The 57,671-nt window shown below is 49.0% G+C and carries 43 protein-coding genes (2 of these 43 cut by a window edge); 28 read left to right on the plus strand and 15 right to left on the minus strand.

Going from position 1 to position 57,671, the window contains the following annotated elements; genetic code table 11:
- Nucleotides 1–531 carry the final stretch of a xanthine dehydrogenase family protein molybdopterin-binding subunit gene (locus tag B0D95_RS19250; protein ID WP_078045381.1) on the plus strand. 1,674 nt of this gene lie to the left of the window's left edge, so the window shows 531 of its 2,205 coding nt (coding positions 1,675–2,205); its start codon lies beyond the left edge, outside the window; the stop codon is at nt 529–531.
- 4 nt (nt 532–535) lie between these two features.
- Here B0D95_RS19250 and B0D95_RS19255 read toward each other — a convergent pair whose 3' ends face one another.
- Complete coding sequence (locus B0D95_RS19255) at nt 536–1,399, minus strand: MBL fold metallo-hydrolase (protein WP_078045382.1); 864 nt, start codon at nt 1,397–1,399, stop codon at nt 536–538.
- 119 nt (nt 1,400–1,518) lie between these two features.
- Here B0D95_RS19255 and B0D95_RS19260 point away from each other — a divergent pair, with 119 nt between their 5' ends.
- Nucleotides 1,519–2,409 (plus strand): LysR family transcriptional regulator, encoded by an 891-nt coding sequence (locus B0D95_RS19260; RefSeq protein ID WP_078045383.1) that lies wholly within the window; start codon nt 1,519–1,521, stop codon nt 2,407–2,409.
- Nucleotides 2,410–2,432: 23 nt separating this feature from the next.
- Here B0D95_RS19260 and B0D95_RS19265 read toward each other — a convergent pair whose 3' ends face one another.
- From B0D95_RS19265 to B0D95_RS19275, 3 genes are all read right to left on the minus strand, one after another.
- Nucleotides 2,433–3,395 (minus strand): HEAT repeat domain-containing protein, encoded by a 963-nt coding sequence (locus B0D95_RS19265; RefSeq protein ID WP_078045384.1) that lies wholly within the window; start codon nt 3,393–3,395, stop codon nt 2,433–2,435.
- Nucleotides 3,396–3,528: 133 nt separating this feature from the next.
- Nucleotides 3,529–4,593, minus strand: coding sequence for a glycoside hydrolase family 11 protein (locus B0D95_RS19270; protein WP_078045385.1), 1,065 nt, complete (start codon nt 4,591–4,593; stop codon nt 3,529–3,531).
- A 486-nt stretch (nt 4,594–5,079) separates the two neighbouring features.
- Complete coding sequence (locus B0D95_RS19275; protein WP_078045386.1) at nt 5,080–5,772, minus strand: response regulator transcription factor; 693 nt, start codon at nt 5,770–5,772, stop codon at nt 5,080–5,082.
- Between B0D95_RS19275 and B0D95_RS19280 the strand changes: the two genes are divergently transcribed.
- From B0D95_RS19280 to B0D95_RS19290, 3 genes are all read left to right on the plus strand, one after another.
- A complete protein-coding gene (locus tag B0D95_RS19280) occupies nt 5,771–7,681 on the plus strand; it encodes a 7TM-DISM domain-containing protein (RefSeq protein WP_168172495.1) in 1,911 nt (636 codons plus the stop codon). The two genes, B0D95_RS19275 and B0D95_RS19280, sit on opposite strands and share 2 nt — an antisense overlap.
- Before the next feature lie 192 nt (nt 7,682–7,873).
- Nucleotides 7,874–8,275: a hypothetical protein gene (locus B0D95_RS19285; RefSeq protein WP_078045388.1), complete on the plus strand. Its 402-nt coding sequence runs from the start codon at nt 7,874–7,876 to the stop codon at nt 8,273–8,275.
- Nucleotides 8,276–8,310: 35 nt separating this feature from the next.
- On the plus strand, nt 8,311–15,240 hold the full coding sequence (locus tag B0D95_RS19290) for a putative Ig domain-containing protein (RefSeq protein ID WP_078045389.1): 6,930 nt from the start codon (nt 8,311–8,313) through the stop codon (nt 15,238–15,240).
- Nucleotides 15,241–15,351: 111 nt separating this feature from the next.
- On the opposite strand, the gene B0D95_RS19295 is transcribed toward B0D95_RS19290, so the two are convergent.
- Nucleotides 15,352–16,002, minus strand: a complete 651-nt coding sequence (locus B0D95_RS19295; RefSeq protein ID WP_246841661.1) for a DUF3299 domain-containing protein — start codon at nt 16,000–16,002, stop codon at nt 15,352–15,354.
- Between the two features lie 52 nt (nt 16,003–16,054).
- Here B0D95_RS19295 and B0D95_RS19300 point away from each other — a divergent pair, with 52 nt between their 5' ends.
- Nucleotides 16,055–16,753 (plus strand): ABC transporter ATP-binding protein, encoded by a 699-nt coding sequence (locus B0D95_RS19300; protein ID WP_078045390.1) that lies wholly within the window; start codon nt 16,055–16,057, stop codon nt 16,751–16,753.
- Complete coding sequence (locus tag B0D95_RS19305; RefSeq protein WP_078045391.1) at nt 16,753–18,036, plus strand: FtsX-like permease family protein; 1,284 nt, start codon at nt 16,753–16,755, stop codon at nt 18,034–18,036. Before B0D95_RS19300 ends, B0D95_RS19305 begins: the two co-directional genes overlap by 1 nt.
- A 127-nt stretch (nt 18,037–18,163) precedes the next feature.
- Here the strand turns inward: B0D95_RS19305 and B0D95_RS19310 are convergent, their stop codons facing one another.
- The 4 genes from B0D95_RS19310 to B0D95_RS19325 form a co-directional block, all read right to left on the minus strand.
- The gene (locus tag B0D95_RS19310) at nt 18,164–19,366 is read right to left on the minus strand and encodes a DUF1552 domain-containing protein (RefSeq protein ID WP_078045392.1); all 1,203 of its coding nucleotides are present in this window, start codon (nt 19,364–19,366) and stop codon (nt 18,164–18,166) included.
- Between the two features lie 49 nt (nt 19,367–19,415).
- Nucleotides 19,416–22,793 carry a DUF1592 domain-containing protein gene (locus B0D95_RS19315; RefSeq protein ID WP_078045393.1) on the minus strand — a complete coding sequence of 1,126 codons (3,378 nt, stop codon included), beginning with the start codon at nt 22,791–22,793 and terminating at the stop codon, nt 19,416–19,418.
- 23 nt (nt 22,794–22,816) lie between these two features.
- The gene (locus B0D95_RS19320) at nt 22,817–23,890 is read right to left on the minus strand and encodes a cellulose binding domain-containing protein (RefSeq protein WP_078045394.1); all 1,074 of its coding nucleotides are present in this window, start codon (nt 23,888–23,890) and stop codon (nt 22,817–22,819) included.
- Between the two features lie 153 nt (nt 23,891–24,043).
- On the minus strand, nt 24,044–24,673 hold the full coding sequence (locus B0D95_RS19325) for a DUF2214 family protein (RefSeq protein WP_078045395.1): 630 nt from the start codon (nt 24,671–24,673) through the stop codon (nt 24,044–24,046).
- Nucleotides 24,674–25,520: 847 nt separating this feature from the next.
- Between B0D95_RS19325 and B0D95_RS19330 the strand changes: the two genes are divergently transcribed.
- The 13 genes from B0D95_RS19330 to B0D95_RS19390 all read left to right on the plus strand — a co-directional run bounded on the left by B0D95_RS19330 (nt 25,521) and on the right by B0D95_RS19390 (nt 44,922).
- Nucleotides 25,521–26,411, plus strand: a complete 891-nt coding sequence (locus B0D95_RS19330) for a LysR family transcriptional regulator (RefSeq protein ID WP_078045396.1) — start codon at nt 25,521–25,523, stop codon at nt 26,409–26,411.
- Nucleotides 26,412–26,877: 466 nt separating this feature from the next.
- Nucleotides 26,878–29,766: a TonB-dependent receptor gene (locus B0D95_RS19335; protein WP_078045397.1), complete on the plus strand. Its 2,889-nt coding sequence runs from the start codon at nt 26,878–26,880 to the stop codon at nt 29,764–29,766.
- A gap of 92 nt (nt 29,767–29,858) precedes the next feature.
- On the plus strand, nt 29,859–31,061 hold the full coding sequence (locus B0D95_RS19340; RefSeq protein ID WP_078045398.1) for a glycoside hydrolase family 105 protein: 1,203 nt from the start codon (nt 29,859–29,861) through the stop codon (nt 31,059–31,061).
- A gap of 41 nt (nt 31,062–31,102) precedes the next feature.
- Nucleotides 31,103–32,473, plus strand: coding sequence for a glycoside hydrolase family 28 protein (locus B0D95_RS19345; protein WP_078045399.1), 1,371 nt, complete (start codon nt 31,103–31,105; stop codon nt 32,471–32,473).
- 69 nt (nt 32,474–32,542) lie between these two features.
- The gene (locus tag B0D95_RS19350; RefSeq protein WP_168172496.1) at nt 32,543–33,586 is read left to right on the plus strand and encodes a beta-propeller fold lactonase family protein; all 1,044 of its coding nucleotides are present in this window, start codon (nt 32,543–32,545) and stop codon (nt 33,584–33,586) included.
- A gap of 171 nt (nt 33,587–33,757) precedes the next feature.
- Nucleotides 33,758–35,125 (plus strand): MFS transporter, encoded by a 1,368-nt coding sequence (locus tag B0D95_RS19355; RefSeq protein ID WP_078045401.1) that lies wholly within the window; start codon nt 33,758–33,760, stop codon nt 35,123–35,125.
- A 39-nt stretch (nt 35,126–35,164) separates the two neighbouring features.
- Complete coding sequence (garD, locus tag B0D95_RS19360; RefSeq protein ID WP_078045402.1) at nt 35,165–36,712, plus strand: galactarate dehydratase; 1,548 nt, start codon at nt 35,165–35,167, stop codon at nt 36,710–36,712.
- Between the two features lie 174 nt (nt 36,713–36,886).
- Nucleotides 36,887–37,801, plus strand: coding sequence for a 5-dehydro-4-deoxyglucarate dehydratase (gene kdgD, locus B0D95_RS19365; protein WP_078045403.1), 915 nt, complete (start codon nt 36,887–36,889; stop codon nt 37,799–37,801).
- A 10-nt stretch (nt 37,802–37,811) separates the two neighbouring features.
- Nucleotides 37,812–39,386: an aldehyde dehydrogenase (NADP(+)) gene (locus B0D95_RS19370; RefSeq protein ID WP_078045404.1), complete on the plus strand. Its 1,575-nt coding sequence runs from the start codon at nt 37,812–37,814 to the stop codon at nt 39,384–39,386.
- Between the two features lie 231 nt (nt 39,387–39,617).
- On the plus strand, nt 39,618–40,838 hold the full coding sequence (zigA, locus tag B0D95_RS19375; RefSeq protein WP_078045838.1) for a zinc metallochaperone GTPase ZigA: 1,221 nt from the start codon (nt 39,618–39,620) through the stop codon (nt 40,836–40,838).
- Nucleotides 40,839–40,912: 74 nt separating this feature from the next.
- Nucleotides 40,913–43,039 (plus strand): TonB-dependent siderophore receptor, encoded by a 2,127-nt coding sequence (locus tag B0D95_RS19380; RefSeq protein WP_078045405.1) that lies wholly within the window; start codon nt 40,913–40,915, stop codon nt 43,037–43,039.
- Between the two features lie 5 nt (nt 43,040–43,044).
- Nucleotides 43,045–44,205 carry a DUF1624 domain-containing protein gene (locus tag B0D95_RS19385; RefSeq protein ID WP_078045406.1) on the plus strand — a complete coding sequence of 387 codons (1,161 nt, stop codon included), beginning with the start codon at nt 43,045–43,047 and terminating at the stop codon, nt 44,203–44,205.
- Between the two features lie 24 nt (nt 44,206–44,229).
- On the plus strand, nt 44,230–44,922 hold the full coding sequence (locus tag B0D95_RS19390) for a DUF1826 domain-containing protein (protein ID WP_078045407.1): 693 nt from the start codon (nt 44,230–44,232) through the stop codon (nt 44,920–44,922).
- Nucleotides 44,923–45,064: 142 nt separating this feature from the next.
- On the opposite strand, the gene B0D95_RS19395 is transcribed toward B0D95_RS19390, so the two are convergent.
- Both B0D95_RS19395 and B0D95_RS19400 read right to left on the minus strand, forming a co-directional pair.
- Nucleotides 45,065–46,093, minus strand: coding sequence for a methionine synthase (locus B0D95_RS19395; protein WP_078045408.1), 1,029 nt, complete (start codon nt 46,091–46,093; stop codon nt 45,065–45,067).
- A gap of 57 nt (nt 46,094–46,150) precedes the next feature.
- On the minus strand, nt 46,151–47,134 hold the full coding sequence (locus B0D95_RS19400; protein ID WP_078045409.1) for a DUF1852 domain-containing protein: 984 nt from the start codon (nt 47,132–47,134) through the stop codon (nt 46,151–46,153).
- A gap of 346 nt (nt 47,135–47,480) precedes the next feature.
- Between B0D95_RS19400 and B0D95_RS19405 the strand changes: the two genes are divergently transcribed.
- The 3 genes from B0D95_RS19405 (at nt 47,481) to B0D95_RS19415 (ending at nt 49,361) form a co-directional block, all read left to right on the plus strand.
- Nucleotides 47,481–48,095 carry a hypothetical protein gene (locus B0D95_RS19405; RefSeq protein ID WP_078045410.1) on the plus strand — a complete coding sequence of 205 codons (615 nt, stop codon included), beginning with the start codon at nt 47,481–47,483 and terminating at the stop codon, nt 48,093–48,095.
- Between the two features lie 55 nt (nt 48,096–48,150).
- Entirely contained in the window at nt 48,151–48,699 is a 549-nt protein-coding gene (locus B0D95_RS19410) for a PIN domain-containing protein (protein ID WP_078045411.1), read from the plus strand.
- A 254-nt stretch (nt 48,700–48,953) separates the two neighbouring features.
- Nucleotides 48,954–49,361, plus strand: coding sequence for a hypothetical protein (locus B0D95_RS19415; RefSeq protein ID WP_078045412.1), 408 nt, complete (start codon nt 48,954–48,956; stop codon nt 49,359–49,361).
- 62 nt (nt 49,362–49,423) lie between these two features.
- Here the strand turns inward: B0D95_RS19415 and B0D95_RS19420 are convergent, their stop codons facing one another.
- The 4 genes from B0D95_RS19420 to folE2 all read right to left on the minus strand — a co-directional run bounded on the left by B0D95_RS19420 (nt 49,424) and on the right by folE2 (nt 54,477).
- Nucleotides 49,424–50,533 carry a GTP-binding protein gene (locus B0D95_RS19420; RefSeq protein WP_078045413.1) on the minus strand — a complete coding sequence of 370 codons (1,110 nt, stop codon included), beginning with the start codon at nt 50,531–50,533 and terminating at the stop codon, nt 49,424–49,426.
- A complete protein-coding gene (hemB, locus tag B0D95_RS19425; RefSeq protein WP_078045414.1) occupies nt 50,530–51,507 on the minus strand; it encodes a porphobilinogen synthase in 978 nt (325 codons plus the stop codon). The genes B0D95_RS19420 and hemB overlap by 4 nt, the downstream gene beginning before the upstream one ends.
- On the minus strand, nt 51,504–53,477 hold the full coding sequence (thrS, locus tag B0D95_RS19430; RefSeq protein ID WP_078045415.1) for a threonine--tRNA ligase: 1,974 nt from the start codon (nt 53,475–53,477) through the stop codon (nt 51,504–51,506). Before thrS ends, hemB begins: the two co-directional genes overlap by 4 nt.
- A gap of 61 nt (nt 53,478–53,538) precedes the next feature.
- The gene (gene folE2 / locus B0D95_RS19435) at nt 53,539–54,477 is read right to left on the minus strand and encodes a GTP cyclohydrolase FolE2 (RefSeq protein ID WP_078045416.1); all 939 of its coding nucleotides are present in this window, start codon (nt 54,475–54,477) and stop codon (nt 53,539–53,541) included.
- 98 nt (nt 54,478–54,575) lie between these two features.
- Here folE2 and B0D95_RS19440 point away from each other — a divergent pair, with 98 nt between their 5' ends.
- From B0D95_RS19440 to B0D95_RS19460, 5 genes are all read left to right on the plus strand, one after another.
- Nucleotides 54,576–55,172: a DUF2796 domain-containing protein gene (locus tag B0D95_RS19440; protein ID WP_078045417.1), complete on the plus strand. Its 597-nt coding sequence runs from the start codon at nt 54,576–54,578 to the stop codon at nt 55,170–55,172.
- Nucleotides 55,169–55,603, plus strand: coding sequence for a phosphoribosyl-AMP cyclohydrolase (gene hisI / locus B0D95_RS19445; RefSeq protein WP_371452678.1), 435 nt, complete (start codon nt 55,169–55,171; stop codon nt 55,601–55,603). The genes B0D95_RS19440 and hisI overlap by 4 nt, the downstream gene beginning before the upstream one ends.
- A gap of 130 nt (nt 55,604–55,733) precedes the next feature.
- Nucleotides 55,734–56,255 (plus strand): sigma-70 family RNA polymerase sigma factor, encoded by a 522-nt coding sequence (locus B0D95_RS19450; protein WP_149867955.1) that lies wholly within the window; start codon nt 55,734–55,736, stop codon nt 56,253–56,255.
- A 9-nt stretch (nt 56,256–56,264) separates the two neighbouring features.
- Nucleotides 56,265–57,233: a FecR domain-containing protein gene (locus B0D95_RS19455; protein ID WP_078045419.1), complete on the plus strand. Its 969-nt coding sequence runs from the start codon at nt 56,265–56,267 to the stop codon at nt 57,231–57,233.
- 98 nt (nt 57,234–57,331) lie between these two features.
- Nucleotides 57,332–57,671: the 5' portion of a TonB-dependent receptor gene (locus B0D95_RS19460; RefSeq protein ID WP_078045420.1), read on the plus strand. 2,141 nt of this gene lie beyond the right edge of the window; the window shows 340 of its 2,481 coding nt (coding positions 1–340); the start codon lies at nt 57,332–57,334; its stop codon lies off the right edge, out of view.

Below are 57,671 nucleotides of genomic sequence, written 5' to 3' on the forward strand. Positions count from 1 at the left end.
GTTATTTTCCGCCGCGAATTGCTGGCCAGTGAGCCGCGTGCGCTTGGTGTATTGAATCTGGCGGTGGAAAAAAGCGGTTGGGGCAAGCCCTTGCCCAAGGGGCTTGCGCGCGGCATAGCGGTGCACAAATCCTTTGGTACCTGGGTGGCACAGGTTGCCGAGGTGCGAGTAAACGATAATGGCAGTTTTCGTGTGGAGCGCGTGGTGTGCGCGGTGGATTGTGGTGTCGCCGTCAACCCTGATGTGATCCGCGCGCAAATGGAAGGCGGGATCGGCATGGGGTTAAGTGCTGCGCTTGGCGAAGCCATTACCCTGAAAAAGGGTGTGGTGGAGCAAAGCAATTTTCACAACTACTCACTGCTGCGCATCGACGCCATGCCCAAAGTGGAGGTGCACATTGTTCCTTCGGCTGAAATGCCCTCGGGCGTGGGTGAGCCAGGTTTGCCTCCCATCGCCGGAGCCGTCGCCAACGCCTTGTTTGCCGCGACCGGAAAGCCACGTACGCGTTTGCCTTTGGGGGTAGTTGCATAAGCAACTACCAATCCATTTCCCCTGTCACTACTTTGGCACTAATAACCATGCCTTCATCAGTGGGTAATTCAGGGTAGGCTTTTTTGAGTAAGGTAACCAGTTGTGTGGCATCGGGTTTGTTATGTAACAACTGTTCGTAATGTTGCAAATAGTCGCGGGTAAATACTACGGCTGCATCACCCGGCGGTATTGCCCCCACATAATGGCCGGGAATTACGGTGTTTGGGTTGAGTGCGGCTAGTCTGGTCAGTGCCGCGATCCAGTCTGCGCGCGCTTGGGGTGATTTGCTGTCTGCCGTCCATAAATGGATACCGCTGCTGACGAGTACGCCGCCCAGTGCCGTTTTGGTGGATGGCACCCACAGATAGGCGTTGTGGGTGTTGATCTCTCGTATCTCTATGGTGTGGTTTTCCAAGGTCAGGGTTGTTTTGTCAAAAACCTGCGGGACATAGATTTTAGTGGGAGCCTGCTCACCCAGTATTGGTCCCCAATAGGCCAGCTTGGCGTTTTTGGTTTTTTCAATGTGCGTAACAACCGCACTGCTTGCCAGAATTTCTACCTTTGGAAATGCTGCCACTATGGGTTCAAGGCCAAAATAATAATCCGGGTCACCATTGCTGATATAAATTCGCGTCAGCTTTTTACCGCTAGCGCGAATCAATTCCACCAACGCCTGTCCATCGCCAACGCCGAATTGGGCGTCGACCAAAATAGCCTCCTTTTCTCCTGTGACTAGCGACGATGACACGGGAAAAATGCTTTTGTCTGCCGGGTTGTAGGTGGTGACGTGCAGGTCGCTCGCATTGGCCAAGGCGGTACCAAGGAGTAGGCTGGTAGCGGTAATCATAGCGCTGATCGCGTTTTTCATTCTCTTTACCTTTGCTGATGAGTGGCTTGTTGGTTCATTGATACCCAGTGTAGTATTTCAAAAATCAATCATATAGATGACTTTTTGCAAAATACTGTTTCAAAAATAGAGCAAATAAAATGGATAAACTCACCGCCATGCGTATCTTCACCCGCATAGCGAGCACCGGCAGTTTTAGTGCGACGGCGGAGCAGATGTCGCTGTCACGGGCGATGGTGACTCGCTATATCAGTGAGTTGGAAGACTGGCTAAACCAGCGCTTGTTGCAGCGCACCACACGCAAGGTGACTTTGACAGAAGCGGGCGAGCATTTTTTAGTGCGCTGTGAACAAATCCTGGCATTGACGGAGGAAACGCTGGATGCGGCAGCAACCTTGGGGAGTGAGTTGCGCGGTTCGTTGCGGCTGACTTGCAGTGCATCCTTTGCCTATGCGCAGATGGCAGCTGCCATCGCGGATTTTCAAGCGCTGCATCCCAAGGTTGATATTGATATTAATGTGAGCGATGTCAGTATCAATTTAATAGAGGCGAGAATTGATGTGGCTATCCGCATTAGTAACAACCCTGATCCTCTATTAATAGCGCGCAAGCTGGCAGACTGCGCATCTGTACTGGTTGCATCCCCTGAGTATCTGGCGCGCTATGGTGTGCCCGCCTCGCCCGAGGCGTTGGTGAATCACCGCTGTATGTCACATGCCATTACCGGTAAATACCTGTGGCAATTCACGCGTGCGGATGAGTTTGCCAAGGTGGAAATCCACAGCCATTTTTCTGCAAACGATGCGACTGTGTTGCTGCATGCGGCCATTGCTGGGAATGGAATTAGCCTGCAGCCGCGCTACCTTGCCAAGGATTACATCGAGGCGGGGAAACTGGTGCCGGTATTGGCAGATTGGACCGTGCCTGATTTGGCTATCAATGCACTCTATCCGTCGCGGCAACATTTACCTCTGCGGGTGCGTACATTTCTTGATTTTTTAGTACAGCGCTTTGAGGCAGAGTTTTGGTAACTCTCTGACCCCGCATTTTCGCCTTAATTAGTGTGCGCCATCAGCGGTATCCCCGAGGCAATATCGCTATCCGTTAAACGGGTACGCGCCGTTTCACTTAAATTCTGCAAGTGATTGACCACATCATTCGCCAGCCAACTGACTGCCGGGTCAGGGTCGTTGCGCAAGGGGTCGGCCCAGCGAATATGGCCTTGATTACCTGTAGCGCGCAGTGCGAGCAGTGCATCCAATTTAACGCCAACATTGTCGTCCTGTAGCAGTGGCGCAATCGCAGTAGCGGCACCGGCATAGTGTGTTTTGGCAAGCTCGACCAAGGCTCGTTGGCGCTCCTCGGGGCTTTCGCTGTGCAAGCGCGGAGTCAGGGTATTGATTTGTTTTTCCAGCAAACGATTATCGCCCCGCGCTGACAATACCTGTGCCGCAACCCGCTTCAGTTCCGGATTGCTGTGCTCTTGATAAATCGATTCGAGCGCATAGTCCGGCAACAGGTCGCGATTATCTGTCAGGTCGACCATGCCTTTGCTGGCAATAGCGACATTTTCCTGGCTGGGGTTGCTCGCCAATAAATCATTGATCTTGTCAGGAAAGCTGCGCGGGTCGCGATCCGATTGCGTGCTCAACGCTTTTAATACTTGATTGCTATCAACGACGATTGACGCGTTCGCTTGTGCCTGTTCTGCATCTTGTTGATCGACCGAAGTGGTTGTATTGGCCGCTGTGGAGCTTGCGGCAGGTGTTGCCATTGCCAATGGCGTCGCAGTGGTTGTTATGCCAACGGCATAGGCGTTATTGAGCGCTTGTTCCTGTTGCGCGACCAGCAATTCCAAATCCAGAATTTTATGTTCCAGTGCGGTAATCTGCTGCCGCTGTTGCGCGTCATTACTGCTAATACTGAGCGCACCATAGGTCAGTGCCGCGCCGATAAACGCATAGAGCAGAGCACTTTTTTTTGATGCAATGGTTGTCAATCCTGATGAGCGATTCATTGTGTGCCTCTCATTGTTATTGTTATAGAAGTGACATGATGAAGATTGAAAAAGGGGCAGAAAATCTGCCCCTCCTTTGTTATTACATCCTTGATGTGTTTTTCTGTCCGCTGCAGTTAATGGCTAGCGCCAATTACAAATTGCCATAACCTATGGCGCCGTTGCAGTGCATCCACTCACTGCCGCCATTGCCGCCACCACAAGAACCGTTTTGATAAACGCCAGTGTTGTAGGTTTGCGCTTCCGATTGACGGATGCTGCCATTCACACTGATGTAATCAACTTGCACATCGCGGTTACCGGAATCGTTGAAATATTCTACCAACGAACCGCCAGACAAATTGGTGGTCGCCGTGTAATTGGACATAGTGGTAGAGAGTGTCCAGGTTTGCACGGTAGTGTTGTTCACTTTCAAGCGAATTTGTTCCTGGCCGGTAGTGCCGCGTGCACGCACTACAATCGTTTTGTTACCACCGGATGGTGCAGAGCTGGAACTGCCGCCACCACCGCTGGTGCCTTCACTCACGGTGATGTCAGAGCTGCCGGTGCTTTGATAGCCTTCTGTCGCCAATACCTGGTAGTTGTGATTGCCCAGGTTCAAACCTTTGCTCGCCCAAAAATTAACGTGGTTGGCGAAGGTAATGGTGCCGGAAATATTGCCAAAGCCTTTCTTGGGGTTTCTCACACTGAAGTATTGGTAAAAGGTTTGGTTGCCATCAATTGATGGTTGGTTAACCCGTTGGCAACGACGCACATTATAAGTTGCGCCATCACTTTGGAAGCTGCCGTAGTCAGTGCCACCAGAACAGCTGGCAGGGTTGTAGGAGCCGTAGCTTTCAATGACGTAATACTCAATCAGCGGACTGCGGGTCCATCCATAGAGCGCGAGGTATGAGTTTTGTGAATTGCTGACATTGTAGCTGCCGGAGTAATTAATCACGCGTGTGCTGTTACCCGGGTTCCAACCTTTTCCGCCAACCCAATTGTTGGTGCCGCTGTTCCATTGTGAGGTGTAACGACCGCCCGCTTGTAACGTCATGGTGGCGTTACCGGAATCTTTCCAGAACGAATAATAAAAACCGTTGTGGGTGCCAGTTGAATTGGAGCTGAGTGTTTGTGCATTTGCCACTGTTGCACAGAGTGCAGCGGCGCCAATGAATGCGGTAAAAATATTTTTACCCTTGATATGTAATTTCATTATTAGAATCTCATGCTATTGCCTCTCGACCAATACCGCCTATAGAGGAGGAGGGACTGATGGAAGGTTTATCCTGCGCATTGCGAGCAGGCGTTTATCGGTTGTCATACTGCTTTGCTGTTATTGTTAAATAAAACGACCTGACAAATCCGACGAGCAATTTATAACGATAGCACTATGTTGTTGTCAACAAAACAATAAGCATATTGTCAAAAAAACTATATTGCATTTTCAATATAGCAATATGTTGTTTAAAGGCGTTATTAGTCGATTGTTTTTTTTGAAAAGTTAAATTATCGCTGTGCAATAAAATTTTATGGATGATTATTTTTTAATAAGAGAATTTTTATTTTCGGAGAGAGAAATTGATCGCTTTTGGCGCCATCATTTACCGATGAAATTTTTTTTAGCGTTGATATTTTTTGTTGTTTTTAGACTCAAAAAAAGAATTATTTCCCGATGCGTAATGACGGTATTTTTGTATGGCTAAGTGCGGGAGTCGGTACTGAAAACGTAACCTTTGTTGCGCATGGTGTGTATGGGCAGGCTAATGTCAGTTTCATTTTTTACTTTGGTTCTGAGTCTGCTCAATATGGCATCCAATCGCCGGGTGTCATGCCGCAGGCTGCTGGGTGGCAGGCAGTCACACAAGAGTTCGCGGCTCACCGCATCGCCCTTGTTGGCGATTAATACATCCAGCAATAAGGCTTCGGTCATGGTCAATGCAACCTTGCGCTTATTCGGGCATTGCAGTTGAAGTAATTGACGATCCAATTGCCAAACCGCATCATCGCCCCGGCCTTTATCCTGAAGGCGGCGGTACAGGTGATTGATGGTGACACATAATTCTTTCAGGTTGATGGGTTTTATGAGGTAGGCATCAGCGCCAGCGCTAATCGCTTCCACCCGGTCTTCAACCTGGCCGCGCGCCGTCACCACGATAATACCCAGTTGCAAACCGTAAGTTTCACGCAACTGTGTGGTTGTGGCTATCCCATCGCCATCGGGTAGCCCCAAATCCAGCAATAAAATGTCCCAGTGACTATCCATGAGCGCGCGCTGCATTTCATTGATGCTGCCTACGCTGCGTGCGTAGTAGCTGCTGAAATTCAGGTAATCCACGATTTCAATACGCAAATCGGCATTATCTTCAATGACGAGAATACGAGGAGTTGTCATGCGGGATGCCCCCGGTTATTACAGGTTAGTAGTGGTGCTGGTGTTGTTATTGGGCGTGAGTTGCGCCTATGCCGAACCGTCACCCATATTGCGGCTGGACGATACAAGTGCGCGTATTGCTCTGTTGCCTTATGTGGATTATAGCGTTGAATATGACGCCAACTCTTCTGCCAGTGTAAATGACCTCACAAAAATTGACCATTCTTTTTATAACCAATTGAAGTATTCAAGGAACAATAAAATGTCTTTCGGTTATACGCAGAATGTACACTGGTTTCGTTGGACCATTGACCCGGCATACAGCAAGCGTGCGGAGTGGTGGTTGCAGATAAGCCCAACCTTTTTGGATTCGGCGACGCTCTTTGTTCCGCAGGAAGATGGCACCTATGAGCCGGTGCGGGTAGGGGATCACTGGCCGCTCTCCAAGCGCTCTTACCAGGGCCGGCATTTTCTGGTGCCCATCAACCTCGCTTCGGATAAGTTGCTTACCTACTATTTGCGCGTGCAGACCTCCAGCACTATGACGCTGGGGTTAACCCTGTGGCGCCCGGAGGCCTATGCGGCCACCGTTACCCTGGAAGACACCCTATACGGGGTGATGTTTGGTTTGATTCTGGCGACTGTGCTGGTGAGCATGATCAGTGGTATCTGGTTGCGCCAACCCTTTTATTTTTTGATTTCGGCCTATTTGCTCGCGCTGGCGCTGGCGCACCTGTCGCTCAATGGCTACGACCAATTATGGTTTTACAGGGACCAGCCGCAGTGGTCGGATATCCTCATCGGCTTCAGTTCCTATGCCATTACAGCACTGACACCGGCAATTTGTATTGCCTACCTCGCGCCGCGCCACTATTACCCGCGTATTAATGCTGTATTCGTGATAATGATTGTATTGGCCACGCTGGGTGCTTTGGCCTCTTTGCTGGGTTATCCCAAGCCTGGATGGGTGGCTTATTTGTCGGTACCCATGCTGTTTATCATGATGGGATTGCTGTGTGTGATGTGGCGAATTAAACCAGTTCGCAGTCTGCTCCTGTTGTTATTGTTCTTCCCCAGCTTTTTAATGGTGATGCTGCAATTGGCAAGAAACTATGCGCTGTTGCCAATGAATTTTTGGACCACCCACGCCTGGCCCATCGCCACTATGATCCAAATCCCCTATACCATTTTGTTGGTGATGCTGCACTTGCGCACCCAGGAAAAAGCGTTTCTCAGCGAGCGACAAAAAACCCAATTGCACCGCGATATGCTCAGTGTCATCGCCCATGAATTGCGCACGCCTTTGGCTGTTACCAGTTCGGCGCTGGCCAATATTGAATTGCAAACGCGCGCGACCCATCCACACTTATTGCCGCGTTTTCAGCGGGCGAATTTGGGCTTGGCACGTCTTGGCAGTTTGATTGATCGCGCCGTATTCCAGGAGCGTTCGCTGGAGGATGGTGTCATTCTCGAACCCAGGAATTTGGTTGTGCAGGATTTATTCAATGATGTGGCAGAGCTGTGCCATGTGGATATGCCGCATCAATTGATCATGCAGGTCGCCCCCGATGCCAATGTGCTTTATGCCGATGAACATTGGATAGGGCATGCATTAATTAATTTAGTGGATAATGCGATTAAATATTCACCGCATGGCGGAACGATTTTATTGACAGCAAAACTTTCCGACGATTGCGTGGTCATTAGCGTTATCGATTCAGGTATCGGTGTTCCTACCAATGAAACTGGAAAATTGTTTGATAAATTTTATCGCGCAAAAAACGCACAAGATAATGGCAAGTTAAACGGCATAGGTGTGGGTTTGTTTGTGGTGAAAACGGTTGTGGATGCCCACGGCGGCACTATCGAATATCAACCCAACCCCGGCGGTGGTTCAATATTTAACCTGTATTTCCCGGCGAATGTGTAGCCTTCGGGCTGGTATTTTTTTGCTGAAAGAAATTGCAAGGTTTTGCAAGAAAAGTGCAGTTCCTCTCTCTCTATACTCCCGAGCATGGGTGTAAACCCGGTATCGGGAGAGTCTGCTTGTTAGGCTGTATTATTTTTCGCCTGTTCTCTTCTCGATATATCCCACAACTGTTTATTTTTTCTGGTGTGATATATGAGTGTTCGATTCCTACGTAAAAAAAATACGCTACCCAGCCGCTTGGGGGCTGCTGTGTTAGCGGCTAGCAGTGCTGTTGGTGCGTTTGCTGCTGATGCATGGCAACAGCAGGCTGTGCCAATGGTTGGCGTACAAAATTATTTCATGGAGCGCTGTTTACAATTCGGCGCCGGAGAAAAAGTCGAGTTTAGTTTTACCTCCCAGCATCCGGTGAATTTTGATGTTCACTACCATCCCGACAACGCCATTGTTTTTGTTCTGAAAAAAGAAAACACAAAAGAACTGAGCGATAGCTTTATCAGTAAAGCCGTTGATCATTACTGCTTCACCTGGGCCAACCCGGTAGATGTCGGTAGCGATTGGGATATCCAACTCAAGTATCGCGTCATCACTCAATAATCACAGCCTTTTTCTTTTTCGGGAATTTCTCAGTTATGAGAGCAAACTCTATTCGCAATTTTGCTTCTTTAGTGGTGACGGGCTTTGTGCTTTTCACCACACTGGCTTCCGCCAGTGCATGGGCCTCGCATTTTCGCGGCGGCTCCCTGACCTGGCAGACCAAAGATATCGATGGTAACGGCGGTAAGAACGACGTGGTGTTAACCATCAACACGGCGTGGGGTGGTTTTGATAGTGCGGTTTCGTTTCAAACTTCACCATCATTAACTTTCACCAAAATTGGTTCCAGTGATTATGTATGGGTTAACGGTACCGACTGGTCCAACTCATCCTATGTGCTGCGTACCGAAGTATTTCATGCGCTGAACCTGAATCCTGATGCTACCTACAATGTGGCGTTTGGCAGCAGCGCGCGCATCAGCAATTTGGTGAATAACGCCAACGGTGCGTGGAAAATCCAGACCAGTATTAACATCAAAGACGGCAACCTCGCGCCCAAAATTGATCTGCCGATTATTATGGATGTGCCCAAGCTGCAGACCGATGGTGTGACCGTACTGGCCGATTGGACCTATCAATTAAGTTCGCGTGATCCCAACTCAGACAAGCTACGTTATCGCCTGGCAAACCTCGATGAATTGGGCGGCGGTTCGTCAACCAACCCAACCGGTTTGGCGATTAACCCTAACACTGGTGTTATCACTTGGGTGGGGTCAGGTTCTCGCGCAAACGGCCTCTACAGCGCCGGTATTGTGGCGGAAGATGTGGATGAAAACGGAAAAGTAAAATCCAAAACCCATGTGGATTTGATTTTTAATCTGGTCAATAAAGCACAGGTTACTTTTACCTATCCCACTGGTGTGCCTGAAACACGTAATGTAATTGTCGATAAAGGCAGCAGCTATGCCTTTAGCATTACCGGTAGTGCAATTGACACCCAAAGTCTGGGAACTATTCAGGGCGCCTTGACAGAGCCTACGCCCGATAATTATTTATTTACGCCGGGTGCCATGGGAACAGGTCTGGATCCCGGCAGCTATCCCATTACTTTTGAAGTGCGCGATAGCAATGGCAACAGAAGTAATAATTATCTCGGTATTACGTTTATTGTTCCCGATCCAAATGCTCCGCGTATTCGCAACCTTGAAGCCGATCGTGTGTTCTATAACGGCACTGATCCTGTGCGTGTGGATGCGAACCAGGATGCAATTGTCACCGATGCCAATACCACCGATTTCCAGGGCGGTATGTTGAAGCTGAACGTCACTTTCACCGATGGTCAGCTCGAAGTATTGGGCGTGGATGCGGTGGGTGATGGCACGGGTGAAATCAATCGCGTTGGCAATACCATTTATTACGAAGGGAGTGAAATTGGTACTGTGCACTCCACCCTGAATGGCCAAGGTCGCGCCCTGCAAATTAATTTCACCGGGCCAACCAGTATTGACGCACTGCAAGCCCTGGTGCGTGCCTTGACCTATCGCGATACCTTTGCGTTGCGTGGGGAAGGCGACCGTAACTTGTCGCTCTTTGTTGAAGATCCGACTGGCCTCAGTTCCTCCAACGATTTCTATGTGCATGTCAGCCCGCATCCGGATCGCGGTAATTATTCCGGCGTACCTCTGGAAGCGGCGAATACTATCTCCCTCATTGAAGGCGACTCGATTGCCCTGAGTAACGAGAATATCAGCTACGCTGACCCGGAAGGTGACACCATTACCTTCACTGTCAGCAATGTAACCAATGGCCGTTTTGCGTTTGTCAGTGCGCCAACCGTAGCAATTACCAGCTTTACCCAGGATGACATCAACCTTGGTCGTGTGGCCTTCGTGCACAACGGCAGTGAGGATGCACCGTCTTACGATCTGGTCGCATCGGATGGCACTAATACGACAGCTCCAAGTCCGGGCCAGATTTTCTTCACCAACGTGAATGATAATGCGCCGACCATCAGCAACGCCCCGTCGAACGCGATAATGGAGGGAACAACCTACTCGTATGTTCCCACCGTTGTGGATGCTGACAAGGGCGATACCCACACCTTCACCGTAACCAACCTGCCAAGCTGGGCCACGTTTGACACGGCTACCGGCACGTTGTCCGGCACTCCTACACGCACTCACGTGGCGACCTGGAGCAATATCAGTGTTCGCGTCACCGACAGTGGTGGCCTGACGTCGGTACGCGGCCCATTCAGCATTACCGTGACTGCCGCACCGGATACCGATGGTGATGGTGTACCTGATCATGTTGAAGTTGCTGCGGGCACCGATCCTAATGACCCGGATGATTTCCCGGATACTGATGGCGATGGCGTCCCTGATTATGTCGAAAGCTACATAGATAACACTGATCCCAACGACCCTGATTCTGTGAAAGATACGGATGGCGACGGCGTACCTGATTATGTTGAAGGTCAGGATGGCACTAATCCAACCGACCCCACTTCGTACAAAGACACCGATGGCGATGGTGTGCCTGACTACGTTGAAATCCATATCGACAATACCGACCCGAATGACCCTGACTCCGCAAAAGACACGGACGGCGACGGTGTGCCCGATTATGTTGAGACCGAAATCGACAACACTGATCCAACCGATGACACCTCGGTAAAAGATAGCGATGGCGACGGTGTACCTGACTATGTTGAAGGTCTGGAGGGCACTGACCCCAATGACCCAACCTCAGCCAAAGACTCAGATGGTGATGGTGTACCGGATTACGTAGAAGTGCGTGATGGCACCGATCCTGCTGATCCAACCTCGTTTAAAGACACTGACAATGACGGTGTGCCTGACTATGTTGAAACCGAAGTGGATGGCACAGATCCTACCGATGCGGATTCCACAAAAGATTCGGATGGCGACGGCGTACCGGATTACATCGAACTGCGCGACGGTACTGATCCTGCTGATCCCACCTCGTTTAAAGATACTGACGATGATGGTGTGCCTGATTATGTAGAAGTCCGCGACGGTACTGATCCTGCCGATCCAACTTCGTTTAAAGACACAGATAACGATGGTGTGCCTGACTATGTTGAAGTCGTGGATGGTACTGATCCTGCCGATCCAACTTCATTCAAAGACACAGACAACGACGGTGTGCCTGACTATGTTGAAGTTGTGGATGGTACTAATCCAAATGATCCGACCTCCGCTAAAGACACCGATGGCGACGGCGTGCCTGATTACGTCGAGATCAATGTAGACAACACCGATCCGACTGACGCTGATTCAGCAAAAGACTCAGATGGCGATGGTGTACCCGACTATGTTGAAACAGCCGAAGGCACAGATCCTGCTGATGCGGATTCCACAAAAGATTCTGATGGCGACGGCGTACCGGATTACATCGAGCTGCGCGACGGCACCGATCCGAACGATCCGACCTCAGCCAAAGATTCGGATGACGATGGCGTACCGGATTATGTAGAAATTCGTGATAACACTGACCCAACTGATCCAACGTCATTTAAAGACGGTGATGGTGATGGTGTACCTGATTACGTAGAGATCCGTGATAACACTGATCCTGCTGATCCAACCTCGTTCAAAGATACAGACGGTGATGGTGTGCCGGATTATGTTGAGGTTGTTGAGGGGACTGATCCAACCGATCCAACTTCCACCAAAGATAGCGACGGCGATGGCGTACCTGATTATGTTGAGGTAGTTGATGGCACTAACCCGGCCGATCCGACCTCCGCGAAAGACACCGACGGTGATGGTGTGCCGGATTATGTTGAAGCTGTGGATGGTACAGATCCAACCGATCCAGCCTCCGCTAAAGATACCGATGGTGATGGCGTGCCTGATTACATCGAGCTGCGTGACGGTACTGATCCTACCGACCCAACCTCGTTTACTGATACGGATGGCGATGGTGCGCCTGACTATGTAGAAGTAGGTGACGGTACCGATCCTGCTGATCCGACATCCTTTAAAGATACCGACGGTGACGGCGTACCGGATTATGTGGAAATCCATGTTGATGGTACTGACCCGACGGACCCAACTTCAGTGAAGGATACGGATGGCGACGGTGTGCCAGATTACGTTGAAGTGGTTGATGGCACTGACCCCGCTGATCCTCGCTCGGTAAAAGATAGCGATGGTGATGGTGTGCCTGATTACATCGAAACCCGCGACGGTACTGATCCACGCAATCCTGCGTCATTTAAGGATAGCGACGGTGACGGTGTGCCCGACTATGTGGAAACTGAGATTGATGGTACTGATCCACTGGACCCAGCGTCGGTGAAAGATACGGATGGTGATGGCGTTCCTGACTATGTTGAGAAGGCGCAAGGCTCCGATCCGGACAGTGCTGGTGGCTTCCTGGATAGCGATGGTGACGGCGTGCCGGATTACATCGAGTTGAGTGAGGGCAGTGATCCCCAGGATCCAACCTCCTACAAAGACAGTGATGGCGATGGCGTACCTGACTATATCGAGACAGTGATTGAGAAAACCAATCCACTGGATGCCAAGGACTTTGCTGACCTGGATGGCGATGGCATTCCGGACTACAAAGACACCGACAATGACAACGACGGTATCTCGGATGTGGACGAAGGCCGAGCGACCAATCGCGATACCGATGGTGACGGCATCCCCGACTATCTGGATCTGGACAGTGATAACGATGGCCTACCGGATGTATTGGAAGGCAAGGTCGACAGCGATGGTGACGGTATCCCCGATTACATCGACACTGACAGTGATAACGACGGTATTCCGGACTATATGGAAGCGCCTCTGCCCGTTGTATTGACCGGCAAAGACTCTGACAAAGACGGTATCGACGATGCTATCGATGTTGACCTGACCGGTGGCGTGGATCTGAATAACAACGGTATTGATGACGCGTTTGAACCGCGCGATACCGATGGCGACGGCATCCCTGACTACCGTGACCCCGACAGTGATGGCGATGGTGTGCCTGATCGTATCGAAGCCAACATGATCCCGCTCAGTGGTGTGGATAGTGACGGTGATGGCATCGACGACTTCCTGGACGTGGATCAAACCGGCGGTGTGGATCTGAATGGCAATGGCATTGATGACGCCTTTGAACCAGTGGATACCGATGGCGATGGTCTGCCTGATTATCTGGATCGCGACAGCGATAACGACGGTATCGCCGATGGCGTAGAAGCCGGTGCCAGTGGTGTGGACAGCGATGGCGATGGTATTGACGATGCCTTTGACGTTGACCAAACCGGTGGTGTAGATGCCAATGGTGACGGTATCGATGATGCAGTGAAACCACGCGATAGCGACGGTGATGGCATCCCCGATTACCTTGACCTGGACAGCGATAACGACGGTATTTACGACGTGATCGAAGCGGGCTTGCCTGATGAAAACTGGGATGGCATGGCCGATGGTGGCGTGATTACCAACACCCCACGCGACCGCGATGGCGACGGTATTCCGGATTATCTGGATCTGGATAGCAACAACGACGGGATCTTTGACGTGGTAGATGCAGGTTTTGACCGTTTCGACCAAAACAAAGATGGTCGCATCGATGACATCACTGACGTGGATCGCGATGGTATTCCGGATGTGGTTGATTACGAGATTGGTGCCTTCGGCGGCAGCCTGGATAGCGATGGCGATGGAATCCCTGATGCCATTGACCTGGATGACGATAACGATGGCATCCCGGACTGGATCGAGAACGGCTTCAGCTCACCGGATCAAACCGGCCCTGACCGCGATACCGATGGCGATGGTGTACCGGATCGCCTGGATTTGGACAGCGACAACGACAGTATCCCGGACATTATCGAAAGCGGATTGCGCTTCCTGGTTGATGCAGATGGCGATGGCCGTATCGATAACTTTATCGATAACGACCGCAACGGTTTGCATGACGCGGTAGATCTGTTGCTGCGCATACTCGACACCGATGGTGACGGCGCGCCTGACTTCCAGGACCTGGACAGCGATGGTGACGGTATATGGGATCTGATTGAGGCGGGCACCTCGCGCTTGCTGGATGCCAATAATGACGGTCGCATCGATGTCTTTATCGATCTGGATCGCGATGGTATTGCCGACAGCGTGGATGGTGTCGTCAGAGGCGGTATTGCAGGTAAGCCGCCAGTGATTCGCGATACCGATGGCGACGGTATCCCCGATTATCTGGATCTCGATAGCGATAACGACGGCTTCCCGGATGCACTGGAAAACGGCGACTTCAATAACGACGGTATTCCAGACAATGAACAAAATGAAGGCGGGCTGGAAACCGCAGTAAAAGGTGCAGGTTCTATGAGTAATGTGTTGTTGCTGGGCTTGTTAATGTTGCTGGGTGTACCGCGCTTGCTGCGCGCCCGTGCGGTACCCTTGAAGGGTGGCCTTATGGCCATCCTGTTAGGTGCATCCTTTCAGGTGAGTGCCATGGATGACGATGCCGCTTGCGCTTGGGCCAGCGTGGCAAATGATGGTTGCTGGTACCTTGGCGCTGGTGTTGGCTTGTCGCACCTGAGCCCGGAAGGCTCGGTGAATGGCTGGTCGTCGGATGATGCTGGCAGCTTCGGCTTTCAAGTGTCCATTGGGCGCGCTATTCGCTCCGACTGGTTCTGGGAGCTGAGTTATATGGATGCGGGTGATGCGGGTTTGGGTAACCCCAACCCAGCGCTGGAAGCGCTGATTCCGGACGCCCATGTGAGCTACAAAATACCGGCATTCATGGTAGGTCGTACCTTGGTGAATGATCTGGCGGGCTGGGATCTGTATGCCAAGTTGGGGGTGTCTGCTATTCGCACGGCCGCCAGCGATGAGCGTATTGGCGAGAGTTCGCAAACTTCTACCCAGGTTGCGTTTGGTGGCGGCGCTACATACCAATTTGCTGCGTCTCCCTGGTCGCTGAACCTTGCACTGGATAGTTATGATCGCGATGCTCGCGTAGTGGTGATCAGTTTTTCACGGCGCATCGGTGGCCGCTAGGTCTTAGCAATACGTGTATGAAGTAGGTGTATAAGAAGCCCCTTGGTGTGATCACCAAGGGGCTTTTTTATGCCTGAATTTTAGGCGGGTGCTATGTGTGGAGCCGTGTAATCAATTGAGGTATTCCGATTCCTCCGTCGCTGTTTCCTGATATTCAGTCAGTGCGACATCGCGCATGGAGTAAGAGGAAAGCCCCAGCTCATTTTCCTGGGTTTCCAGCACCACTGTGCCCTCGGCCCAGAAGGGAATAAACAGTTCCTGCAAGTGAAATCCCTTGGGATATTTCACGTAAATAATTTGATTGGGTGGTGGCGGTGGAACATGAATGCAGGCGCCGAAGTAGGGGACTAAAAAGAATTCAATCACACGCTGCTGCTGATCGTATTCAATAGGCACTATATAACCGGCAAGGCGAATGCGCTTGTTATTAAACTCGCTACGCACCCGCGTGGAAACAAGTGCATCGCGCCAGCTGCGCTCGCCGGCTTGTTGGCGAGCGACACCCACGGCATTAGCGACTTCATCTTCAAAGGCGGAACTATTTTGCGCTGGTTTGAGTCCACTGGGTGCCGTATCCTGCGCCAGCTCATCGTCGCTGAGTGCTTCATGATCAACCGGGGGAATAGATTCCAACAGGCGCAGATCTTCCTCTGGCAATAAATCGATCCACTCAACAGTCGTTGCCTGGCTGTTAGCCAAGGCGCTAGTGGCAATCATGCTGCACAGCAACAGCAGTAACATCAATGGGGGTGTGCGTTGCATAAGCATCAACTCAACATCTTTTTATCACGGTAGGATCAGGTAAGGCTTGATTATGGACTCCACCGCAATTTCAATGCAATCCGTTCAGTTTTCATGGAAAGGCAATGCCAGCGCTGGTTTGGACATCGAGCAATTACAGATTGCGCGCGGCGAAAAAATATTTTTATACGGCCCCTCAGGCTCGGGCAAAACCACATTGTTAAATATAGTGGCGGGTGTGATTACACCCGCACAGGGTGAAATTCATTTGCTGGGGAAAGATATTACGCGCCTCAACAGCAGGCAGCGCGATCAGTTTCGCGCGCAACACCTGGGCATTATTTTTCAGCAATTCAATTTAATTCCCTATCTGAATGTGACCGAAAACCTGTTGTTGCGCATGGCATTTTTACCCGCTGAAAAACGGCGTCTCGCCACTACACAAATGCCGTTATTACTTGAGCGTTTGCAACTAACACCGGTATTAACAACTGCCGCTTATCAGCTCAGTGTTGGCCAGCAGCAGCGTGTGGCTCTGGTGCGTGCACTGCTGGGCGCACCGGAAATTATTATTGCGGATGAGCCCACTTCCGCTTTGGACAGTGAGTTGCGCGAAGAATTTATGCGCGTGTTGTTCGAGGCTCTGGGTGAAAACACCAGCCTGTTATTGGTCAGTCATGATCGCCAGTTGCAGCCACATTTTGATCGGGTATTGAATATCCAGCAGTTTGTACATCAACCCGAATTGGCGCCAGTAAGGGAGGTGCAATAATGCGTTTACTAATTGCACGAAAAAGCTTGTGGAATCGCCGGTGGACCGCGCTGCTCACACTGCTGTCACTGGTGGTGAGTATTATGTTGGTGCTGGGCATCAACCATGTACGTACCCAAGTGAAAGACAGTTTTAACAATACCTTGTCCGGAACGGATTTAATTGTTGGCGCCCGTGGCGGCTCGCTCAATCTTTTACTCTACTCTGTATTTCATATCGGCACTGCCTCGCACAATATCCGCTGGAATACCTATGAGGAATTAGCCAAGCACAGCGAGGTGGCCTGGTTAATTCCTATCGCGTTGGGCGACTCCCATAAAGGCTTCCGTGTGGTGGCGACCTCGCCTGATTTTTTTGCACATTACGCCTACGGTCAACGGCAAACACTGGTGTTCAAAGAGGGAGCGATTTTTTCATCGGTGTTTGATGTGGTTGTCGGTTCTGCCGTCGCCAAAAAACTGGGCTATCAACCCGGCGACAGTCTGGTTCTGGCACATGGTTTGGGTGAGGTAACTATCGCCAAGCACCGTGATGCGCCCTTTGTGGTCAGTGGTATTTTGGCGCCGACCGGCACACCAGTTGATAACAGTTTGTATATTTCACTGGCCGGCATGCAGGCGATTCATCGCGATTGGCAATCGGGCGTGCATATCCCGGCGGCATCGTCCCATGGCCATCATGGGGATCATGGGGATCATGGGGATGAACCGGTTGGTGAAAACCTGCATGCACAAAGCCTGAGCGCTATTTTGGTGGGGTTGAAATCGCGTAGCGCGACATTCACGGTGCAGCGCCAGGTGAATCAATACAAGGCTGAAGCCTTGCAAGCGATTGTGCCGGGTCTGGCGCTAGCCGAACTCTGGCAGTTGATGCGTAATGTCGAGCTGGCCTTGCATGCTATTGCGCTGTTGGTGGTGGCGACAAGTCTGCTGGGTATGATGACCAGTTTGCTAACTGCAATGAACGAGCGGCAGCGGGAGTTCGCCATCCTGCGTTCACTCGGTGCGGGGCCACTGTATCTTTTTCTGTTGGTGGTTATGGAAGTGATGTTATTGAGTCTGTTGGCTAGCGGAATCGCGGTGGCATTGTTAAGCGGCGGATTATGGGTATTCCAACCCTGGATTATGGCGGAGTGGGGGCTGCATTTGTCGGCCAACATTCTCAGTGGGGAGCAATGGCACTACTTGCTCTATGTACTCTTGGCGGCTGCCTTACTATCGCTCTGGCCTGCGTTTATCGCCTGTCGTCGCGCCTTGCATGACGGGCTTTCCATGCGTATTTAATGTTGTGATTCAGTCACTGCATGTGGCTCAATAAAAAAGCCGTTTATGGTCACCCATAAACGGCTTTTTAGTGTGTACTGCGTTCTCACCCACATCACATGAGTGAGAACACAATGTCCTGCTACTGTTAAAGTCCAGCGAGTGTCGAGGTTGCCCAACGACGATAAACAGCACCGTTAGGACTTTGGTCGGCACGCAATTTAAGGCCAATCGTTTGATACAACTCGGATTGTGTTTTGCCGCCAATGTCCACTACGCGACCACCGGTAATACCAGCACCAGCAACCAGCATTGGAACATTGCTATTGCCGTGTGAGTCAGCATCACCCATATCAGATACCTGGGTCACGATCGTTGAACCAAACAACCCGCGATCATTGATCTTATCCAGCAGGTATTTGGTCAAGCCTTGCATGTACACAATGTCCTCTGTGTAGGCAGCTGGCATATTGCCTTGGTTGTGGTGTGACTGATGCGATTCACGTCCGAGTACATCCAGGAAGTGGGTGTGCGCATCGGTACCAAAGGCAATAGAGACTGATGCCGTCAGGTTACAGCTCAGTGCCAGCGCCACAATATCAGCATGCAGCTTGGCGGTTGCATCAAAGCCGCTAGCGGTCGTATTTGACAGTTGTGGGCAGGAGCCGCTGGAATTGCCATTATCAATGGCAGTTTCAATCTCGCGAATGGCAGTGAAGTGACTATCCAGCTTGTCCTTTTCATGCTGACCGAGCTTGGTTCTCAGGCTATTGATCGCTGCATAATGCAAATCCACAACCGATTGCCGTGGCGCAGTACCCGATCCACCGCCACCGCCACCACCACCGGAAAAAAGCACATCCAATGCGGCTTGTGGGCTGGTAATCAGCGGTCTACCTGTAAACCCTTCGCGACTCAATGCCGATTCTGCCGTGGTACCCACGTTCAGGTATTTCACCGGATAGTTGGCACCAATGGTGCGTCCGAGGTTCACATCAAAGCTATCCTCTGACCAGCTACCGTTGTTAAAGCGGTGAAACATGACTCCATGGCCAGCACCACTGAGTGAGGCGTTTCTTAACAAAGCAATACGACTGTAATGGCTTTGTAACGGGGCTGACTGGGCGGGTAGTGTGCTTCCCGATGGGAACCAGCGGGTTGGATGGCAGCCTCCGCCCGAAAATACCAGGCAGTGTTTGGTGGGCGTGCCGGTTTGTGCTTCCGCGGTGCGCGCCAGCATGACCCCTGCCAGGATGCTGGAGGCTTGGATTAACCCAGCCGCAATACCGGCATGTTTGACGACCTTCAGGAAGTCTCTGCGCTCTTTGTCGAAGCAGTCTTTATATCTCATGTTATTTACTCCAATTCGTTAACAAGGCGATGAGCGTGAGGGGTGCGCATTAGCGCACCCACTCCTGCCGGTACATCACAGAATCCAATGCAGGAATTTCTTCGAGCATTGCCCTTGGGCCGCTGGCGGTCAGTACATTGGTCAGGTCGGCAACATCACAACGGTAAGCGCTTTCTTCCGCTTTACTGATGCGTGGGTAGCCAACATCCCTTGTTGAATCAATCAGGAAGATCGAATGGATACCGGTGCTATAGCTGACAAACTGGGTTGCCAGACAGCTTTGCGCCAGTTTCGATACCATTGGATCTTCAACAACTGTGCGCGCAAGATCCTTACCGCCATTAAATTGGATGGCTGGTGAGTGAATCACACGATCCGGGTCGTTGAGGAACTGCAATTGTGGGAAGGGCGAGAAGAAAATCCCCGCTGCATTGATGGCGTTGCCCTTCAGGTCCACTGCACGCACACGGCCAAGGCTGTCGTAGTTCTCCATGGAGCCTCCCAGCGGATTAATGATCTCGCCGTGGCAGTTTGAACAGCTGGTGCCAGAGGTAATACGGTCAAAGATCATGCGCTGGGTGGTGTGAGGATTCTCAAAGAATTCTTTATCACGCGCAGCCAATGCTTCTCTGTCCAGGCTCACACCAGATGGTGGCTCGGGAATGTCCTGACACATCATTTTGCGACGTACAGCTACAGCACGAGTCACCAGGTTGGCGTCGGTCGCACTGGCATAACGCGACAAGAACGCACCAGAGATCAGGATCCCGCCGCGCTCTGCGGTGTTAGCACTTACAAACCCGTCAGCATCTGCGCCACTGGCGTTGTAGGAGAGACCGTAAAGGTTCGCCAAACGTTGGTTAACGTAGGTGTAGCTGGGGTTGTAGATAGAGGCAAAGGTTGAGTTGCTGCTCAGCATCGCTTGAGCAAAGTTTTTACCCAGTTCCAACTTCATATCGTTTGCCAGAGTGGCGAAGTTAGTAATACCGGTTTTCTCTTTGGTTTCAAGCTGTTCGGTGCCTAACCAGCGGTTCACGAAATCACCCAGCAGCGCACGGGTATTCGGTGAATTCAGCAGTGTGGCTGCCTGTTGGCGAACACCCGCGGCGGTATTGAGATCACCACGTCCGGCGGCAGCCATCAGCTCGGTGCTGGGGGTGCTACCAGTGAAGGTGTAGCTCATGAAGGTCGCCATTTCATAACCGGTCAGTTTGTACACGCCACCACTGCTCAACTCGCCCAGCTCGGAACGATAGAGGAATTGTGGTGATGACAGCATGGCGGCCAGTGCAACCTCCATCCCTTCGGCAGCAGTACGGCCACCGGTGGTGCCACGTGCTACACCGCGGTATGCGGTTTGCTCATCGGTAGTCAATGGACGACGGAAAATACGCGGTGCCAAGTCACTCACCAGTTTGTCCGCACAGGTTGTACTTGGGGTACAAGCCAGTACCGCATTCCAGCGTGTAGCCACATCAGTTGCGATGCGTTCTGCGGTGGAGATGTAACTGGTGTAGCGGTTCTTATCCACAATCAGGGTGTTGTTATTCATGAATGAGCCGGCAATAAAATCATCAGGCAAACGTGAAATGACATCCTGGGTGTAGCCTACAAGGTCACGCACTGAGCGTTGGTATTCATTTTTGGTCAGCAAGCGCAGGGTGCGTTGGCCATAGGTTGGGCCGGTGCTGGGGCAACTGAAGTTAGAGACAGGATTATCCGGTATACCATCAGATGGTCTGCGCCAAGTCAGGATATAAGCCTCAAGATCCGCCGCACATTGACCAGTACAGCTACCTGGATCTGTCTGTGGCATCCACATAGCAATGAAATCGCGCAGGCTGCGATCCTGGTTGTCCTGGCTGTGACGATAAACCGAACGGTTCGGGTTCAATGGTGCCGCAGCAGGGGTACCTGATGCATTTTTCTCACCATCTACACCGTGACACGCCACACAGCTCTGGGTATTCCAGAGTGTTGCGCCGCGGGTTGCATCGCCGACAATAACACCGCCATTTGAGCTGCTAGAGCTTGAGCTGCTGTTGGACTGGCTGCTGCCTGAACTGGGTACACTGCTACTCACACTGGAGCTGCTGGTAGAGCTTTGGCCGTTGGAGTAAACCAGAGAAATAACATTGCTGGCTGCTGATGGCACGCTGTCGCGATAGCTGATGACTTTATAGTCATAGCTGCCATACACAGAGAGCAGGCTCTCCATAAAGCTTGAGCTGTTGGCGGGCAGATTACTTTGAGTTGTCCAGCGGCCATCTGCGCCTTTGCGACGTACCAGGAAGCCGGTCTCGTTGGTGCTCACATCAGCCCAGTTCAGGCTGGTGTCGCCACTTACCTGACTTAAATTGCCCATCAAACTTGTCGGTGCGGCAGGCGCGCTCGGCAATGTAATTGCAGCAATGTTGGTCGGGTTGTCACGGGTGAGGAACATCTTGAAGTACACCGGTGTTTTCTCGCCAATAGAACTAAGGTTGGCGACAACACGCAACGCTTCCACACCGGCATTCAATTCAAAATCAACACTGTTGATAACGATTGGGCGACGTGGCGATACGCTGATACTGGTGTTGCTGTGTTTAACAATGGTGGCATCGAAAGTGATGGGCTTATTCACCGCATGCAGAATCAAATTACCTGTCAATGATTGCACTTGAATGGCGCCCACAGGCATTGCATCCAATGCACTGACATCTAACTGTGTAGTGAAGTGCAGTTGTGGCAGATAGCTGGATTCAAACAGCAGGTTTTGCATACGCGTATTGCGAATGTCAAAGCCGGTTGAAATGCTCGCCAACGGAATGCTCAGTGTTGCATTACCTGTTGTTGCAACCGTTCCCTGCAGTTGGGTGAAGGTAAAGGTTTCAGCGGTATTGGTATTTTTTACCGTTACAAAGTGAAAACTGGATTTGGTGGTATCCAACAACCAACGCGCTGCAGTAGAAGGCGCAACACTGCTGCTTGAGCTACTGCTGCTGGTACTGCTCGGCGGGACGCTGCTTGGGCTGCTACTGGATGTTGCACTGCCACTACAGCTGGTGCCGTTGAGTGTGAAATCTGTTGGTGCTGCTGCGCTGGGATTATTCACAATAAAACCAAATTGTGCTGTCGCATTCGTCGCCAGGTTACCGTTGTAACCTGCGTTTTTCACGCACACATTTTTGCCTGTAGCAGTGAAGGTTCCATCCCACAAATTGGCGATGGCATCATTACCATTGAAGGTCCAGCATAATTCCCAATTAGTAATAGCAGCGCCGTTATTTTTCAGTGCAACGGTAATTTGCGCACCAGTACTCCAACTATTTGCTGCGGTATAAGAAACATTACACAGGTTCTGTGCCTGCACCGTGGTTGGCGCTATCAGCGCGAGTGCCAAACTGAACGGGGAGAGCAGTGAGAGTTTAAGTAAATTTTTCATGATAGATTCTCTTTAGCCTCCAATTAGCGCGCGTCAAAAACAAGCGCGAAGTCAACAGGCACTGCCGCACTGATCGAGGTCAGATTGACAATCGTGCGCAGGGCTTCCACACCGGCAGTCAAGTTGAAATCACCTGCACGAGTCAGTACCGGCGCCATGCTTTGCACCAGAATGCGCGAGTTGGATAAACGCTGCACCGACACGCGTGTTGTGACGGCAACGGTTACACCGTGCAGATCAACATTGGCGCTCACGTCTGTTTGTGTTGTTTGTCCCAATGCCAGCGAACTCAGCAGTGTTGCAGGCACAGGTACCGTGATTGTTGCCGTAGGGAAGCTGACTGTTTCAAACAACAAGTCACGCACACGTTGATCGCGCAGTGCAACACCGGTGCTGACGCTGTTCAGATCAATTGTTACTGTTGCCACACCGTTAGCACCAATCGCACCTGTCAAGGTAGTGAAGGTATGTACTTCTACGTTGTGCGTGTTTTTAGTGGTGACAAAGTTCAGGTAAGACGCACTGCTATTTAAATCCCAAGCGGCTTGATTAACTGCCGATGAGGATGAGCTGGTGGTTGCACTGCTCGATACCGACGATGACGATCTTGATGAAGATGAAATAGACGATGGTATTGAGCTGGCAGAAGAACTCACGGAAGAGCTTGGCACTGATGATGTTGTCGCGCCGCAGGCTGCGCCGGTTACTTGTGGCACCTCGGCACTTGCGCTGCCCTTGCTGCCTTGAAATCCAATTTCAACGGTTTGATTGGGTGGGATGGTGCCATTCCATCCCAAATTAGAGGCGGAATAGGGATTGGTGCCGCTGTAGTTAGCATTCCAATTACTGGTTAAACGGTTATCGCCACTGTATTGCCAGCTAACATTCCACCCGTTAATGGGGGTTGTTCCGGTATTGGTTATTCTTATAGCGGCAGTAAATCCGTTATTCCATTGGTTGGTCACAACATACTGACAACCGGCATAAACCTTGGCGGATAAAACAGCTGTTGCCAGGGTAAATCCCAGCAGGCAGAGCGATCGAGCAACCCTGCCCCTTGGGCGCGGGGTGATCGCAGAGGCGGTGAAACTACTCATGGTGTCTTCCTCTTAAGTGAATGCCGGGCGAGCCCGGCAATGGGCCGTCCTTAACGTACAAGTAATTTCAAACACAAATCACTGGTGCGCTAGTCGACGGGTAAAAAGAACTCGAAACTGCATGTATTCGAGCGGTTTAAATAAATATTGACCTCAGGTTTTGGAAATGCGTTTAGCCAATTGAATTGTGTCGGTGAGTAATGGCGGCTCCTTATGCTGCTCCATAACCGATCTTTTTCTAGGTGGTGGAAATGAATGAATAAATGTCAATCCCACGATGCAGGCGGGAGCTAACAAAATAAAATACACCGACATCACAAAGCTATAATCCACGGTGTAGTTCCATGGACGGGCAATTCCCAAATAGCATGCAAATAACCATGAAGTGCTAGAGACAACACCGGTAAAAACCACCAATGTTTTTTCGATATTACCCAGTCCTAAAATGCCGCGGCTGGAGGCAACACGCGGAAAACTGAAGTGATGTAGCGCTATACCGTTTAACGTAAGAATTCCCACCACAGTGAACTTCGCCCAGAGTTTTTGATTCATCAAATACTCTTGCGGATTATCGAGATAACCAATCAAAACCAGCGTTAATCCTGAAATCCACAACACAATCAACGCGAGGGAAATGATGGTCGCAGCGCGCTTAAGCTCGCTAACCGCATGTGCAGACAAGGTGTTTCCCCGGGTTTTTGCAAGTGCAAGATCTTGTATCAATAAAATACCTACCGCGACGCACGCAGCAATTAAATGAACATAAACAATAAGGGTTTTCATTGGCCAATCCGTTTTTCTATTGTTGTTATTAATCAATCACTAACACCCGCGTGCAATGATTGCGCTAACGCTTTTCTGTGACACAAAACCAAATGGCGCAGCATCTGGTTGCGGTAACTGGAAAGCGATTTTTAAGGCAATAGAAACCACTACGCTCTGTGCATGCACAAAAACGACGATGGTTGGTCGATGAGGATGTAAAACAACAGATGTTATTGCTTTACGGGGCATTGTGCGCGATTAGCGCATTGGCTCTCACAGCTCGGTTACACTTTTTAATTATATTTTTATAAAAATTATTGTCGCTAATATCAACAATCGAAAAATATAAACACCACTCGAAAGCAGATGTTTTTTTCGCTTTGCGTATATTGCTTGTAAATCTTACAAAAAAGTGTGGGCTAGTCCACTAAAATTTGTGTGTTTTGGGTGCGTTTTGTCACTAAATACATATTTTGTCGTCAAAATTTTCTTTTTTGTCGCTTTTAATTGAATTCTATTTTTTCGCTTCAAAGAAATTTCCGGCGGTTTTTGTGACGACACTGTTGGAGGTTGTTAGAAATAAATATTTTTAGTGTGAATCCGTAAATAGTACTGATGTCGAATGGGTTTAGGTTTTTTTGTCAAACAGGTCATTTTTTGTGTGTGAGCTTGGCATATATATGTCGATATTTGGGCCCTATTATTCGTCAGTAGTTATGTATGGAAGGTAGGTGTTGATTTGTATAGGAGGTAGTAAATAGGTATGAAGGCATGGCGCTCTGGCGTATAAATACAGCTTGCATTTTTATAAATGGCCATCTAAATATGGAATTGGTTTATTTTAATTGATGCGAGAGGTGAATTAATGTTTGAGCTTAGCCAACTGCGGTGTTTTGTAGCTGTTGCAGAGGAGTTGCACTTCAGTCGCGCAGCGGAGCGTTTAAATATGACTCAGCCTCCGTTGAGCCGACAAATTCGCCTGCTTGAGCATCATGTAGGGGCCCAATTATTGGAGCGTACCAGCAGAACCGTACGACTGACCGCAGCAGGAAAGGCATTCTTTCCTGATGCAGCTCGCATTCTTCGGCTGGCGGAAGAGGCGGCGGCAACAGCGCGCCGCAATGCAAAGGGAGAGCGAGGCTCGCTATCCATTGGCTTTACAGCGTCATTCGGTTATCAACTCTTGCCGGAAATGGTGCGGCGCTTGCGCGAATGCGCACCGGATATTTCGCTCACCCTCAAAGAACTTGTGACCGGTGCTCAGCTGGATGCTCTGCATGCTGGTGCATTGGATGTCGGACTGGTTCGCCCGCACAGCCATGATGGCGACCTGGAAACCGTATTTCTGGCAGGCGAAGAGCTTTACCTGGCCATTCCCAAGCAGGATGCCGATCTGTGGCCCACTGAGCCGACCCTGGCTTGCCTCCAATCAAAACCCTTCTTGATGTATTCCCCCTATGAGGCGCGTTATTTCCATAACCTTTTGTCTGCCTGTTTTCAGCAGGACGATGTGCTGCCTCACGTCGTAGAGTACGTCGCTCAAATGCATACCATGCTGGCGCTCGTGCGATCGGGGATTGGTGTGGCGCTCATCCCCAAATCAGCCAGCAGCCTGCATTTCGAGGGCATCCTTCTGCGCCAGGTGATAACTACGCCGCCCAAGCCGGTGGAAATGGTTTATAGCTACCGTAAAGATAATAACAATCCTGCCTTGGAGACTTTTTTGAAGGAGGTTTTGCCCGAGTTTAAGGGGTAACCGGGGCAGTTAGTCTATTTGTTGGATGAATGGGATTGATTCATGAATTAAATCATTTCATATACCCATTGGTTTGATTTGTTAATGGTATGCGCTCAGAATCAGTCCATCGTCTGCGGTATTAATGGTAACGAAATAATAAATACGCTCACCTTTCGTACTTGCAGGTTGCTAGCCCAACTCATGTTGTAGAGAGATGGATATGCTAAATCATTGCACGCTTAAAAATGCTTTTTTATTCTTCTCGCTCATAGCGAACTTCCTGCGTCTCTGTAAAGAGGCGTGGGCTTTTTAACATAAGAAATAGCTCGCCGATAAAAACGCGAGTCACCAAATAATATCAACCAAGTTATCAGGCATTAATAAAACTCTGTTTACTAAATAAAAATAAGATCGAAGCTCACGGCAATGGATAAGAAAATAGGATTAATAATTTATCCAAACGTAAAAATAACGAGGAGTTTTCATGAGTAAATTCACACTTAACCCATTAGTGCTGGCAATGGCTGCCTGTGTATTGCCAATACATGGTTATGCCCAAGAGGCATCGGACGGTGCACTGGAAGAGATTGTGGTCACCGGTAGTTTTAGAGCCAGCTTGGCAAATGCGCTTAATACCAAGCGCACCTCAGCCAATAATGTAGATGCCATTGTGGCAGAAGACATGGGCAAGATGCCCGATCTTAATCTGGCTGAATCCCTGCAGCGTGTACCTGGTGTTGCTATTACCCGCGAAGGCGGCGAAGGCAGAAATATTACCGTGCGCGGTCTTGGCCCGAGTTTTTCGGCGACTACGTTAAATGGAATGGAAGTGCCATCCAGTACTGGTGGTTTGGACTCTTCGGGCGGTGTAAACCGTGGTCGTTCATTTGACTTTAATGTGTTTGCCTCCGAATTATTTAACAAAATTATTTTGAATAAATCAGCAAAAGGTTCGTTGGAAGAGGGCGGTCTTGCTTCTACCGTAGAGCTGTATTCTGCCAAACCTTTTGATAATCCCGGTGCTCACGCCGTGATTGGCGGCTCCATGGCGGTGGACAATTTAACCGGCGAAGATGACCCGCGTGTTGTGGGCATGTTCAGCAATACATTTGCTGATGACAAGATTGGTGTGTTGGTGAGTTTTGCGCAGTCAGAGCGCAATATTCGTCAAGAGGGTTTTGGTACAGTGCGTTACACCTCTGCCTTTGATAACTCTAATAGAAGTTTTGTAGGTAATGATTCTACCGTTGATATCACCGGTACGCCCAACCCACTTGCCAATTATCCGGATCTTGATCCTACTGATCCAAAAGTAACTAATGAATCGTTGGATTACATGTTGTTTCCGCGTCTACCGCGTATGGATTCGTTCAATACAGATCAGAAGCGTACGGGCATTACCGGATCGTTTCAGTTTCGCCCAACAGATCGGATGGAATTTACACTGGATTATTTAAAATCAGATCTGAAGACAGATGTTTCATCCTATAACTTCTTTGCGCAATTTCGTAACACGTTTGGTTCTATAACACCTACCAGTATCGTGCTTGACGACGCTGGCCGTGTGGCTATTGCAGGTGAATTTACTGGTGTTACGCCGCGTGTAGAAAGCCGTGGACAATTTAGCGATACCGAATTTGAACAAGTCGTTCTCTCGGGTAAGTTTGATTTAACCGATAATTTAAAACTAGATCTTATGTTTGGTAATGCGTCAGTTGTATATGACGAAGAGCAATACCGTTTTAACCTTGACGCACTTAATGCAAGTTACACCAACGCCGCTGCACCTACGCGCCAGGCAATTAATGGCATGAACCCCACGTATTTCTCATATGACTTTCGCAAGAATAGTGATATAGCCGAAATGAGTTATGGGTTCGATATTAACAACCCGCTGAATTATCATTTCACTGCGCCTACTATTCGCAAAGATATTGTGGAGCGTGAGAATGATACTTTTCGTGCGGATTTGACTTGGGACTTGGAAGAGTCAAGCATTAAAACTGGTTTCATCTGGAATGAGCGCAATATTACCTCCGAACGCCACGACCCAACTGAAGGATCGCTGACTGATCCTGTTGCCAGAGTGAGTACAGGCTCGGGTACAAGTACCATTATGCCTATAACATCTGCAACCACCAGTTTGGTAACTAATTTGTCGCGTGTGAGCAAGGGGTATGGTGATGCAATTAATCCACCGGCAGGTTTTCCTACAGATTTTGTGATTAACGACTTTGCTGCAACTAAAGCAGCTTACAATGCCGGCTCTTTTACACTGAACCCGAATGACCCATCAACCTTTGATGTAACGGAAAACACTACTGGCGCTTATGCGGAATATACCCGAAACATGGAGTTGGCAGGCATGCCCTTAATGGTAAATGCTGGTCTGCGTTATGTGGAAACTGAAGTGGAGTCATTGGGGGTTGCGGGTGGTGTTGCCTCCAAGCGCAGCAGTGATTATGCCGAATGGTTGCCATCGCTTAATGCTACCTTGGAAGTGGTTGAAGATTTTCTTATTCGCTTTAGCGCAAACAGAAATTTATCGCGTCCTAACTTATCAAGCATGACTGCTACGGTTAATGCCACTCCAATTAACGGCAATATTTCTGTGGGGAATCCTGGGCTTGATCCAATCATTGCCGATGCTGTTGATATAGGTTTTGAATGGTATTTTGCTGAAGAATCAGTCGTGGGAATTACATTCTTCCATAAAGACATTGACAGTTTTATTCTCAATAGCACTGTGTCTGGTGTTCTGCCTGCTGACTTAAAAGCGATTATTGGCACCGCTTATCCGCAGACTAACCCTGCGTCGCCTTCCTTTGATCCTAATGGCGTTAGCATGAATGATGAGTGGAATATTTCTACTCCGATTAATGGCGAGGGCGCTAAACTTAATGGCTATGAAATCTCCTATCAGCAGCCATTCAGTTTCTTGCCATCGGCGTTGGAAGGTTTTGGTATGTTTGCCAATTACACCTATGTGGACTCTGAAATTACCTACCCTGGTGATATTAAAGGCCCTCTGAGTGGTTTATCAGAAAATAGCTACAACTACGGGATCTATTTTGAGCGGGAGCAGTTTGGTGCGCGTGTTGTCGTGAATGGCCGCGACGATTATGTTACAGCGCTTCCCGGCAGCGATCGAAACTACTCAGAAAACACCTCTGGCCCAACCCGCATAGATATGTCGGCGTTCTACAATATTACCGATAACGTCAAAGTGAACCTTGAGATCATTAACTTGACGGAAGAGGATGAACGTCTCTACACAACAGGTCCTGTGAGCTCTGGGGGGGATTTAAATCTGGTGCGTGAAATCAATAATACCGGTCGAGAGATCAGTCTGGGTATTCGCGCTACCTTCTAAGTGTTTTTCCTGCATTAATTTACCTAACCATTGATAGCAATCAATGGTTAGGTGCTCTCTTGAAAAATAATGGCCTCCCCGGATCAATCGCTATGAATAAATTCCGTTTATATGTACATCTATTGTTGTTGGGTACCATGCTTGGTTCCTACGCGCCTGCCTATGCAGAAAAAAGTGTGTTAGAAGCGACCGAGCTGATGGCAAATTCCATTATGCAGCGCCACCCAGAAGCCTGGACTATGCGCGAATTCAAGCAGCTTAAAGAACCGGAATGGGGTTATCCCTATTCGCTGGTGCTCTATGGATTTCAAAAACTCTATTTAAAAACAGGTAACGAGGCATATCTTGCTTATGCTAAGCAGTTTGTGGATCAATTGATTGATAAAAATGGAAAGATAAAAGGTTATGCTGTAACGGAATTTAATATTGACTCCATTAATCCCGGTAAGTTGTTGTTTCTATTGCATGAGAAATATCAGGATCAGCGTTATTTAGTCGCTATGCAGTCACTACGTGAACAATTGCAATGGCAGCCGCGTACCACTACTGGCGGATTTTGGCACAAAAATATTTACCCATGGCAAATGTGGTTGGATGGTCTGTACATGGGCGCACCTTATTACGCCCAGTACGCACAGCAATTTAATGAGTCAAACAAATCGTTTGATGATATAGCGCACCAGTTTTTATTGATTGAAAGTAAAACCCGCGATGCAAAAACCGGTCTGCTCTATCACGCTTGGGATGAAAGTCACCTGCAGCAGTGGGCCAATAAAGGCACTGGCCTGTCTCCCCATTTCTGGTCGCGTTCCATGGGGTGGTATGCCATGGCGCTGGTAGATACGCTGGATTATTTCCCAGCCAAACACCCAAAGCGCAAAGAGTTGATTCGCCTGCTGAATGAATTGGCTGAGGCATTGCTAAAAGTGCAGCACCCCAGCCACCTTTGGTATCAGGTAACCGATCAGGGTGACCGTTACGGTAATTATCTGGAGACCTCTGGTAGCGCTATGTTTGCCTACGCATTTGCCAAGGGGGTTAATAAAAATTATCTGCCGAAAAAATACCAACAAATCGCCCGCGATATTTTTACTGGCATAGTGCAAGGTCACACCGAGCTGGATAATCAGGGGCAGCTGCATTTAAAAAATACCTGTGGCAGTGCCGGTTTGGGTAATGAACCCTATCGTACTGGCACTTTTGAATACTATGTGAGTGAGGCGATACGCACCGATGATCCACACGGTTTGGGGCCTTTTATTTTGGCCGGTGTTGAAATTTCTGCTTTCAAATAAGCGTTGAACCTGACTTAGCTACGCAAAAAGAGAATGAATCCATGATGAAAACAACAAGTACGATTTTTGTTTTACTGCTGCAGTGTTTAATCGTTTCACTGGCGCAAGCCAATACCGATTTTTATAAACCTTCTGATTGGCAGCAAATGGATGTGATCCTGGCAAAAATCCAATCGCCAAACATTCCGCAAGTGGATTTTCCCATCACCGCTTATGATGCTCCCAAGGATGCAAAGACAGATGCACGTCCGGCAATTATGCGCGCGATTAACGCCGCTGCCCAAGCCGGTGGTGGGCGCGTGATTATTCCGCCTGGCACTTGGCTCTCCAATGGCCCGGTTCAATTGCAAAGCCGCATCAACCTACATTTACAAGAGGGTGCTACTTTATTGTTTGGTGCACAAGCCAAACACTATTTGCCCGCAGTCTTTACCCGCTGGGAGGGTACCGAGATTTACGGCTACTCGCCGCTCATTTATGCCAACAAAGTGACTGACGTGGCGATTACCGGTAAAGGCAAAATCGACGGCAACGCCAAAAGTGAATTTTTAAGCTGGACAAAAAAACAAGCGCCCGATATCGCCAAGTTGCGGCAGATGGGGTTTGACGGTGTGCCCCTTGAACAGCGGCAATTTGGCAAAGGCCATTATTTGCGCCCTTCGCTAATTCAAATCCTTAACGCAGAACGTGTGCTGTTGGAGGATTACACCGCGCTGAATTCCCCCTTCTGGGTTAATCATTTGGTGTATACCGATCACGCCCAAGTGCGCGGTGTAAAGGTGGACAGTATGTTTGCCAACAATGACGGTTTGGATATTGACTCCGGCCGCTGGATTCTGGTGGAAAATAACCACTTCCGTACCGGTGACGACTCTATTGCGATTAAATCCGGTCGCGATTTGGATGGTCGTACCATTGCTCGCCCCAGTGAAAATATTGTGGTCAGAAATAATATTTTTGACGGCGAAGACGGTATCGGTTTAGGCAGTGAAATGTCGGGCGGTATTAAAAATGTGTATTTCACTGATAACAATTACCTGAACGGCACCTCGGCGTTTCGTTTAAAAGCCAATCTGGATCGTGGCGGCAGCGTAGAGCAGGTGCGCATTCGCAATATGAATATTGGCAGCGCCAAATACTTGTTCTGGTTCGATTTAAGTTACGTAGCCGGTTACTTGGGCGGAAATTTCCCTTCGCATTACCATGACATAGTGTTTGAAAATATCACTGTCGATAAGGTAGACACATTTTTTATCAGTCATGCCCCGGAAGTTCAGCCGCTGGAAAATGTATTATTTAAAAATATAAAAGTAAAATCTTCTGGCCAATTCATGGATTTCAAAGGATTGAAAAAAGTCACATTCTCTGATGTAGAAATCAACGGACAAAAAATGTCGGCACATTTTGAATAGCACCATAGCTTGAGTCATAAGGTGTTATCGCTGTCATTCAAACAGCTCCTGCTATTACTCTGGATGAGTATGGCAGGAGTATCTTGCTATGCCACATCCGTTATTTATGTCGCCAATGCAGATGCAAAAAAAATTTCGGTTTTTACTCTGAGTGAGAGCAGTGGGCTGGTCAATCTGTTGCAAACGCTGCCGGTAGATGGTGCGATCATGCCGATGGCGCTAGCACCCAATAAAAAAATACTCTACGCTGCTATTCGCTCAATACCCTATCATTTAGTGGTGTTGGATGTTGATCCCACAAGTGGACGGTTGGCCTTACGCGCTAAAGTGCCATTGGTTGATAATATGGCGAACATATCTATCGATCACTCGGGACATTATTTGTTTGCAGCGTCCTATTCAGGGAATAGTATCAGTGTACATACGTTAGATACACAGGGCATTCCTTTGCCAAATGTACAGGTCTTATCGACGGGGTCTCATCCGCATCAAATCAGCGCTGGTCCTGATAACCAATTCGTCTATGTCTCTTTATTGGGTGATGATCGTGTGGATTATTTTCGCTTAAATAGTGAGGAGTCCATAACCGATGTATTGCAACCCATTTTGACTCCGGCTGTGACTCTTCCTTCGGGCTCAGGGCCGCGTCATTTTGTGTTTTCAGCGAAAGGAAATTTTTTGTATGTATTAAATGAGTTAAGCGGATATGTGCAGGTTTATGCTCGTCGTGCTACGGATGGCTCGCTTGCTTTTGTTGAGCATCATCAATTGATGAATGGAGTAAAACCTTGGGCTGCCGATATTCACCTCACGCCCCAAGGGGATTTTTTATACGCCTCGGAGCGAGCTACCAGCAGGCTTTACGGTTACAGGATCAACTCGAAAAATGGCCGCCTCAATCCTATTGGTTCTTGGGAAACAGAAGCGCAACCGCGAGCATTCACAATATCACCGGACGGTCGCTTTTTGGTGGTTGCAGGGCAGTTATCACACCGGATCAGTATATACGCTATTCATCCACTAACGGGGGCCTTGCAGTTGTTATCATCCCATAAAACGGGGAAAAATCCCGCTTGGGTTAACATGGTGAATTTATCCTCATCTGACCACTGATTCCTTGGTCTACTGCTTGATGCCTGCGATTAATGCTCAATGTGGATTAATTTATTTATCGATTGGTTTGATTTGAAAATAATAAGCTCGCAAACTGGTGTGCGCTATCTTCATGGTGCGGTGAGAAGAACATTTAACAATAACATCTAATAAAGTGGAGATTTAATACCCATGAGCAACGTGCCTGCGACCCGTTCTGCCAGCAGCATGGCTGTGGCCTCACGAACACGATGGGGCATTCTTGCCATGCTATTTATTGTTACCACCATCAATTATGCCGATCGCGCCACCATCTCTATCGCAGGCCCTGACATCGCCAGGGACATAGGTCTTTCTCCCATTGAAATGGGGTATATATTTTCAGCCTTTGCCTGGTCTTATGTATTGGCGCAAATCCCCGGCGGCTGGTTACTGGATAAGTTCGGCTCAAAAATGACGTATTTTTTCAGTATTTTGCTGTGGTCGCTGTTCACTTTGTTTCAGGGATTTGTCGGGTTTTTTACCGGTGGTGCCGCACTGCTGATGCTTATTTTATTGCGCCTATTGGTGGGCGCTGCTGAGGCACCTGCGTTTCCCGGTAATAGCCGCATTACCTCCGCATGGTTTCCTACGCATGAACGTGGTTTTGCTGCGTCCATTTTTAATTCAGCACAATATTTTGCGACCGTTGCCTTTGCGCCCTTAATGGGCTGGATGGTGTATCACTACGGTTGGCAAAGTATTTTTTTATTTATGGGTTTGTTGGGTGTTGTGATTGCCCTTATTTGGCTTAAAACTATTCACAGCCCCAAGGAACATCCATCCATTAGCGATAATGAGTTGCGTTATATTGAGGAGGGCGGTGCACTGGTTGACTTGGATAGCGCCAACAGTAATGCATCTACCAAAGTGAATACCTTGGCGTGCGTTAAGGAGTTATTGGGCTCGCGCATGCTGCTCGGTGTTTATATTGGGCAATATTGTATTAACTCGCTCACTTATTTTTTCTTAACCTGGTTTCCAATTTATTTAGTGCAAGAGCGTGGCATGAATATTTTGCAAGCGGGCTTTATGGCATCGCTACCTGCGATTGCAGGATTTTTAGGCGGTATCAGTGGCGGGTGGTTATCCGATCGATTAATGAAAAAAGGCTATTCACTGACTCTGGCGCGCAAGCTGCCGATTGTGATTGGTATGTTCATGTCTACTTCAATGATTGCCTGTAATTATGTCGATACCGATGTATTGGTGATCGCTATTATGTCGCTGGCTTTTTTTGGTAAAGGCGTTGGGGCTTTAGGCTGGGCCGTTGTCTCCGATACGTCCCCCAAAGAGGCAGGCGGTCTCTCGGGTGGTTTATTTAATACCTTTGGCAATACCGCTGGCATAGTGACACCGATTGTGATTGGTTACATTGTTCACACGACCGGGTCATTTGAGGGAGCCTTGGCCTATGTAGGCGCGCATGCGGCGCTTGCCATTATCAGTTATCTGTTTGTTGTCGGTGATATTAAGCGAATCACTTTGCATCACTCAGTGCATTCGTCGGCTAACCGTTAATTGTTAATCGCACCGATCAAAAAATGACGAGGTTTTGTGATGTCCCAACGTGTTATTAAAATGCATCCGACAGATAACGTCGCTGTTGTTGTCGCAGCAGGTGGTTTGCCAGCGGGCATGGAAGTATTGCCCGGTTTATTATTGGTAGAACCCGTGCCACAGGGGCATAAAGTAGCGCTTGCCGCCATTGCTGAAGGCAGCGCAATTGTTCGCTATGGGGTAACGATTGGTTTTGCCAAGCTTGATATAACGGCGGGCAGTTGGGTAAACGAAAACATTATGACTATGCCCGCTGCAGTGGGGTTGGATAATTTACCTATTGCAACACGGGCTGGCTTCATTGCTGAACCATTAACCCAATTTACCTTTGAAGGGTATCGCAATGCAGACGGTACGGTAGGGACGCGCAATATTCTCGCTATTAGCCAAACGGTGCAGTGTGTTGCTGGTGTGGTGGATTTTGCGGTTAAACGCATTCGCGAAGAATTATTGCCAAAATATCCCAATGTAGATGGTGTTGTTGCGCTGGCACATACTTACGGTTGCGGTGTAGCGATTGATGCTCCCTCCGCCCCTATTCCTATTCGCACGGTGCGCAACATTGCATTAAACCCCAATTTTGGTGGTGAGGTGATGATTGTCAGTCTCGGGTGCGAAAAAATGCAGCCAGCACGATTGATGCCCAAGGAATCAATTCCGGCCACACTGGTAGATGGTCCTGCTGTTGTATGTTTGCAAGATGAACAGCACGTGGGTTTTATGAGCATGATTGAATCGATTATGCAGCAAGCAGAAATACATTTAACGCGGTTGAACCAACGAAAACGCGAAACCTGCCCGGCATCTACATTAGTGGTTGGTATGCAATGCGGCGGTAGTGATGCGTTCTCTGGCATTACGGCCAACCCGGCTTTGGGTTTTGCGGCTGATTTATTAGTGCGCGCCGGTGCGACGGTTATGTTTTCTGAAAATACTGAAGTGAGAGACGGTATCGATCAGTTGACGTCGCGTGCTGTAAATGCACAGGTTGCCGATGCCATTATTAAAGAAATGGAGTGGTACGATAATTACCTTGCCGCTGGAATGGTTGATCGCAGTGCAAACACAACACCGGGTAATAAAAAAGGCGGCTTGTCCAATATTGTTGAAAAAGCCATGGGGTCAATTGTCAAATCAGGCTCATCACCTATTGTCGGTGTATTGTCCCCAGGTGAGCGATTATCCGATAAGGGCATTAATCGCGGATTAGTTTACAGCTCAACACCTGCCAGTGATTTTATTTGCGGAACATTGCAACTGGCGGCGGGCATGAACTTGCATATTTTCACAACCGGGCGCGGCACACCTTATGGATTGGCTGAATGCCCTGTAATCAAAGTTGCTACACGAACGGAGTTGGCGCAGCGCTGGCATGACTTGATGGATGTAAATGCGGGACGTATTGCCGAAGGTGAAATCACCATTGAAGAATTAGGTTGGGAAATTTTTCACTTAATGCTCGATGTGGCCAGTGGACGTAAAACCTGGGCCGAAAAATGGAAATTACACAATGCCCTGGTGTTATTTAATCCGGCACCTATCACCTGATTCAGTGTGGTGGAAATCATGTTTTTCCAGTGATTTCCACAGCTGAATTGCATTATGTTTTTGATCTATTTATTGATACAAAAACAGTATTAACCCAGTCAGCAATTAAGCTTTACCAGACAGAGTCACGATGCAAAAATTTGCTCTTATTATCCAACACAGGAGCGTCATTTCGTGACTCGTTATTCTCCCAAAGAATTTGCCCAGGTAGTGGGCAGCGGCTTACTTTCTTTCCCCGTCACTCATTTTAAATCCAGTGATTTATCTTTTGATGAGGATGCCTATCGCGCTAATTTGAATTGGCTATTCAGTCATGATGCGGCGGCGATGTTTGCCGCGGGTGGTACGGGAGAATTTTTTTCGCTGACCCAGGCAGAAGTGGATCGTGTAGTGCGGGCCGCTGTGGAAGAGACGAAACACATTCCGGTGATTGCGCCTGCCGGTGGCGGTACAGCCGTATCGATTGAGTATTGCCACGCCGCAGAAGCTGCCGGTGCAGATGGTATTTTACTGTTGCCACCTTATTTAACCGAAGCCGCTAAAGACGGTGTTGCTGCCCATGTCGAGGCTATTTGTAAATCGACAAAACTGGGCGTAATTGTTTATAACCGTGCAAACCAGCGCCTTGATGATGTTGAATTGGCTCGCCTGGCAGATCGCTGCCCTAATCTGGTCGGCTACAAAGATGGTATCGGCGATATTGAATTGATGACACGTATTTATGCACGGCTTGGTGATCGCCTGACTTATATTGGTGGTTTGCCAACGGCAGAAACGTTTGCGTTGCCCTATCTTGAAATGGGTGTGACAACTTACTCATCGGCAATTTTCAACTTTGTCCCTGAATTTGCATTGGACTTTTATAAAGCCGTTCGCGCGCGCGATTACACTAAAGTGTACGCCGCATTGAATGAGTTTGTGTTGCCTTACATTGCAATTCGCAATCGCAAACAGGGTTATGCCGTTTCTATTGTCAAAGCCGGTATGAAAGTAGTCGGGCGCGATGCGGGGCCAGTGCGCACACCATTAACAGATTTAACGGAAGCTGAAGTTGCAGAATTGGCCGCGTTGGTTGCACGTATTCAATAAAGGTACCCCAATGACATTAACCGGAAAATTACTGATTGGCGCACAACAGGTGGCGGGCGATAAAGGATCTTTATTTGCCATTAATCCTGCGACTGGACAACCACTTGAGCCTGCCTATTCACTCGGTGGCGCAGCCCATGTTGAGCGCGCCTGTGAATTGGCAGAGCAGGCGTTTGATACTTATCGCCAAACTGTGCCCGCTATACGCGCGCAATTTCTGGAAAAAATTGCACACAATATTGAATCTCTTGGCGACGAATTGATTGTGCGTGCAATGGCTGAAACCGGGTTGCCCAAAGCGAGGTTGGAAGGTGAGCGCGCACGCACCTGCCATCAATTGCGTTTGTTTGCGGCCACGATTCAAGCGGGTGAACAGAATCGCCCGCGCATTGATCCCCGCCTTGCTGAGCGTAAACCGCTACCGCGGGCGGATATCCGCCAACGCCGCATCGCACTTGGGCCGGTTGCTGTGTTTGGGGCAAGTAATTTTCCATTGGCCTTTTCCGTTGCCGGTGGCGATACCGCCGCTGCACTGGCTGCGGGTTGCCCGGTGATTGTCAAAGGGCATTCAGCGCATCCGGGAACATCAGAATTAGTAGGGCGTGCCATCCAGTCGGCTGTTGCAGAATGCCAGTTGCCGGAAGGCGTTTTTTCGCTGGTGTTTGGCGCAGGCACAGAGGTAGGTGCCGCACTGGTATCCCATCCGGTGATTCAAGCGGTTGGCTTTACCGGCTCACGGGCTGGCGGAATTGCGCTGCTGCGGATTGCACAGGCAAGGCCGCAACCCATTCCATTTTACGGCGAACTCAGCGCGTTGAATCCTGTGGTGTTATTGCCCGGTGTATTAAGCGAAAAAGGCGATGACCTGGGGCGACAATTTATCGCGTCATTAACGCTGGGAGCCGGGCAATTTTGCACTAACCCCGGTTTATTGTTGGCATTGGATCAGCCCTCCCTGGAGAATTTTGTAACATCTGCTGTGACTGCTTTGCGTGAATCAAGTGCGCAAACTATGTTGAGCCCGGCAATTCACAATGCTTATCAACACAGCACTGTTTGCATCGCCCACAATAAACATGTTGAAACCCTGGCTCAGGGCATCGGCTCGGATGACCCCAACACTTGCCGTGCCGTACTCTATGCCACAAGCGCCACGGCTTTTCTGGCAGATCCGAACCTGCATGAGGAAATGTTTGGTGCTGCATCGCTTCTGGTTCGTTGTCGCGATGAGCAAGAGTTGCTGCGTGTGCTGCATCATTTAGAGGGGCAATTAACTGCAACCCTGCATTTTACGGATGCAGATTTACCCCTTGCGAGAAAACTCTTACCCGTCCTGGAGAGCAAAGCGGGGCGTATTCTTGCCAATGGTTGGCCTACTGGCGTTGAAGTGTGTCATGCAATGGTTCATGGCGGCCCCTGGCCCGCAACAACAGATGTGCGCGCCACCTCTGTAGGCACGGCCGCGCTGGAGCGTTTTTTGCGGCCGGTTTGCTATCAGGATTTACCGGATGAATTATTGCCGCCGGAATTGCGTGAAGATAATCCTCTCAAATTAAAGCGACTTGTCGACGGCCAGTCAGCTTGATTGCATCCATGTCTATCGCATAAAAAGCAGCGGCCCATAGCGGGTATCGCTGCTTTTTTGCATTTCCTGCATCTGTACATATAGGTCTCCCGCAAGATGTGTCCGATTAAGGAATTGTCCTTTTTGATGGATGTGTTATATTATAACGTATCTTTTCGGGGCGGACTTTTCGTGTCTCGAATCTCCATGGCTGCGGCAGAGCTGCTGTTATACAAATACAGGCAATCGATCATGAACCCACTTTCCTCTAACCTCCTGCCCGTTACTGTCTTGTCCGGCTTTTTAGGTGCCGGTAAAACCACACTGCTCAACCATATTCTGAACAATCGTGAAAACCGCCGTGTCGCCGTAATTGTGAACGACATGAGCGAAGTCAATATTGATTCATCGTTGATCCAAAATCAGGTTGAATTAAACCGCGCCGAAGAAAAACTGGTGGAGATGAGCAACGGCTGTATCTGCTGCACACTGCGTGAGGATTTGCTGGTGGAAGTCAACCGCATGGCCAAGGAAGGGCGCTTTGATTATCTGGTAATTGAATCCACCGGCATTTCCGAACCCCTGCCCATTGCAGAGACTTTTACCTTTGAGGATGAAGACGGCCAGAGCCTCTCGCAAGTTGCGCGCCTGGACACCATGGTTACGGTTGTTGATGCAGTGAATTTTCTAAATGATTATTACGATGCGCTCTCACTGCAAGAAACCGGCGAAAGCCTCGGAGAAGAAGACGAGCGCAACGTGGCGGATTTGCTCGTCGATCAAATTGAATTTTGCGATGTGTTATTAATCAGTAAAACCGATTTGATTTCTGCAGAACAGCTCGCCGAGCTCAATGCGATTTTAACCAAGCTGAACCCTGATGCTGAGATTATTCCCGTAGCGCGCGGCAATGTATCGCTGGATAAAGTGCTTAATACCGGTAAATTTAATTTTGAAAAAGCGCAGCAAGCACCGGGCTGGCTAAAAGAAATGCGCGGTCAGCACACACCGGAAACCGAAGAATATGGCATCAGCAGTTTTTCCTATCATGCACGCCGCCCCTTTCACCCCGAAAAAATTTATGAATTTTTCTCAAGCCCAGCGGTGAAAGGAAAGCTATTGCGTTCAAAAGGGTTTTTCTGGTTGGCATCACGCCCGCAATGGGCTGGCCAGTGGAGCCAGGCGGGCGGTATTGCGCAACACGGTGCCGCAGGTATGTTCTGGAAAGCTATTCCTAAAGAACAATGGCCTGAAGACAAAGAGCAGGTAAATTACATCATGGAAAAATGGGTAGAACCTTTTGGCGATATGCGTCAGGAGTTGGTCTTTATTGGCCAGAATATTGATAAAGATTTTGTGGTTGCGCAGCTGGATAAGTGTTTGCTCACAGAAGAAGAGGTCTTAAAAGGCCAGGATTACTGGAAAACATTGCCCGATCCATTTCCAACCTGGACGCAGGGGCATGCGCACTGAGTTGTGTGCTTAAAAAACATTGAATCTACTGACTAGTCGCTCTCGCTAATTTTTATTGTTGTGGAATCCCATTAATGTTGTTAACTGCTCGTCCAGTATTTGTTAAGCGCTCATTTATTGCGCGCGCCTGCGTCATCTCTGCGCCACTATTTGTTATATCGCCAGTGTCACTTGCCGCCGTGCCGGGACAAATTGAAGAGGTGTTGGTAACCAGCCATCAAGCCTATCGCGGTAATGCGCCCTCCGCCGAATTGCCGCAAGCCATTCAGGTGATTGATCAATCGGTGTTTAGCGATAGAGCGATTAACCGCTTTCAAGATGTGCTTGATTATTCCGCCAGTATCTCACGCCAAAATGACGGCGGCGGATTGTGGGACAGTTTTTCATTGCGCGGTTTTCCCGGCAATGAAAACATGCCCTCAAATTACTTAATCAATGGTTTTAATGCGGGGCGCGGTTTCAGTGGTCATCGCGACACCTCCAATATTGAACAAGTGGAAATATTAAAAGGCCCAGGATCAGCGCTCTATGGTCGCAGTGAACCTGGCGGAACCATTAATATTATTACGCGCAAGCCAGAGTTTGCTCAGGAGGGTTATGTAAAAGTGACTGGCGGTAGTTTTGATCAATACCGTTTGGAGGGCGATTACACCACTGGTGTGACCGACAAACTCGCGCTGCGTATCAATGGCGCTGTGCAAGATTTTAAAAGTTACCGCGATTATGTGGAAAGTGATAAACAAGTATTCACGCCATCCATAAAATATCTATTAGATAACAATGCATCGCTGTTATACGAAGCAGAATATCTCAAACAAGATCAGCTGTTTGATCGCGGTTATGTTGTATTGAATAATGATTTTGAAACTGTACCGCGCAGCCGCTATCTGGGTGAGCCGGGGGATGGGCTTACACGCATTTCCGCTACCGGTCATCAGCTTACTTATCAACAAACCTTTGCGAATGATTGGACATTTACCTCTGGTATTGGCTACCGCGAATCAGAATTAAATGGTTTTTCATCCGATGCGGAATTAGCGCGCGGACGCCAATCCTTGTATGACGGCGCTGGCTTGCTTACTCGCCAACGCCGTTATCGCGATTATGAATCGGAAGATGTCAGTGTGCGCGCTGAAGTGAGCGGCAGCCTCACAACTGGCTCATTTACGCACAATCTGATGTTGGGCATTGATGCTTATGATTACGACTTGTTTACGCTGCTCGGGCGCTATCGTGGCGCCAAAGGCAGCTACGCGTTAGATATCTATCACCCGGAATATGGTGTTGCACAGCCGGGTGTTGTGAACCCGCTTTATGCTAATCAGGAAACACAAAAAGCGGTTGGTATTTATCTACAAGATCAAGTGGTGTTATCAAGCCGTTGGCGCGCACTGCTTGGTGCTCGCCTGGATGATTACGAACAAAAAATTCATGAGCAGGTTACCAATCAATTTAATGCCGCAAAGGATTCGCGTGTATCACCGCGCGCAGGTTTGGTATTTTTAGCGGCACCTTGGTTGAACATTTACACCAGCTATTCGGAAGGTTTTGTGCCGCAGAGTGGTACGGATGCCTATGGTCGTGCTTTCGCGCCCGAAGAGAGTAAATCTATAGAATTAGGAGCAAAGATATTTGTCTCTGACTGGCAAGTCACGGCCGCTATATTTGATGCAGAAAAAACCAACATGCTAACAACCGATCCGGTAAATGCCGGATTTTCTGCTGCACTTGGCAAAGCGGGTTCAACCGGTTTTGAATTGGATGCAAGCGGCAATATTACCGATGGCCTGAGCATAATTATTTCCTATGCTTATTTGGATACTCGCTCGCTGACCGACAGTGTGAATATCGATTGGGGTGTATTGGTGCCAGAGGGTAGCCCATTGGTGAACGTGCCTGATCACAGTCTGATGTTATCGCTCAAACAATCTTTTTCAATTGCGCAGCGCAATACATCCGTGGGTGTCCGCACTCGTTATATCAGCTCACGTTTGGGCGATACGGTGAATCCGGATTACCGCCTGCCGTCTTACACGCTGGTGTCGCTTTTCGGCGATATGGGCATCACACGCGGTGTGAGTGCTGAGCTGGTGGTAGATAACCTGTTCGATGAAGTCTACGTGTATAACTCCTACTCACCGCTATGGACCTTACCGGGTGAGCCGCGCGCGGTGCGTGCAAGTGTCAAATTTGAGTTTTAATCGCGATGACAACGCCGGTTATTGAATTAAAAACCGCTGATTCGCAGCGCATTAAAAGCATTGATGCGCTGCGCGGTCTGGTGATGTTGATCATGTTGCTTGACCATGTGCGCGAGCGATTTTTTTTGCATCGTCAGGTGAGTGACCCCATGGATGTGGAAACCACCGAACCTGCGCTCTTTGCTAGCCGATTAGCCGCGCATTTTTGTGCACCTGTATTTATTTTTCTTACCGGCTTATCGGCCTGGTTGTATCAACAATCGGCGCGTGCAGAAAGCGTTAGCATTTTTTTGCTTAAGCGCGGGCTGTTATTGATCGTGCTGGAATTCACGCTAGTCACCTTTTCCTGGATGGGAAATTTCAACACGATTTATTTGCAAGTGATCTGGGCAATTGGTTTAAGTATGTTGGCCTTGGCGCTTCTGGTAAAAATGCCGCGCATCGCCCAGTGGCTTCTCGCTGTTGGCATTATCGCGCTACACAATCTGCTCACGCCTATTCAATTTTCAGTGGATGAATGGGGCTATTCACTCTGGACCATTTTGCATGACCGCAGCTATTGGATAAAAACCGATTCGCTGGCGATAAAAGTCAGTTACCCGCTATTGCCCTGGATTGGTGTGATTCTGTTGGGTTATTGCGCGGGGCCACTCTTCGCCAAGCAGATGCCTGCCGTGCGGCGCACAACCTGGCTGGTCGGCGCCGGTATTGGCAGTTTGTTATTACTCCTGCTGTTGCGCGGTTTCAATCTCTACGGTGAAACGCTGCCATGGCAAACATTTGCATCACCTGTGCAAACGCTCATGTCATTTTTTAATTTCACCAAATACCCACCCTCGTTAGATTTTCTATTGCTGACCCTGGGTGTTATGGCATTAGTCTTGGTGTGGCTAGAGCGATTTAACGCAGCTCGCTTTGTCAGTGTGCTATCACAATTTGGCGCAGCGCCCTTGTTTTTTTACCTGCTGCATTTGTATGCGCTGCTGTTTATTTACACTGTATTTTTTGCGTTTTATGGCGCAAACAAAGGCATTTATTTTGGTGTGGATTCCATTTATAGCATTTGGTTAATTAGCTTGCTGTTAGCACTGCTGCTGTATTGGCCAACAGCGATGTTTGCGGAATACAAATGCCGTTCAACCTATCGCTGGATAAAATATTTATAGCCTGAATAAACACAGGAGTTGGCGATGACAGCATTAGTAAATACCACCATGAGCACGACCGATTGGGCAATGGATCAAGATCCCGCTGTACTTGCACGCATCTATGAAGACGCCATTAGCATCGCGATTTGGCAGCGACAATTGTCGCAAGAGGTTGAGTGTTATGTGGATGAGTTGCTGTGTAAATCCAAAACCATCGCGCTGAAATTATCGGGTTCATCTGAACAACTGATGGAAGAAATTCAGCGTGTATTTCCGCCTGCATTAATCAGTATGCAAGATTCTTGTGTGAGTGCGGCGGCGTTTTATGCGGATATCCATCAGGTGTTGGATATGTTTGCCTGTTTGTTCGATGCAAAAATTCTCGGCCTGCGTATCAACACGCTTGAACATGCTATGTGCCCACGCTTCCATACCGATAATGTCGCCATTCGCTTAATCTCTACCTATTACGGTTTGGCCACTGAATGGCTGCCCGATCAATTATCCAATCGCGCGGCGCTGGGCACTGCATTTGCCAGTCAAATCAATACGCCCGGAGCCATCACTGCGAATGAAAACCATGTTCAACGTATGGCGGCGGGCGATGTAGCTTTATTCAAAGGCGAGCTTTGGGAAGGGAATGAGGGACGAGGCATTATTCACCGCTCACCAGCGCCGACCATTCAACAACCTAAGCGACTTGTGATGACTTGCGATTTGATTGAGCGCAGGTAAAAAGTACAGCTCAATAATTTTCCGACTGGGCTGATTAATCGTGCGTAGCATGCAGGTTGGGCGGGTATGTCCAACAATATAGCTGAGTTCCAGCAGGTTGGGCATTGCTGCCCAACCTGCCCATTATTTATCTCTCTTCTTCTCAGCGCGCGAGTTCCTTGCGCACAATGTCTGCTCCTGCGCTTAAGGCTTTCAGTTTGCCGAGCGCGACTTGGCGTGATAAGGGCGCCATGCCACAGTTGGTGCAGGGGCAGAGTTTGTCGGCGTCTACAAATTGCAGGGCTTTGCGCAGTGTATTAGCGACTTCCTCCGGTGTTTCGATGGTATTGGTTGCTACGTCAATCGCACCGACCATCACTTTTTTTCCGCGAATCAGTTCAAGTAGCTCCATTGGTACGCGCGAGTTGTGGCATTCCAGCGAGATAATATCGATGTTGGATTTTTGCAATTTGGGAAAAATCTCTTCGTATTGTCGCCACTCAGACCCCAGCGTTTTTTTCCATTCAGTATTGGCTTTTATGCCGTAGCCATAACAAATATGCACTGCAGTTTCGCACTTAAGCCCTTCAAGTGCTCGCTCCAAGGTAGCAATGCCCCAGTCATTCACTTCATCAAAAAACACATTAAAGGCAGGTTCATCAAATTGAATAATATCAACGCCCGCCGCCTCTAATTCTTTCGCTTCCTGGTTGAGAATTTTGGCAAATTCCCAAGCCAGTTTTTCGCGGCTTTTGTAGTGGCCATCGTAAAGCGTATCAATCATCGTCATGGGGCCGGGTAGGGCCCATTTAATGGGTTGTGTGGTTTGCTTGCGCAGAAACTTGGCGTCTTCAACAAACACCGGCTTCTGGCGCGACACATCGCCCACCACCGATGGCACGCTCGCGTCATAGCGATCCCGAATTCTAACGGTTTCGCGCTGCGTAAAATCAACGCCGCTCAGGTGCTCAATAAACGTCGTTACAAAGTGTTGGCGCGATTGCTCGCCATCACCAACAATATCAATGCCTGCCTGTTGTTGTTCCTGCAATGACAAACGCAACGCATCCTGTTTGCCTTCCAATAAGTCATCACCTTGCAATTTCCAGGGCGACCAAAGTGTCTCAGGTTGAGCAAGCCACGAAGGCTTGGGTAAGCTACCAGCGGTTGATGTGGGTAATAATGTTTTCATAGTGAATAATCTTGTCTGTTTAAACGATATAAATAAAAGATACGGATAAAGCGCGAATTAAAACGCGTAGTTAGCAGACCATTGCTCAAGAATGCTCTGGTAGGGTTTGATAAATTGTTTTTCAGCAAATTTCCCCTGTTCAATTGCTAACCTGCTGCGTTCATCTCGGTCATAAACCACTTTAGTTAATGAATAATCCTGATTTTTTAAATTGGGTTTGTAAAAAGCTCCCGCAACTGCATTTGCGTTATAAATTTCAGGGCGATAAATCTTCTGGAAGGTTTCCATAGTGCTAATAGTGCTGATCAATTCAAGGTTGGTGTAATCCACCAGCAGATCCCCAAAGAAATAAAAGGCAAAGGGCGCAACGCTATTGGGCGGCATAAAATAGCGAACCGCCAAGCCCATCTTCTTGAAATACTGTTCAGTCAATGAGGATTCATTGGGCTGGTATTCAACGCCCAGCACCGGATGCTGGTTTTCAGTGCGCCGATAGGTTTTGTTATCGGAAACACTCAGGCATATCACCGGTGGTTTATTAAAATGCGTTTTGTATGTGGCCGAGTTCACAAAGCACTGAAATAGCTTGCCGTGCAAATCGCCAAAATTATCGGGAATACTGAATGAGGATTGGTTTTTGTTGTGCTCTAACAGCAGCACACTAAAGTCATAATCGCGCACATAAGAGGAAAAGTTATTCCCCACAATGCCTTCAATACGCCGGTTGTTGTAGTGATCCAGAATAGTGGTTTTCAAGATTTCAATCGCAGGGAAGGGGTCACCATTACCCTCACGAGCAAGATCCATTTCCACAGAAATGATCTCAAGCTCCAGCGAATAACGATCACCCTTGGGGTTATCCCAATGCGCCAGGGCATTGAAACGATTGTCAATCATCGTCAGCGCATTACGTAAGTTTTCTTGTCGGCTACTTCCCCTCGCCAAATTGGCAAAGTTGGTAGTGGCGCGGGTATTGTCCGCCGGATGATAGTTCTCATCGAAACCAATGCTTTTAATGCTAAAAGTAAAATCGTTGTTCATGGTGATGTCGCAACCTGATGAAGAGGCAAGGGTAATGTCGGCTCTGGTTAAGTACAGGTTGTCTTTATACTGAAATACCAAAGTGAATAAAAACGATATAAATTCATGAAAATATGAATATTATTCATGTTGAGGTGGAGTAGTGTGGAATTTGGCCTTGAAAAGGGTGGGTTTACACTGGGGATAAGCACACCTATTGGCTTGGTTGAGTTGAATCAGCCATTGAACTGAGCCATCCTTGGCGCGCTATGTAACCGTTGAAAATTTGACCGCTTGCTATGTAAATAGGCGGATTGGCAAAGGGGCGTAGCATCAAGTGAAATGCCAGAACACAAGGAGCACACCCATGGCGTACGATGAAAATAAATATAGCGTTCAAAAACTTCCCAACCCTTTGCTATTACATTGGATCTTGAATCCCGGCTTGGCAATTAATGAAGTCATTCTCGGCCAGCGCATCCCCAAAGTCACACTGATCGACAAAACCAGCAAAGCTCCTCTAGTGGAGCGCACCTACGTCCCTTGTCCATCATGCGGTGCAATTCACCATGGCATGTTGTGGGGTAAAGGTAATGCCTTTGGTCATTGGCTTGGTTACATCTGCCCCAATTGCGAACAAAAAATTCCCTGCTTGTGGAATATTTTTAGCCTGCTGTTGCTCGCTGTACTTTCTCCTATTTGGTTCCCCCTTAAAAAAATCTACGAGCAAAAATACATCGCCTACGAACTCTCGCGTTATAAAAAAGCAGCAGCCAATATCGATAAGCCCATTAATAAATTTACCTGGATAAAAATGGGTGCATCATTTGGTTTATTGATGCTCGCGTTTTTTGTCGCCACGGAATATTTCCGTGATGGAATAACGCTGGATAAATTTATTTTCCTTGCGGGAATTAACGCAATAGGCGGCCTGTTTTTTGGTGCAGTTATGTGGTTTTTTATGGGGCGTAAGAAGGGGTGAGGTTGTGAGAGCACAGGCTTGTAGCTTGTCGCGGTGTTAAAAAAGGAGTCACTACATGAAGTGGGCATTTATCGACTACGAGAACGTAAGTAATCTGGATAAGATAGATTTGGCTGCATATGAAAAAATCATCATATTTCTCGGTGCTAAGCAACCAAAGTTAGACTTTGGTGAAAAGAAATATGACAAACTGCTAAATTTGGTCATCATACAAATGAAGGCTGTGCAGGCCAACAACCTCGATTTCCATTTGTCCTATTACTTGGGTAAGTACGACTCTATTGCGGAAAAGCAAATCGCCTTCGAGGTTATAAGCAATGACAATGGTTATTCACCTTTAATTTCCCACGTCAAAGCAAACGGGCGAGCGTGTAAACAAATAAAAGTTGAATCGCAATCTCAATATGGAAATAAGTTGGTTTCAAGTCTAACTTCAAAACCTAAAGAAAAAAGACCTCAAAAAGTGGTTAGCCTGAAGAATCATATTGCGTCCCATCTTGGTTTGAAAGGTAATGAAATTGCTATTCAAAATCAGGTTAATTATTTGTTAAATGCTAAAGTAATTTCTATAAGCAATGGCACGAGTGTTGAATATCTCGTGTGAAGCATTTTAGCAAGCCAGTAGCCCCGTATGAAGTCTAACGAAATGTGGGGTTATTTAATAAATTCATCTCCCGTATTCCGCTAGGCTCTATACAGCACGTAGGTTGGGGCCATGCCCAACAAATCTATTCAATAACCAACATGTTGGGCATTGCGGCTCAACCTACAGTAGGTGCAAACTTCCCCAAATTGGCGGTTCCCGAAGTAAAGTGATGGAAAGACATCAAATAGCTTAAAGACCAGAGCGTGAATTGTATGGGGTATAAGGTTTATTTACACAAATTTGAAAATGGTGATTCTGCAAGTATTCCCTATGACGAACTCCTGAGGATATTGCAAAAATACGGAGAGGTTGTAGAGCGCGGTTTTGGTTTGGAGTTTATTTCACAGGTTGATGATATTGCGGATAGCGTGTCATTGACGGGAAATGCAGACACAGGCATCACTGGAATTACTTTTGATCGGCCCATGAGTAACCCAAGGTTTCCCGAGATTATTTATGAACTCTTGGGTTTACCGAACACCTGCTTTTTCGGCCCTAACCTGGAGTTTGTGCATACACGCAGTGAAATGAATGAGCACTACCCACAAGGATTAGTTGAACATTTACCGGATGGACCCAAAAAAATTGCATCACCTGCTGATACATGGCCGCATGCATAACGGCATGCGGGATTTTTAATAAATTCGTCCCGTATTCCGCCAGGCTCCATACAGGCTACGCCTCACGCATTTTCGGGTTGCGGAGCTGCATTCAGTTTTTTCTCTTCCTCGCTGGCAAACAAATCAAAACTCCGTTCGATAAATTCACGCGGTGTGTCGTAGGTAATAAATACCAATTTTGTGCGGTGATCTTCGTCTGGCCATTCTGGTAAGAGTGCGGCGGGGTGGAAGATGTGTTGTACGCCGTGGATTACGACGGGGCCAGTGAAGCCTTGTACGTTAATAATGCCTTTTAAACGCAGTAAATTTGGCCCCATTAATTTGGTGATTATTTCCAGCCACATATCCAAACTTGCTTCGGTAAAGGGCGTGTCAAATACAAAGCACTGGGCTTGAATATGGTCGTTGTGGCGGTTGATGTCGTTTTGTGTTGTGCTCGCTGGTGTTAATTCGCGAAATGCCAAACGGGTTTTGGTGGTGGGTTGAATAGAAAAGGAGGTGATGTTGAGCCATTGGTTGAGCGGTGTTGCGGAGTCCATGGGTTCGATATGGTCTAACTGCAAAATGATATCGGCTCCTATTGTCCCACCCTCGGCCACTCGAACATCCGCAGTTGGATTGAGTTCGGCGAGTTGTTGCAAAAACTCAGCAACTATTTTTTCATCATCGATTAAATCGGTTTTAGTCACTAACAGTAAATCGGCAACGCCCACTTGTTTGCTCGATTCAATGTGGCGTTCGAGGGTTGCTTCGCCATTCACTGCATCTACTGTTGTCACTACACCCTGCAAACGAAATTGCAGATAAATGGAATGATCCGTCATTAAGGTGTGAATGACCGACGTCGGGTCGGCGAGGCCAGTGGTTTCGATAATCACGCGATCAAACGAGCGCTCTCCCTCGCGCGAATAACGCCAGGGAATATCACGCAGGGTTTTGGCAAAATCGCCGCGCGTGGTGCAGCACAGGCAGCCGCTGTCCAGTTCCACCACTATATCTTCCGTGGAGTGGCTCACTAATAAATGATCAAGGCCGACCTCACCGAATTCATTAATTAAAATTAATGTGCGCTCCATGCCCGGTTGTTTAACCAGTGAATTTAATAGCGTGGTTTTGCCGCTGCCTAAAAATCCGGTTAACAAATACACCGGGATGCGTTCTTTCATATTCATGATCTTCTCCAATCGGCAATGGCTTCGGCAAAGTAGCTAATAATTAAATCTGCCCCCGCGCGTTTAAACGCGAGCAGGGTTTCGTTAACCACGGCGCGCTCATCCAATACCCCGGCGGCAGCTGCGAGTTTGATCATGCTGTATTCACCGCTCACCTGATAAACCGCCAAGGGTTTTAGGGATGCCTCGCGAATACGGTATAGAATATCCAAATAGGCCATGCCCGGTTTTACCATCAAAATATCCGCGCCTTCGGCTTCATCTTGCAGGGATTCCGCAATGGCTTCGCGCGCATTGGCGCAATCCATTTGGTAAGCATCGCGCGTGCCTTTAAAGCCGCTATCCACGGCGTCTCTAAATGGCCCGTAAAAGCTCGATGAAAATTTGGATGAGTAGGACATGATGGGAATTTGCGTAAAGCCTTCGGCATCCAGTGCGGTGCGAATGGCTGCGACCATACCATCCACCATGCCGCTGGGCGCGATCATATCCACACCGGCCTGCACGGCCACTACCACTTGTTTTTGTAAATTCGCGAGGGTTTTATCGTTATCCACTTCGCGGTTGCCGGTGGTGCCGCAGTGACTGTTGAGTGTGTATTCGCAAAAACAATTGTCGCTAATCACCAGCATCTGCGGTGCTGCGGCTTTTGCAATGCGAATCATGCGCGCCATTAAACCTTGCGGGTTCCAGGTGTCTGAACCCTTTTTGTCTTTGTGGTGGGAAATACCAAACAACAAAATCGCTTTGATCCCTTTTTGCCACAGGCTGCGCACATAATCCGCCAGTTGCGTTTCCGGGTAGCGATAGATTCCCGGCATGGATTCAATCGCCACGCGCTCGGATATATTTTCTTCCACAAAGACCGGCATGATTAAATCATCCAGCGAAAACGCATGTTCACGCATGAGTTGCCGCAGAGTTGGGGTGCGGCGCAAACGGCGGAAGCGCACAATGCTGTTCGGCGAACTCATACGCAATTTTCCTGCGCGTCACACCATTGTGTGATGGGTTCGGCGATAGGCATGCGCGTGGCATTTTTTAAATAACCGGCGAGTTGTTCGACGGGAAATTTGCCTAAATCCTCACCGCTTTGGGTGCGCAGTGCGGCTGTGCCATTGGCCATTTCATCGCCGCCCACCACAATTAAATAGGGAATGCGCTGCAGCGAATGCTCACGAATTTTGTAACCAATTTTTTCATTGCGGCTATCCAACCCGGTGCGAATGTCTTGCTGTGTTAAATAGAGTTGGATTTTGTGCGCGTAACCGGCGTGTTGTTCGGTGATGGACAACACCACGGCTTGCACGGGCGCGAGCCACGCGGGTAATTTGCCGGTGTAGTGTTCCAATAAAATCCCGGTAAAACGTTCAAGCGAACCAAAGAGCGCACGGTGCAGCATGACCGGACGCTGACGCGAGCCGTCTTCGGCGACGTAGGTGAGGTCAAACCGCTCGGGTAAATTCATATCCACTTGCAGTGTGCCGCATTGCCAATCGCGACGAATGGCATCGCGCAATACAAATTCCAATTTGGGGCCATAAAATGCGCCTTCGCCTGGATTCAATTCATAGGGCAGGTTCATCGAATCGAGCGATGTAATCAAGGCACCTTCGAGCAAATCCCACACCGCATCGCTGCCCATACGATTGGCGGGGCGCGTGGATAATTTGATAGCGATATCGGTGAAACCAAAATCCTTGTAGATATCCAACACCAGTTCAACAATGGTTTTGCATTCCTGATTCATCTGTTCCGGCGTGCAAAAAATATGGGCATCGTCTTGGGTGAAATGGCGTACACGCATTAAGCCGTGCAGCGAGCCTGAAGGCTCGTAGCGATGCACCTTGCCGAATTCCGCCATGCGAATGGGTAAATCGCGGTAGCTTTTTAATCCGTGTTTAAACAGCGAAACCCCACCGGGGCAATTCATGGGTTTGAGTGCAAAGACGCGTTCATCTTCGGTAGTGGTGGTGAACATGTTCTGGCGATAGTTTTGCCAGTGGCCAGAAATTTCCCACAGGCTGCGATCCATCACATCCGGCGTATTCACTTCAATATAGCCTGCCGCTTGCTGGCGTTTGCGCATGTAATTGATGAGTTGTTGAAACAACGTCCACCCCCGTGCATGCCAAAAAATTGAGCCGGGTGCCTCTTCTTGAAAGTGCAGTAAATCCAATTCTTTGCAGAGTTTGCGGTGATCGCGTTTTTCCGCTTCTTGTAAGCACGTCAGGTGTTCCTGCAATTGTTTTTTATCGGCCCAGGCTGTGCCGTAAATGCGTTGTAATTGTTCGTTGTTGGCATCGCCACGCCAATAGGCGCCAGAAATTTTAGTGAGCTTGAAATGGTTGAGAAAGCGCGTGTTGGGCACATGGGGGCCGCGACACATATCGATGTATTCCTGATGGTAGTAAAGCCCCATGGCGTTTACTTCGGGCATATCCTCGATCAGTTTTAATTTGTACTCTTCGCCGCGCGCGGAAAATATGTCTTGTACTTGCGCGCGCGGCGTCATCACTTTTCGCACGTCGTAATCTTGCGCAATTAATTGCTGCATGCGCGCTTCAATCGCTTCGAGATCGGTTGTGGTAAATGGGCGTTCATAGGCGATGTCGTAGTAAAAACCATCATCAATCACCGGGCCAATCACCATCTTGGCGCTGGGGAATAATTGCTTCACTGCATGCCCCAGTAGATGTGCGCAGGAATGGCGAATAATCGGCAGGGCGTCGGCGTCTTTCGCGGTAATTAGCTGCAATTGTGCATCGCTGTGAATCTTATCGCTGGCATCCACTAGTGTGTTATTGACGCGTGCGGCGACTGTGGCTTTGGCAAGGCCAGCACCAATGGACTGTGCAACCGCAAGTGCAGAAATAGGCGCAGGGTAGTAGCGCACACTGCCATCTTGCAGGCTAATGGCAATAGTAGGTTCATTCTTGGTCATAGTTTTCTTCTTAGGTTTTTTTGAAAAAAATTGGTTTCGCAAAAAAATGGTTTCGTAAAAATTAAAAAGGCACGGCGGGTACGTTATGAATGCTGGCGACTGCATCGTGCTGATGCAGGCTCTCGCGGTGAATCACTTGAATATTCACCGCCGAAAATTGCGCATGTAGTGCCGCTTGCAAGCGGCGCACGGCGTCTTCCACATACATGAGGTTTTCGCCATTGAGTTTTGCGAAGGCTTGTTCATCCACGCGCTTCACCGCGGTTTGCACGGCTGTGCCCAATGCGGCTTCGATGGCATCAATTAATTCGATGATGGGTAGCTGGTTGTCATCGCTCGATGTGTTGACTGATTCACTGAGCGATACGCTAACAAGCGCCTGACTGCGTTGACTGTGCGGCGTCGCGACACTGCCGTGTTGGGCAAGCCATTCACCAATCGCATTTGCACATGGAGGCTCATAGCGCCACTCATTTTTCCAATGGGCCAGAAATGCGTCTTGCAATAATTGCCGGGAAAGTGCGGCAGAGCAGGGGCAGGTGGAGGAGTAATCGACACCCACTTGCAGGCGCAGCTCTGCTTGATTGCGGTTGCTATCCCACTGGGCATTAAGCCTGAGCGGATAATATTTCCAGCCCTCCAAATCGCTAATCAGCGCCGGGCGTTTCAATAGCAACTGTGTGCGCAGCGTTAATTGTGCGGCGGTAGAGCCAAGGCCGCGGTGGCTTTCGATCACCGCGCGCAGCAGCTTCGCAATGCCCCCCTGTGTTAATTCCATATTTGCCAAGTGTGTTTGCGCCAACTGGTACAGGCGCGACATGTGTATGCCTTTGGCGGTTCGGTTGGACAGATTGACACTGATATCCAGATGCAATTGCACCGGCGTTCCTCTACACAGACTGGGCAGTGCGATGCCGCTCATGCCGACCCAATCGATGGCATGATTAACGGGTGAAAGCTGTTGCAGGGCGACATCGGGCAAGGCGGTTGGGGCGTTCATGGGTGGATGGTTTCCTGATATGGTCAAGGTGAGCAAAATATTCTTTTATGTTATAACATAACATTATAGGGTGTTGTGTGATCAGATTGGGAGGGGGTATGTGTATTTCAGGTGGTGGCCAGTGGTTGGTCACCCGTTTTGTCAGTTGTTCCTTGGTGCTACTTGCGCCGTTTGCATGGAGTGAATCGGGGTTTGAGCACAATCACAAGTCCGCAACACTGGCGGCTCACGTGCACGGCGAGGCAAGTCTGCAAGTCAGCTTGCAGGGCGCAATCCTGGACATTCGTTTGACTGTGCCAGCCATGGACTTGCTCGGCTATGAGCAGGCACCGCATACCGCTGCTGAGAAAGTGCGGCTCCAGTCTGCCCACGAATTTCTTGCGCGCCCCGAATCCTGGCTTGATGTGGATGCCGACGCGCGCTGCACACTGCAAGGTCATCATTTGGAAAGTCCTTTTGAGGTTGAGGATCACACCCGCAAAGATCATGACAATCACACAATACACGCTGATTTTGTGCTGGAAGCGAGCTGGCAATGCGCCAATGCCAATCGGGTGAATAGCATAACCTTAAGGTTGTTTGCGCCGTTTCCACGGGTGCAGCAAGTCAATGTGGATTGGATTAATGAGGCGAGCGCAGGTATTGCCCGACTCAGTGCGAGCGAACCGCGTTTATTGTTGAGAGCCAAACAGTGAGCGCGCCCGGCTTGTTTTTGGCGATGGAAACCATGCCCAAAGGAACGCGAATAGCCTGTGCCGACTTGCTGGCGCAGTTGCACTGGAATGAGCAGGGTCTTATTCCTGTCATCACGCAAGATGTGCACACCAATAGCGTATTAATGATGGCCTGGATGAACGCCGAGGCGCTGCAGATTACCCTGCGCGAAAAGCGCGTTTGCTACTGGTCGCGCAGCCGCAATCAACTCTGGCGTAAGGGCGAAACCTCCGGCCACCAACAGCGGCTGTGCACTTTGCGTGTGGATTGCGATGGTGACTGCCTTTTATGCCTCGTCGAACAAACCGGCCCCGCATGCCACACCGGGCGTCCCAATTGTTTTTACTGGCAATTGGAGGGGGATGAGGTGGTAATTATTAGTGAGGCGAGGGCGACCAGGAGTATAGGGTGAGGTTTTAGCGAAGTAAGGAATCAGTGTCCACAGGCGGTTGTTGCGGGGCCGATAATTAATTAAGATGGAAAGTGATAATCATTATCAGTATTGGCTGTCCTTAATTGCTGGTTCGTATGGGAGACCCCTAGTGCCGCCTGAAGCTGTATCCGACCAGCAATTTGATGTCTGGTATTCAAATCATCATGACTGGCTACAAGGGTGGCTTCGGCGCCGATTGGGCGATCATTCTGTGGCCGCTGATTTGGCACAGGACACCTTTCTACGGATATGGGTTAAATCCCAATCCGACACACCTCCTGAGGTCAATGAGCCAAGAGCTTATCTCACCACCATCGCCAAGCGGTTAATGATCAACTATTGCGAGCGCCAGTCGCTGGAGCGCGCGTTTATGGCGACGCTTGAGCAATTGCCAGAACCCTTGGTTCCCTCTATTGAAGAGCAGGCGATTGTTTTGGAAACCTTGCATGAATTGGATGTGTTGCTATCCGAGCTTCCGCCTAATATTCGCTCTGCTTTTTTGATGTCTCAATTGGAGGGCGTAACTTATGAGGAGATTGCCGTTCGCCTGCAAGTAAGCGTGCGTACCGTTACACGTTACATGGCGCAGGGGTTCCGCCAATGTTTGCGCTTAATGTTAACCAGTGACTGATCCGCGAATATGGATAATCGTGCTGACGAACAGCTTACCTCCCGGGTGATTGATGAGGCCGCCGATTGGTTGGCGCGCATGCACAGCAAAAACCTGTCGGATGCTGAGAAAAATGCATGGGAGCAATGGTTGATACAGAGTGCCGAGCATCAGCGCGTGTGGAAAAACGCTGAGTTGCTTGCCGACCAATTTAATCGCCTTGAGCCTAAATTAGGGATGTCTGTGCTTGATCGACCGCGTGAGCTGGCATCCCGTCGCAGGTTCCTTCGCGCAGTTGCCACATTGTTGTTTATTCCTGCCGCTACTTGGTTTGGTGTCCAGTATTACCAGGCTAATCAAACGAATTTTTATCGCACGGCTACCGGTGAGCGCCGCGAAGTTATCTTGGCGGATCGCAGTGTTGTTGTATTGAATACCGCCACGGCGTTGAATGTAAATTTTGATAATTTGCAGCGCCTGCTGGAGCATAAAACCGGCGAAATTTTTGTGCGAACAGCACCTGATACTCACGCATCAAGCCGACCATTTCTGGTTGAAACCGATAATGGTCGAATGCGCGCTCTGGGTACGGAGTTTGTGGTCAGGCACAGCGACACAGGCACGCGCTTGTCCGTCTTTGAAGGGGCGGTCGAGATCACAACCCGCCATAGTCAATCCAGAATAATTGTTGGGTCAGGACAAGAAGTGAACTTCACAGCCCGATCTATCGATGCAATAACATCCATTCAATCAGGTGCGGGTGCTTGGCGAAATGGCGTTATCTTTGCTCAGGGTATGCGCCTTGCGGAATTCACTAAAGAGCTGGCCAGATACCGACCCGGCTTGCTGCATTGCAATCCCGCTGTTGGTGACTTACGCGTAACAGGTGTTTTCCGGCTCACGGATACCGACACTGTTCTCCGCTTGCTCGCCGATACCTTGCCTGTAACCATTGATGCGCGCACCCGTTACTGGGTGACAATCAACCCTCGCCAATAAATTTTAAAAAAATCCCATTTGGGGTGTCCGGTTTTTACGTTTCGCCTGTCATGTCTTGTGAAAACTTCGTTCACTGACTTTTGACTTGGATATAACCGATGTTTGAATACCGTACCCTTTTTCCCGCTCGCCGATTAACTCCACGCAATACAGCGATCCATACCGCCCTGGTTATTTGCACTGGCTTGGCTATCGCCAATGCCACCATGGTTCCCAGTGCATGGGCACAAGAAAATATTCCTGCTCAGGAAGTAAAAACCTATCGCATTGACGCGGGGTCATTGGAATCCGCTTTGTTGGCATTTGCTGGTCAGTCTGGCGTTAATTTGAGTCTCAATAGCGATCATTTGCAGGGTTTGAACAGTGCTGGGTTGGTGGGCGCATTTTCAGTAGAGGAGGGGTTCTCGCACTTATTGAGTGAGACCAATTTGCGCGTTG

Origin of the sequence: Cellvibrio sp. PSBB023 (assembly GCF_002007605.1) — a bacterium.
GTDB lineage: Bacteria > Pseudomonadota > Gammaproteobacteria > Pseudomonadales > Cellvibrionaceae > Cellvibrio.

What these genes read in the sequence shown, in the direction of transcription:
- B0D95_RS19400 (WP_078045409.1), bottom strand. Translation starts at nt 47,134, where the DNA reads ATGAACAACGATTTTACTTTTAGCATTAAAAGCATTGGTTTCGATGAG.
- B0D95_RS19305 (WP_078045391.1), top strand. Translation starts at nt 16,753, where the DNA reads ATGCGTTTACTAATTGCACGAAAAAGCTTGTGGAATCGCCGGTGGACC.
- zigA (WP_078045838.1), top strand. Translation starts at nt 39,618, where the DNA reads ATGAACCCACTTTCCTCTAACCTCCTGCCCGTTACTGTCTTGTCCGGC.
- B0D95_RS19420 (WP_078045413.1), bottom strand. Translation starts at nt 50,533, where the DNA reads ATGAATATGAAAGAACGCATCCCGGTGTATTTGTTAACCGGATTTTTA.
- B0D95_RS19350 (WP_168172496.1), top strand. Translation starts at nt 32,543, where the DNA reads ATGGCAGGAGTATCTTGCTATGCCACATCCGTTATTTATGTCGCCAAT.
- B0D95_RS19320 (WP_078045394.1), bottom strand. Translation starts at nt 23,890, where the DNA reads ATGAGTAGTTTCACCGCCTCTGCGATCACCCCGCGCCCAAGGGGCAGG.
- B0D95_RS19345 (WP_078045399.1), top strand. Translation starts at nt 31,103, where the DNA reads ATGATGAAAACAACAAGTACGATTTTTGTTTTACTGCTGCAGTGTTTA.
- B0D95_RS19335 (WP_078045397.1), top strand. Translation starts at nt 26,878, where the DNA reads ATGAGTAAATTCACACTTAACCCATTAGTGCTGGCAATGGCTGCCTGT.
- B0D95_RS19260 (WP_078045383.1), top strand. Translation starts at nt 1,519, where the DNA reads ATGGATAAACTCACCGCCATGCGTATCTTCACCCGCATAGCGAGCACC.
- folE2 (WP_078045416.1), bottom strand. Translation starts at nt 54,477, where the DNA reads ATGAACGCCCCAACCGCCTTGCCCGATGTCGCCCTGCAACAGCTTTCA.
- B0D95_RS19355 (WP_078045401.1), top strand. Translation starts at nt 33,758, where the DNA reads ATGAGCAACGTGCCTGCGACCCGTTCTGCCAGCAGCATGGCTGTGGCC.
- hemB (WP_078045414.1), bottom strand. Translation starts at nt 51,507, where the DNA reads ATGAGTTCGCCGAACAGCATTGTGCGCTTCCGCCGTTTGCGCCGCACC.
- B0D95_RS19330 (WP_078045396.1), top strand. Translation starts at nt 25,521, where the DNA reads ATGTTTGAGCTTAGCCAACTGCGGTGTTTTGTAGCTGTTGCAGAGGAG.
- B0D95_RS19295 (WP_246841661.1), bottom strand. Translation starts at nt 16,002, where the DNA reads ATGCAACGCACACCCCCATTGATGTTACTGCTGTTGCTGTGCAGCATG.
- B0D95_RS19340 (WP_078045398.1), top strand. Translation starts at nt 29,859, where the DNA reads ATGAATAAATTCCGTTTATATGTACATCTATTGTTGTTGGGTACCATG.
- B0D95_RS19380 (WP_078045405.1), top strand. Translation starts at nt 40,913, where the DNA reads ATGTTGTTAACTGCTCGTCCAGTATTTGTTAAGCGCTCATTTATTGCG.
- B0D95_RS19385 (WP_078045406.1), top strand. Translation starts at nt 43,045, where the DNA reads ATGACAACGCCGGTTATTGAATTAAAAACCGCTGATTCGCAGCGCATT.
- B0D95_RS19315 (WP_078045393.1), bottom strand. Translation starts at nt 22,793, where the DNA reads ATGAAAAATTTACTTAAACTCTCACTGCTCTCCCCGTTCAGTTTGGCA.
- B0D95_RS19290 (WP_078045389.1), top strand. Translation starts at nt 8,311, where the DNA reads ATGAGAGCAAACTCTATTCGCAATTTTGCTTCTTTAGTGGTGACGGGC.
- B0D95_RS19440 (WP_078045417.1), top strand. Translation starts at nt 54,576, where the DNA reads ATGTGTATTTCAGGTGGTGGCCAGTGGTTGGTCACCCGTTTTGTCAGT.
- B0D95_RS19265 (WP_078045384.1), bottom strand. Translation starts at nt 3,395, where the DNA reads ATGAATCGCTCATCAGGATTGACAACCATTGCATCAAAAAAAAGTGCT.
- B0D95_RS19455 (WP_078045419.1), top strand. Translation starts at nt 56,265, where the DNA reads ATGGATAATCGTGCTGACGAACAGCTTACCTCCCGGGTGATTGATGAG.
- B0D95_RS19280 (WP_168172495.1), top strand. Translation starts at nt 5,771, where the DNA reads ATGCGGGATGCCCCCGGTTATTACAGGTTAGTAGTGGTGCTGGTGTTG.
- B0D95_RS19255 (WP_078045382.1), bottom strand. Translation starts at nt 1,399, where the DNA reads ATGAAAAACGCGATCAGCGCTATGATTACCGCTACCAGCCTACTCCTT.
- B0D95_RS19415 (WP_078045412.1), top strand. Translation starts at nt 48,954, where the DNA reads ATGGGGTATAAGGTTTATTTACACAAATTTGAAAATGGTGATTCTGCA.
- B0D95_RS19275 (WP_078045386.1), bottom strand. Translation starts at nt 5,772, where the DNA reads ATGACAACTCCTCGTATTCTCGTCATTGAAGATAATGCCGATTTGCGT.
- B0D95_RS19325 (WP_078045395.1), bottom strand. Translation starts at nt 24,673, where the DNA reads ATGAAAACCCTTATTGTTTATGTTCATTTAATTGCTGCGTGCGTCGCG.
- B0D95_RS19285 (WP_078045388.1), top strand. Translation starts at nt 7,874, where the DNA reads ATGAGTGTTCGATTCCTACGTAAAAAAAATACGCTACCCAGCCGCTTG.
- B0D95_RS19310 (WP_078045392.1), bottom strand. Translation starts at nt 19,366, where the DNA reads ATGAGATATAAAGACTGCTTCGACAAAGAGCGCAGAGACTTCCTGAAG.
- B0D95_RS19390 (WP_078045407.1), top strand. Translation starts at nt 44,230, where the DNA reads ATGACAGCATTAGTAAATACCACCATGAGCACGACCGATTGGGCAATG.
- thrS (WP_078045415.1), bottom strand. Translation starts at nt 53,477, where the DNA reads ATGACCAAGAATGAACCTACTATTGCCATTAGCCTGCAAGATGGCAGT.
- B0D95_RS19395 (WP_078045408.1), bottom strand. Translation starts at nt 46,093, where the DNA reads ATGAAAACATTATTACCCACATCAACCGCTGGTAGCTTACCCAAGCCT.
- garD (WP_078045402.1), top strand. Translation starts at nt 35,165, where the DNA reads ATGTCCCAACGTGTTATTAAAATGCATCCGACAGATAACGTCGCTGTT.
- B0D95_RS19270 (WP_078045385.1), bottom strand. Translation starts at nt 4,593, where the DNA reads ATGAAATTACATATCAAGGGTAAAAATATTTTTACCGCATTCATTGGC.
- B0D95_RS19405 (WP_078045410.1), top strand. Translation starts at nt 47,481, where the DNA reads ATGGCGTACGATGAAAATAAATATAGCGTTCAAAAACTTCCCAACCCT.
- B0D95_RS19300 (WP_078045390.1), top strand. Translation starts at nt 16,055, where the DNA reads ATGGACTCCACCGCAATTTCAATGCAATCCGTTCAGTTTTCATGGAAA.
- B0D95_RS19410 (WP_078045411.1), top strand. Translation starts at nt 48,151, where the DNA reads ATGAAGTGGGCATTTATCGACTACGAGAACGTAAGTAATCTGGATAAG.
- B0D95_RS19370 (WP_078045404.1), top strand. Translation starts at nt 37,812, where the DNA reads ATGACATTAACCGGAAAATTACTGATTGGCGCACAACAGGTGGCGGGC.